Annotated in this window: 48 protein-coding genes (2 of these 48 only partly in view); 16 read left to right on the top strand and 32 right to left on the bottom strand. The window is 69.8% G+C overall.

Annotation, left to right across the window (positions count from 1 at the left end; all coding sequences use genetic code 11):
- Positions 1-1,016: the start of a S8 family serine peptidase gene (locus tag J2Y70_RS02045; RefSeq protein ID WP_309913240.1), read on the bottom strand. It extends 1,831 nt beyond the left edge of the window; only the first 1,016 of its 2,847 coding nucleotides appear in the window; its start codon is at positions 1,014-1,016; its stop codon lies off the left edge, out of view.
- Positions 1,017-1,204: 188 nt separating this feature from the next.
- Between J2Y70_RS02045 and J2Y70_RS02040 the strand changes: the two genes are divergently transcribed.
- The 6 genes from J2Y70_RS02040 to J2Y70_RS02015 all read left to right on the top strand — a co-directional run bounded on the left by J2Y70_RS02040 (position 1,205) and on the right by J2Y70_RS02015 (position 6,923).
- Positions 1,205-2,380 carry a thiolase family protein gene (locus J2Y70_RS02040; RefSeq protein ID WP_263397729.1) on the top strand — a complete coding sequence of 392 codons (1,176 nt, stop codon included), beginning with the start codon at positions 1,205-1,207 and terminating at the stop codon, positions 2,378-2,380.
- Positions 2,381-2,503: 123 nt separating this feature from the next.
- Entirely contained in the window at positions 2,504-2,845 is a 342-nt protein-coding gene (locus J2Y70_RS02035) for a hypothetical protein (RefSeq protein WP_263397728.1), read from the top strand.
- 441 nt (positions 2,846-3,286) lie between these two features.
- Positions 3,287-3,646, top strand: coding sequence for a hypothetical protein (locus J2Y70_RS02030; RefSeq protein ID WP_309912706.1), 360 nt, complete (start codon positions 3,287-3,289; stop codon positions 3,644-3,646).
- 555 nt (positions 3,647-4,201) lie between these two features.
- Positions 4,202-5,911 (top strand): diguanylate cyclase, encoded by a 1,710-nt coding sequence (locus J2Y70_RS02025; RefSeq protein WP_309912704.1) that lies wholly within the window; start codon positions 4,202-4,204, stop codon positions 5,909-5,911.
- Between the two features lie 104 nt (positions 5,912-6,015).
- Positions 6,016-6,558 (top strand): polymer-forming cytoskeletal protein, encoded by a 543-nt coding sequence (locus J2Y70_RS02020; protein WP_263397725.1) that lies wholly within the window; start codon positions 6,016-6,018, stop codon positions 6,556-6,558.
- Positions 6,555-6,923: a hypothetical protein gene (locus tag J2Y70_RS02015; protein WP_003479271.1), complete on the top strand. Its 369-nt coding sequence runs from the start codon at positions 6,555-6,557 to the stop codon at positions 6,921-6,923. Before J2Y70_RS02020 ends, J2Y70_RS02015 begins: the two co-directional genes overlap by 4 nt.
- 266 nt (positions 6,924-7,189) lie before the next feature.
- Here J2Y70_RS02015 and J2Y70_RS02010 read toward each other — a convergent pair whose 3' ends face one another.
- A complete protein-coding gene (locus tag J2Y70_RS02010; protein WP_309912702.1) occupies positions 7,190-8,830 on the bottom strand; it encodes an acyl-CoA dehydrogenase family protein in 1,641 nt (546 codons plus the stop codon).
- Between the two features lie 111 nt (positions 8,831-8,941).
- On the opposite strand from J2Y70_RS02010, the gene J2Y70_RS02005 reads away from it, so the two are divergent.
- Genes J2Y70_RS02005 through pdeM form a run of 4 tightly spaced genes read left to right on the top strand, consistent with a single transcriptional unit; the run spans position 8,942 to position 14,712 of the window.
- Entirely contained in the window at positions 8,942-9,946 is a 1,005-nt protein-coding gene (locus J2Y70_RS02005) for a ligase-associated DNA damage response exonuclease (protein ID WP_309912700.1), read from the top strand.
- The gene (locus J2Y70_RS02000) at positions 9,943-11,535 is read left to right on the top strand and encodes an ATP-dependent DNA ligase (protein ID WP_309912699.1); all 1,593 of its coding nucleotides are present in this window, start codon (positions 9,943-9,945) and stop codon (positions 11,533-11,535) included. The genes J2Y70_RS02005 and J2Y70_RS02000 overlap by 4 nt, the downstream gene beginning before the upstream one ends.
- On the top strand, positions 11,532-14,072 hold the full coding sequence (locus J2Y70_RS01995; RefSeq protein WP_309912697.1) for a ligase-associated DNA damage response DEXH box helicase: 2,541 nt from the start codon (positions 11,532-11,534) through the stop codon (positions 14,070-14,072). Before J2Y70_RS02000 ends, J2Y70_RS01995 begins: the two co-directional genes overlap by 4 nt.
- Positions 14,062-14,712 (top strand): ligase-associated DNA damage response endonuclease PdeM, encoded by a 651-nt coding sequence (pdeM, locus tag J2Y70_RS01990; protein ID WP_309912694.1) that lies wholly within the window; start codon positions 14,062-14,064, stop codon positions 14,710-14,712. The genes J2Y70_RS01995 and pdeM overlap by 11 nt, the downstream gene beginning before the upstream one ends.
- 122 nt (positions 14,713-14,834) lie before the next feature.
- Here pdeM and J2Y70_RS01985 read toward each other — a convergent pair whose 3' ends face one another.
- From J2Y70_RS01985 to rlmD, 8 genes are all read right to left on the bottom strand, one after another.
- Positions 14,835-16,091 (bottom strand): NAD(P)/FAD-dependent oxidoreductase, encoded by a 1,257-nt coding sequence (locus J2Y70_RS01985; protein ID WP_309912692.1) that lies wholly within the window; start codon positions 16,089-16,091, stop codon positions 14,835-14,837.
- 96 nt (positions 16,092-16,187) lie between these two features.
- Positions 16,188-16,394, bottom strand: coding sequence for a cold-shock protein (locus tag J2Y70_RS01980; protein WP_309912690.1), 207 nt, complete (start codon positions 16,392-16,394; stop codon positions 16,188-16,190).
- Between the two features lie 89 nt (positions 16,395-16,483).
- Positions 16,484-17,236, bottom strand: a complete 753-nt coding sequence (locus J2Y70_RS01975) for an S-methyl-5'-thioinosine phosphorylase (RefSeq protein WP_309913238.1) — start codon at positions 17,234-17,236, stop codon at positions 16,484-16,486.
- 76 nt (positions 17,237-17,312) lie between these two features.
- Positions 17,313-17,867, bottom strand: coding sequence for a hypoxanthine-guanine phosphoribosyltransferase (locus J2Y70_RS01970; protein WP_263397718.1), 555 nt, complete (start codon positions 17,865-17,867; stop codon positions 17,313-17,315).
- Positions 17,867-18,874: a beta-N-acetylhexosaminidase gene (nagZ, locus tag J2Y70_RS01965; RefSeq protein ID WP_309912688.1), complete on the bottom strand. Its 1,008-nt coding sequence runs from the start codon at positions 18,872-18,874 to the stop codon at positions 17,867-17,869. The genes J2Y70_RS01970 and nagZ overlap by 1 nt, the downstream gene beginning before the upstream one ends.
- 148 nt (positions 18,875-19,022) lie before the next feature.
- Positions 19,023-19,700 (bottom strand): DsbA family oxidoreductase, encoded by a 678-nt coding sequence (locus tag J2Y70_RS01960; RefSeq protein ID WP_309912686.1) that lies wholly within the window; start codon positions 19,698-19,700, stop codon positions 19,023-19,025.
- Positions 19,701-19,820: 120 nt separating this feature from the next.
- Positions 19,821-20,327, bottom strand: a complete 507-nt coding sequence (locus tag J2Y70_RS01955) for a CYTH domain-containing protein (RefSeq protein ID WP_309912685.1) — start codon at positions 20,325-20,327, stop codon at positions 19,821-19,823.
- Positions 20,328-20,429: 102 nt separating this feature from the next.
- Positions 20,430-21,782, bottom strand: a complete 1,353-nt coding sequence (gene rlmD / locus J2Y70_RS01950) for a 23S rRNA (uracil(1939)-C(5))-methyltransferase RlmD (protein WP_309912683.1) — start codon at positions 21,780-21,782, stop codon at positions 20,430-20,432.
- Positions 21,783-22,058: 276 nt separating this feature from the next.
- Between rlmD and J2Y70_RS01945 the strand changes: the two genes are divergently transcribed.
- The gene (locus J2Y70_RS01945; RefSeq protein WP_309912682.1) at positions 22,059-22,769 is read left to right on the top strand and encodes a response regulator; all 711 of its coding nucleotides are present in this window, start codon (positions 22,059-22,061) and stop codon (positions 22,767-22,769) included.
- A 212-nt stretch (positions 22,770-22,981) separates the two neighbouring features.
- Here J2Y70_RS01945 and recO read toward each other — a convergent pair whose 3' ends face one another.
- The 9 genes from recO to rpoE all read right to left on the bottom strand — a co-directional run bounded on the left by recO (position 22,982) and on the right by rpoE (position 32,180).
- Entirely contained in the window at positions 22,982-23,857 is an 876-nt protein-coding gene (recO, locus tag J2Y70_RS01940) for a DNA repair protein RecO (RefSeq protein WP_309912680.1), read from the bottom strand.
- Between the two features lie 231 nt (positions 23,858-24,088).
- Complete coding sequence (gene era / locus J2Y70_RS01935) at positions 24,089-24,991, bottom strand: GTPase Era (RefSeq protein ID WP_263397711.1); 903 nt, start codon at positions 24,989-24,991, stop codon at positions 24,089-24,091.
- The gene (rnc, locus tag J2Y70_RS01930; protein WP_309912678.1) at positions 24,988-25,668 is read right to left on the bottom strand and encodes a ribonuclease III; all 681 of its coding nucleotides are present in this window, start codon (positions 25,666-25,668) and stop codon (positions 24,988-24,990) included. The genes era and rnc overlap by 4 nt, the downstream gene beginning before the upstream one ends.
- Positions 25,658-26,035 (bottom strand): DUF4845 domain-containing protein, encoded by a 378-nt coding sequence (locus J2Y70_RS01925; protein ID WP_263397709.1) that lies wholly within the window; start codon positions 26,033-26,035, stop codon positions 25,658-25,660. Before J2Y70_RS01925 ends, rnc begins: the two co-directional genes overlap by 11 nt.
- A 23-nt stretch (positions 26,036-26,058) precedes the next feature.
- Entirely contained in the window at positions 26,059-26,859 is an 801-nt protein-coding gene (lepB, locus tag J2Y70_RS01920; protein ID WP_263397708.1) for a signal peptidase I, read from the bottom strand.
- A gap of 110 nt (positions 26,860-26,969) precedes the next feature.
- Positions 26,970-28,760 carry a translation elongation factor 4 gene (gene lepA, locus J2Y70_RS01915; RefSeq protein WP_263398410.1) on the bottom strand — a complete coding sequence of 597 codons (1,791 nt, stop codon included), beginning with the start codon at positions 28,758-28,760 and terminating at the stop codon, positions 26,970-26,972.
- A gap of 213 nt (positions 28,761-28,973) precedes the next feature.
- A complete protein-coding gene (locus tag J2Y70_RS01910) occupies positions 28,974-30,533 on the bottom strand; it encodes a DegQ family serine endoprotease (RefSeq protein WP_309912675.1) in 1,560 nt (519 codons plus the stop codon).
- A gap of 100 nt (positions 30,534-30,633) precedes the next feature.
- A complete protein-coding gene (locus tag J2Y70_RS01905; RefSeq protein WP_309912673.1) occupies positions 30,634-31,563 on the bottom strand; it encodes a sigma-E factor negative regulatory protein in 930 nt (309 codons plus the stop codon).
- On the bottom strand, positions 31,560-32,180 hold the full coding sequence (gene rpoE / locus J2Y70_RS01900; RefSeq protein ID WP_053835168.1) for an RNA polymerase sigma factor RpoE: 621 nt from the start codon (positions 32,178-32,180) through the stop codon (positions 31,560-31,562). The genes J2Y70_RS01905 and rpoE overlap by 4 nt, the downstream gene beginning before the upstream one ends.
- Positions 32,181-32,418: 238 nt before the next feature.
- Between rpoE and J2Y70_RS01895 the strand changes: the two genes are divergently transcribed.
- On the top strand, positions 32,419-34,482 hold the full coding sequence (locus J2Y70_RS01895) for a 3-hydroxyacyl-CoA dehydrogenase NAD-binding domain-containing protein (RefSeq protein ID WP_309912670.1): 2,064 nt from the start codon (positions 32,419-32,421) through the stop codon (positions 34,480-34,482).
- Between the two features lie 121 nt (positions 34,483-34,603).
- Here the strand turns inward: J2Y70_RS01895 and J2Y70_RS01890 are convergent, their stop codons facing one another.
- The 5 genes from J2Y70_RS01890 to J2Y70_RS01870 form a co-directional block, all read right to left on the bottom strand.
- Positions 34,604-35,614, bottom strand: coding sequence for a cation diffusion facilitator family transporter (locus tag J2Y70_RS01890; protein ID WP_309912668.1), 1,011 nt, complete (start codon positions 35,612-35,614; stop codon positions 34,604-34,606).
- Between the two features lie 67 nt (positions 35,615-35,681).
- Positions 35,682-36,878: a zinc-dependent alcohol dehydrogenase gene (locus tag J2Y70_RS01885; protein WP_309912665.1), complete on the bottom strand. Its 1,197-nt coding sequence runs from the start codon at positions 36,876-36,878 to the stop codon at positions 35,682-35,684.
- Between the two features lie 10 nt (positions 36,879-36,888).
- Positions 36,889-37,422 (bottom strand): hypothetical protein, encoded by a 534-nt coding sequence (locus tag J2Y70_RS01880; RefSeq protein WP_263397702.1) that lies wholly within the window; start codon positions 37,420-37,422, stop codon positions 36,889-36,891.
- A 68-nt stretch (positions 37,423-37,490) separates the two neighbouring features.
- Complete coding sequence (locus tag J2Y70_RS01875) at positions 37,491-38,144, bottom strand: DUF4142 domain-containing protein (protein ID WP_309912663.1); 654 nt, start codon at positions 38,142-38,144, stop codon at positions 37,491-37,493.
- Positions 38,145-38,352: 208 nt separating this feature from the next.
- Positions 38,353-39,648 (bottom strand): cytochrome P450, encoded by a 1,296-nt coding sequence (locus J2Y70_RS01870; RefSeq protein WP_309912661.1) that lies wholly within the window; start codon positions 39,646-39,648, stop codon positions 38,353-38,355.
- 300 nt (positions 39,649-39,948) lie between these two features.
- On the opposite strand from J2Y70_RS01870, the gene J2Y70_RS01865 reads away from it, so the two are divergent.
- On the top strand, positions 39,949-40,830 hold the full coding sequence (locus tag J2Y70_RS01865; protein ID WP_309912659.1) for an SDR family oxidoreductase: 882 nt from the start codon (positions 39,949-39,951) through the stop codon (positions 40,828-40,830).
- A gap of 54 nt (positions 40,831-40,884) precedes the next feature.
- On the opposite strand, the gene J2Y70_RS01860 is transcribed toward J2Y70_RS01865, so the two are convergent.
- Entirely contained in the window at positions 40,885-41,892 is a 1,008-nt protein-coding gene (locus tag J2Y70_RS01860) for a putative sulfate exporter family transporter (RefSeq protein WP_309912657.1), read from the bottom strand.
- A gap of 102 nt (positions 41,893-41,994) precedes the next feature.
- On the opposite strand from J2Y70_RS01860, the gene J2Y70_RS01855 reads away from it, so the two are divergent.
- Entirely contained in the window at positions 41,995-42,894 is a 900-nt protein-coding gene (locus J2Y70_RS01855; RefSeq protein WP_309912655.1) for a LysR family transcriptional regulator, read from the top strand.
- Between the two features lie 335 nt (positions 42,895-43,229).
- Here J2Y70_RS01855 and J2Y70_RS01850 read toward each other — a convergent pair whose 3' ends face one another.
- The 5 genes from J2Y70_RS01850 to J2Y70_RS01830 form a co-directional block, all read right to left on the bottom strand.
- On the bottom strand, positions 43,230-44,825 hold the full coding sequence (locus J2Y70_RS01850) for an alkaline phosphatase D family protein (RefSeq protein ID WP_309912653.1): 1,596 nt from the start codon (positions 44,823-44,825) through the stop codon (positions 43,230-43,232).
- An 11-nt stretch (positions 44,826-44,836) separates the two neighbouring features.
- Complete coding sequence (locus J2Y70_RS01845; protein WP_309912651.1) at positions 44,837-47,779, bottom strand: TonB-dependent receptor; 2,943 nt, start codon at positions 47,777-47,779, stop codon at positions 44,837-44,839.
- Positions 47,780-47,917: 138 nt separating this feature from the next.
- Complete coding sequence (locus tag J2Y70_RS01840) at positions 47,918-48,922, bottom strand: FecR domain-containing protein (RefSeq protein ID WP_309912650.1); 1,005 nt, start codon at positions 48,920-48,922, stop codon at positions 47,918-47,920.
- A 20-nt stretch (positions 48,923-48,942) separates the two neighbouring features.
- Entirely contained in the window at positions 48,943-49,458 is a 516-nt protein-coding gene (locus J2Y70_RS01835) for a sigma-70 family RNA polymerase sigma factor (RefSeq protein ID WP_309912648.1), read from the bottom strand.
- Positions 49,459-49,650: 192 nt separating this feature from the next.
- Positions 49,651-51,579 carry an alpha-L-fucosidase gene (locus J2Y70_RS01830; RefSeq protein WP_309912646.1) on the bottom strand — a complete coding sequence of 643 codons (1,929 nt, stop codon included), beginning with the start codon at positions 51,577-51,579 and terminating at the stop codon, positions 49,651-49,653.
- A gap of 447 nt (positions 51,580-52,026) precedes the next feature.
- On the opposite strand from J2Y70_RS01830, the gene mutS reads away from it, so the two are divergent.
- Entirely contained in the window at positions 52,027-54,639 is a 2,613-nt protein-coding gene (gene mutS / locus J2Y70_RS01825; RefSeq protein ID WP_309912644.1) for a DNA mismatch repair protein MutS, read from the top strand.
- Positions 54,640-54,795: 156 nt separating this feature from the next.
- Here mutS and J2Y70_RS01820 read toward each other — a convergent pair whose 3' ends face one another.
- Both J2Y70_RS01820 and J2Y70_RS01815 read right to left on the bottom strand, forming a co-directional pair.
- Positions 54,796-55,452 (bottom strand): glutathione S-transferase family protein, encoded by a 657-nt coding sequence (locus tag J2Y70_RS01820; protein ID WP_309912642.1) that lies wholly within the window; start codon positions 55,450-55,452, stop codon positions 54,796-54,798.
- 58 nt (positions 55,453-55,510) lie between these two features.
- Positions 55,511-56,206: a YafY family protein gene (locus tag J2Y70_RS01815; RefSeq protein WP_263397690.1), complete on the bottom strand. Its 696-nt coding sequence runs from the start codon at positions 56,204-56,206 to the stop codon at positions 55,511-55,513.
- A 418-nt stretch (positions 56,207-56,624) separates the two neighbouring features.
- Between J2Y70_RS01815 and J2Y70_RS01810 the strand changes: the two genes are divergently transcribed.
- A protein-coding gene (locus J2Y70_RS01810; RefSeq protein ID WP_309912639.1) for an AAA family ATPase crosses the window boundary here: on the top strand, positions 56,625-56,793 show its beginning. The gene runs 3,140 nt beyond the window's last position; 169 of the gene's 3,309 nt are visible here — the first part of the coding sequence; it begins with the start codon at positions 56,625-56,627; its stop codon lies off the right edge, out of view.

Here is a 56,793-nt window from a genome sequence, read left to right as displayed (position 1 = left end):
CCGGAAACCAGCGGCGCGGCGAACGAGGTGCCGCTGCCGTAGTAGTAGCCCGGGTTGGCGCTGGCGGTAGTCGCCTTGGGATCGACGAACACTTCCGTGCCCGGGGCCACCAGGCAGTAGCGCATGGCCGCACCGCAGGCGTTGGAATAGGGCTCCAGGGTGCTGCCGGTACTCGAATCCACCGCGGCCACCACCAGCCAACCGCGCTCCAGGTCCGCCGCCGGATGGCTGCCGCCGGGGCCAAGCTGGCTGGGCAGCGAGGCGATATCCGACGGCGTGGACTTGGATTCGTTGCCGGCCGCGAACACCACCAGCCCGCCGTTGTTCAGCACGAACGGGCGGTATTCGGCGGCGATCGCGTTGGTCGCGCCCGGATCGGTCCAGTAGATGCCGCCCCATGAATTGTTCATCACCTTGACCCCGGCGTTGATCAGGTCCTGGTGGATGCTGGCCAGGCCCAGCGCGCCGCTGGTCTGGTTGCCCTCGCCGCTGCCGTCGTCGTCGGGCGAGGTGTCGTTGATGATGCGTGCCGACACGATCTGCGCACCGGGCGCGATGCCGCCCGGCCATGCGCCCACCGCCTTGCCCGCGGCCAGCTGCGCGACCGTGGTGCCGTGGCCGTCGACATCGTCGACGTTGACGTTGTTCTTGGCCGGATCGACGTAGATCAGGTTGGACACCACGCGCCCGGCCAGCGCCGGGTGGTCGCGGTTCACGCCGGTGTCGACCACGCCGATGCGGTAGCCGCTGCCGTCGTAACCGGCGTTGCGCGCGGCGAGCGTGTTGGTCAGCGCCAGGTGCGCGTCGAACGCCGGCTGCGGCGGTGGCGGCGAAGTCGGCGGCGAGGTGGGAGGGGATGTCGGCGGCGGCGGCGGCGGTGGGGAGCTCGGCGGCGGCGACGTCGGCGGCGGGTCGCTGCGGGTCAGCCCGCCACCGCCGCCACCGCCCCCGCAAGCGGTCAACGCCATCGCCAATGCGGTCGCCAGCAGCGACCGGGCCATCACCTTCCGCATGATCTCTCTCCAGATATGCACGCCGGCCACTGCGGCCGGCAACGCCCCATTAGCGGCCGCAAATGGACCGCCCTGAAGCGCCTCGAATCTACACCGGAAATCCGCGCCTGCGGCGATCGCCGCGCCGAGCGCGATTGGCAGACGCCGCGCCGAGGCAGATAATCGGGAACTCATCTTCGTAAGGGTTTGCCATGACCGAGATCGTCATCGCCGCGGCCAAGCGCACCGCCATCGGCGCGTTCCTGGGCCAGTTCAACGGCGTGCCCACGCCGGAGCTCGGCGCCGCCGCGATCCGTGCCGCGCTGGAACAGTCCGGCATCCCTGCCGCCGACGTGTCGGAAGTGATCATGGGCTGCGTGCTGCCGGCCAACCTCGGCCAGGCGCCGGCGCGCCAGGCCGCGCGCGCGGCCGGCGTGCCCGACGCCACCGGCGCCACCACCATCAACAAGGTCTGCGGCTCGGGCATGAAGGCGATCATGCTCGGCCACGACCTGATCAAGGCCGGCTCGGCCAGCATCGTCGTCGCCGGCGGCATGGAATCGATGAGCAACGCCCCGCACCTGCTGCCGAACTCGCGCACCGGCAACCGCTACGGCAACTTCCAGGCGGTCGACCACATGGCCTGGGACGGCCTGACCAATCCCGACGACGGCCAGGCCATGGGCGTGTTCGGCGAGGCCACCGCGGAGAAGTTCGGCTTCAGCCGCCAGGACCAGGACGCCTACGCGATCGAATCGGTGACCCGCGCGCAGGCCGCGCAGCGCAATGGCGCCTTCGATGCGGAGATCGTTCCGGTCCGCGTCGCCACGCGCAAGGGCGAAGCGGTGTTCGCCAGCGACGAGCAGCCGGGCAAGTCCGACGTCGCCAAGATCCCCACGCTGAAGCCGGCGTTCAAGAAGGACGGCACGGTCACCGCCGCCAGTTCCTCCAGCATCTCCGACGGCGCCGCCGCCACGGTGCTGCTCAGCGCCGACGACGCCGCCCGCCGCGGCATCGCGCCTTTGGCGCGGATCGTCGGCCACGCGACCTTCTCGCAGGCGCCGGAATGGTTCACCACCGCCCCGGTCGGCGCGATCAGGAAGCTGCTCGACCAGGTCGGCTGGAGCCTGGACCAGGTCGACCTGTTCGAGATCAACGAAGCGTTCGCGGTGGTGCCGATGGTGCCGATCAAGGAATTGGGACTGGATCACGCCAAGGTCAACGTCAACGGCGGCGCCTGCGCGCTCGGCCATCCGATCGGCGCATCCGGCGCACGGCTGGTGGTGACATTGCTAAACGCGTTGCGCACGCGCGGCGGACGCCGCGGAATCGCGACCCTGTGCATTGGCGGCGGCGAGGCGACAGCGGTCGCCATCGAATTGATTTAATTGGGATTAACCCTTAAAACACAAAAATGAATGCGCGTGCGCTTGACAGCCGACTTTGGCTTGTCATCATGTTGAGGGCGCGCAATAGCGCGTTGCCTAACTAAACGACGAGGATAGACACACATGAGCATCAACAAGCTGCTGATCGCAATGGCCCTGGGCCTGGCCCTGGCCGCATGCTCGAAGCAGGAGCAGGCGCAGGACGCCGCTGCTTCGGCTAACGAAGCCGCCACCGACGCGCAGGCTGCTGCCGACCAGGCTTCGGCCGCCGGTGCCGCCACCGCCGATTCCGCCCAGGCTGCTGCCGACACCGCCGCCACCGCCGCCAACACCGCTGCCGACGCTTCGCAGGCCGCCGCTGCCGCCCCGACCGATGCCGCTGCCGACAAGGCTGCTGACACCGCCAAGGCTGCTGACGACACCGCCGGCCAGGCCAAGGACGCTGCCGAAGAAGCCAAGAAGTAATAACTTCTCGCTTCAGGCAAGTCTTGAAGAAGCCGCTGGTTCGCCAGCGGCTTTTTCTTTGCCCGTAAATCGCGCCAGCGAGCCGCGAACAGCCGCGCTGCGCGCACTCCGGCCGGCCTTCACCCTCGGCCCATGGCCGGCACGACGCCGGTCCCACTCGGCGCGGACCCGCCCGATGCCGCCCGCACACGCTGATCGCTCACTTTCAGACCCTGCTCGATTCGCAGCGCGCATGCCGACGCCCCAGTAGCCAACGCCTGGTGCGTTTAAGAGCACGACCGCTTGCGCCAACGCTGGCCTGTGGAGGTCGGACCTGTCGCATCGGCGCCCGGAACCGTGCCAGCTTCCTGAACGCGAGCCGCTGCCGCTCGCCGGCATTGACGCCGGCTGCATGCGCAGCCACCTAGGCTGCGCCGCATCACCCAGTAACGGAGTACGCGCATGAACAAGACCCCGATCGTGGCAATGGCCCTGTTGTCCGCGCTGGCGCTGGCCGCCTGCCAGGGCCCGGAATCACAGCAGGCGCAGCGCGACGCCAAGGTCGCCGCCGAGCAGACCGGCGAAGCGGCCAAGGAAGCCGCCGACCAGGCCGCGCAGACCGGCCGCGAAGTCGCCGCCGACGCCCGCGACGCCGCACACCGCGCGGCCAACTCCGAAGCCGTGCAGGACGCCTCGGCCGCCGCCAAGGAAGCCGCTGCCGACGCCAGCGAGGCCACCGCCAGCGCCGCGCAGAAGCTCGCCGACAAGGCGCGCGAGAACGCCAACCAGGATGCGCACAACGACAACCCCGAGAAGCACTGACCGGCAGCGTTGGCCGATCGCCCGCCGCATCGCGCAGCTCGCTGATGCGGCGGGAGCCGTGGCGCACCGTCATGGCTTCTCCTGCAAGGCGCGCCGGCTCACCGTCGGCGTTGCCGCTGCGGGACCCCGACTTCACTGCACCGCGGCGAATGAGCCGGTGGACCCGTCGGCTTCGACCACCTTCGTGGCCGAACACCTCCTCCCCCAAGTGCACCTAGCAGACTCAAGAGGACCTGCCCTTGTAGGAGCGGCTTCAGCCGCGACGAGCGGAGCGGCGCACCTGACGGAATCGAACACATCGAGCGGAAAAGCCTCCACTAGCACCCGGCCCTCTCGCCGTAAGCCACTGCGGGAGCGACTTCAGTCGCGACGAGCGGAACGGTGACCTGACGGTATCCAACACCATCCAAACGCCTCTCCAGCGCCCCCAGCCACCACACCCGCAAGTCTCCAGCACAAACGGTTTCAACCGCGACCATCACGCCACGACGTGACCTACGGCTCCCTTTCGGTCCGCGAACGCCTGCCCGCGACCAGGCTGGTTACAATCCGCGGATGTCGACGTTCCACCGGGTGCGGATCAGAACCCGCCTAGCGCTGCTGTTCTCCGCCCTGGTCTTCGTGTCGATCGGTTTCGGCGTGTTCACCGGCGCGCAACGTTCGATCTCCGATGCGGCGCGCGTGGCGCATACCCACCAGGTCCTGCGCAGCATCGACGAGGTGCAGTCGACCTTGCTGCAGGCCGAAACCGCGGTGCGCGGCTTCGAATTGACCGACAACCAGGCCTACCTGAGCAACTATCGCGACAGCGCCGAGCGCGTGCCGAGGCACCTGGCGCAGCTGCATGCGCTGGTCGCCGACAACCCGGTGCAACTGGCGAACCTGCGCATCCTGCAGCGGCTGGTGCAGGCGCGGCTGGCGCAGATGCAGCAGATGCTCGACGTCTACCAGCGCGATGGGCTGGATGCGTTGCAGCGCGCGATGGCGCCGAACGTGTTCAAGGACTCCAGCACGATCCACGATCACGTGCAGCAGATGACCGAACTGGAGCAACGGCTGCTGCAGAGCCGCGACCGTTCCAACCAACGCAGTTCCGACCTGCTGCTGGCCCTGGCCCTGGCCGGCATCCCGTTCGGCCTGGGCAGCGTGGGCGTGGTCTATGCATTGCTGTTCCGCGAACTGCGCAATCGCGCCACCGCCGAGCAGGCCGCCTCGGTCGCCAACGAACGACTCGGCGCCAGCATCGAGGAACTGCAGCGCACCAGCGCCGACCTCAACGCACTCAGCCGCTACACCGGCCTGCTGCAGAGCTGCATGGACCCCAAGGAAGCGCTGACCGTGACCGCGCGCATGCTCGCCGCGCTGATGCCCGACGCCGGCGGCAGCGTGTACCTGCTGCGCGCGTCGCGGGATCGCGCCGAAGCCATCGTCGCCTGGGGCGAGGCGCCGGTGCGCAGCGAGCCGGCGGTGGCACCGGAGCAATGCTGGGCGCTGCGCCGCGACAAGGCGCACTTCGTGCACGCGCTGCGCCACGATTCGGCGTGCGCGCATCTGCTCGACGATCCGCAGGCGGTCGGCGCCAGCAGCGCCTGCATTCCGCTGTCGGCGCAGGGCACGCAACTGGGCTTCGTGTTCCTGGCCGGTCCCGGCCCTGGACCGCTGCCGCGCATCGCCATCGCCGAGGCCGCGGCCGAGCAGCTGTCGTTGGCGCTGAGCAACCTGCGCCTGCGCGAATCGCTGCGCCTGCAGTCGATCCGCGACCCGCTCACCGGCCTGTTCAACCGCCGCTACCTGGAGGAGTCGCTGCAGCACGAGCTGGCACGCTGCGCACGCCGTTCGATGCCGCTGTCGCTGCTGATGCTGGACGTGGACCACTTCAAGCACTTCAACGACCTGCATGGCCACGGCGGCGGCGACAGCCTGCTGGCCGCGGTCGGGCAGATGCTCACCTCGCGGTTGCGCGGCGAGGACATCGCCTGCCGCTACGGCGGCGAGGAATTCACCGTGATCCTGCCGGAAACCGGCCCGGAGGCGGCGTTGGCGATCGCCGAGCAGATCCGCAGCGCCGCGCAGCAGATGGGCAGCACGCTGGACGGCAAGGCGCTGCCGGGGGTGACGGTCTCGATCGGGCTGGCCAGCTATTCGCGCGACGGCGTGGTCGCCACCACCCTGCTGCGCAAGGCCGATGCGGCGCTGTACCGGGCCAAGCGCAGCGGCCGCAATCAGGTGCAGCAGTTCGATCCGGCGCTGGACGGGATGGGCTGAACCGGCGGCCGCGGCCCGGCAAGCGCACTTTAGAGATGATTGTCACAAAATATACGCAGTAGAGCGGCGATAGTCCGGGTTCCCCCGACTGGAGACGTCTGCGCATGTCCATCTGGAAAGATCAGGGTACCCCGCGCAAGGATGGCCCGCCGCTGCCTGGCACGCCTGCCGCCACCGCCACGCCCGAGCCGCGCCCAGCGGTCGATCCGGTGGTCGGCGAGTCCGCCGTCGCGGTCGCCGCGGCCGCGCCCATCCCCACGCGCGCCGCTGCGCCGGCGGCGAAGGAGTCGCTGATCGCCGCCGACATCACCATCGAAGGCAAGATCGAAGGTACCGGCCATATCCGCATCGCCGGCAAGTTCAAGGGCGACGTCAATGTGCAGGGCGACCTGACCATCGAGACCGGCGCCAAGCTCAGCGGCGGCGTGCGCGCCAACAAGGTGACCATCGCCGGCGAACTGGAAGGCAACATCGAATCGGCGGCGCAGGTGGACCTGCTGGCGTCCGGCGCGCTGATCGGCGACGTCAAGGCCGGCTCGCTGACCGTGGCCGCCGGTTCGCGGATGCGCGGCCAGGCCGATTTCGGCTGGGAAGACGACAAGGGCCGCAAGAGCGGCAAGCCGACGGAGTCAGACGCCGGCGCATGAGCACGCCGCGTCCCGGCACCCCGGGGGCGACCCGGACCTGCCCGCACTGCAAGGCGACGATCCTGGAAAGCGCCAGCGTCTGCCCGGCCTGCAAGCACCACCTGCGCTTCGACTCGGCGGTGCTGCAGCAATCGGCGCCGACCGCGACGGTGCCGCTGCGCGTGCAGGGCACCATCCAGCATCCCGCCGATGGCACCGCGTGGGAGTACACGGTGGTGGTGACGATCCGCAACGGCCGCGGCGAGGAGATCAAGCGCCAACTGGTCGGCGTCGGCGCGATGCTGGACGGCGAAGAGCGCAGCTTCACCCTGTCGGTGGAAGCGACCCAGGCCAAGGGGGGAGGCAAGCGCGGGACGCGGCATTGAGGCTGAGGCGCGGGACTCGGGACTCGGGACTCGGGACTCGGGACTCGGAAACAGCGTAGCCCCTCTCCCACCGGGAGAGGGGTTGGGGTGAGGGTACGGCGCGAAGCCGCTCGTGGAGTTTGAGTGCACGAGGCTGCGCTCGCACCCTCATCCGCCCCTGCGGGGCACCTTCCCCGAAAAGGGGGCCATGGTCCCAAGGGGAGAAGGAACAGCACTAGCCCCTCTCCCGCCGGGAAAGGGATTGGGGTGAGGGTACGGCCGCACGGTCACGGCAACGCACGCGCCAGCAACACCTCCACCGGCACATCCGCCTCCAAGGTACCGAACGCCAGTCCATGCGCGCCGGCCAGGCGGCTGTGCACGAACGCGCCGGCGGCCGGGCTGCCGCTGCGCAGCAGCAGCGCGGCCTGCAGTGCCAGCGCGATGCGCTCGGTGATGCGCCGCGCGGCGTATTCGTCCACGTCGCCGGTGCCGGCCAGCGGCGCGCGCAGCGCGTCCAGCGCCTGGTCGTAGTCCGCGCTTACGCCCGCCGCAGTCTCCAACTCGGCCAGCAGCGCCGCTGCGCTGCGCGGCTCGCGCGCCAGTGCGCGCAGCACGTCCAGGCATTGGATATTGCCGCTGCCTTCCCAGATCGAATTCAGCGGCGCCTGCCGGTACAGCCGCGGCAGGATCGATTCCTCCACATAACCGGCGCCGCCCAGGCATTCCTGCGCTTCGTTGACGAAGGCCGGGGCGCGCTTGCACAGCCAGTACTTGCCCAGCGCGGTGGCGATGCGCGCGAACGCCGCCTCGGCCGGGTCGCGCTCGGCCGCATCGACCGCGCGCGCCACGCGCAGCGCGAACGCGGTGGCGGCCTCCGATTCGATCGCCAGGTCGGCGAGCACGTTGCGCATCAGCGGCTGCTCGACCAGGCGCTTGCCGAACGCGATGCGATGCCGCGCGTGATGCAGCGCCTGCGCCAGCGCCATGCGCATCTGCGCGGCGGCCGCGAGCATGCAGTCCAGCCGGGTCAGCATCACCATGCCGATGATGCGCGCCACGCCACGGCCTTCCTCGCCAATGCGCTGCGCCCAGGCGCCGGCGAACTCCACCTCACTGGAGGCGTTCGACCAGTCGCCGAGCTTGTCCTTCAGCCGCATCAAGCGCAGCGCATTGAGCTGCCCGTCGGGCAGGCGCCGCGGCAGCAGGAAGCAGCTCAGTCCGCCCGGGGCCTGCGCCAGCACCAGGAAGCCGTCGGACATCGGCGCGGAGAAGAACCACTTGTGCCCGACCAGCGCGTACTCGCCATCGGCGCCCAGCGGCGTGGCGACGGTGGCGTTGCTGCGCACGTCCGAGCCGCCCTGCTTCTCGGTCATGCCCATGCCCAGGGTGATGCCGGCCTTGTCGGCAATCGGCACGTCGCGCGGGTCGTAGTGCGGCGCGGCGGCCTTGTCCGCCCAGTCGCGCAGCGCCGGTTCCTGGCGCAGCACCGCGACCGCGGCATGGGTCATCGTCAACGGACAACTGGTGCCGGCCTCGGCCTGGTGATGCAGGTAGCTCAGCGCCGCGCGCGCCACATGCGCGCCCGGCTGCGGCGTGTGCCAGGACAGACCGGCCACACCGTGGGTCTTGGCCGCATCCAGCAGCTGGTGGTAGGCCGGATGGAATTCGACGGTGTCGATGCGGTGGCCGTAGCGGTCGTGCGTGCGCAGCCGCGGCCGGTCGCGGTTGGCGTCGAAGCCGAGCCGGTACAGCGTATCGCCGGCCAGCGCGCCGTACTGCGCCAGGTGCGCGGCGAACATGTCGCCGCCCTCGCGCGCGACCGCGGCGCGCAGCACCGCATCGTCACGCCACAGATCGCGCGGCTCGAACGGCGGCGGCTGGTTGTCGACCACGTGCGTGGCGAATGCGGGCAGTTCCCGTTGCATGCATCTCCCTCCCAGAAGCGCGTCCCGCATTGTGGCCGATGCATCCCCGCGCCGTGAACCGCCGGGCTGGATTCTCATCTCCTGCACACCGCCTTGGACACAGTGGCGGCCATGCCCAAACCCGCTTCCCAGGACCTGGTGGTGCTGCGCCCGGAAGGGCTGTACTGCCCCGCCGGCGACTTCCATATCGATCCCTGGCGCCCGGTGCCGCGCGCGGTCATCACCCATGGCCACGGCGACCACGCGCGCGCCGGCATGGGCGAATACCACTGCGCCGCCGCCAGCCTGCCGATCCTGCGCTGGCGCCTGGGCGAGCAGGCGTACCGCGCGTACGACTACGGCACGCGCTTCACGCTGGGCGCAGCGACGGTGTCGCTGCATCCGGCCGGGCACGTGCTCGGCTCGGCGCAGGTGCGCATCGAAGTGGATGGCGAGGTGTGGGTGGCCTCGGGCGACTACAAGCGCCAGCCCGACCCGACCTGCGCCGCGTTCGAGGTGGTGCGCTGCGACACCTTCATCACCGAGGCCACCTTCGGCCTGCCGGTGTACCGCTGGCCGGACACCGCCGCGGTGGCGCGCGAGATCGTCGCCTGGCGCCGCGAGTGCGCCGCGCGCGGCGAGGCCGCGGTGCTGTTCTGCTATGCGCTGGGCAAGGCGCAGCGGGTGCTGGCCGAGCTGCAACCGTGGGACGACCAACCGGCGCTGCTGCACGGCGCGGTCGCCGCCGGGGTGGCGGTGTATCGCCAGGCCGGGGTGGCGATGCTGGATACGCAACCGGTCGCCGAGATGGACAAGCGCGCCGACTACGCCGGGCAACTGGTGCTGGCGCCGCCGTCGGCCGCGGGCAGCCCGTGGCTGCGCCGCTTCCGCCATGCACAGCTCGGCTTCGCTTCCGGCTGGATGCGGCTGCGCGGCAACCGCCGCCGGCGCAACTACGATCGCGGCTTCGTGGTCTCCGATCATGCGGACTGGCCCGACCTGCTGCGCACCATCGAAGAAACCGGCGCGCAGCGGGTCATCGCCACGCACGGCAACACCGACGCGATCATCCGCGCCCTGAACGAACGCGGCGTCGCCGCCGAGGCGTTCCGCACCGACTACGGTGCCGAGGAATGAAGCGCTTCGCCGCGCTGTACCGGCAACTGGACCAGAGCACTGCGACGCTGGACAAGCGCGCCGCGCTGGTCGCGTATTTCGAACAGGCGCCGCCGGCCGACGCGGCCTGGGCGATCTGGCTGCTGAGCGGCGGCAAGCTGCGGCGCATCGCCAACACCCGCGAACTGCGCGAGTGGATCGCGCAGGAAAGCGGCCTGCCCGGCTGGCTGGTCGACGACAGCTACGACCACGTCGGCGACCTCGCCGAAACCCTGACCCTGTTGCTCGACAATCCAGCCGAAGCCTCCGATCCGGCGCCGCTGCGCGACTGGATCGAAGAGCGCCTGCTGCCGGTGGCCGCGCAGGACGAGGCCGCGCGCCACGCCGCGGTGCTGGCCGGCTGGCGCAGCCTGGATTTCGACGAGCGCCTGCTGTTCAACAAGCTGCTGACCGGCGCGCTGCGCGTGGGCGTGTCGCAGCGGCTGGTGCAGCAGGCGCTGGCGGCGATGTCGGGCATCGACATCGCGCGCATCGCCCAACGCATGCTCGGCGCGTGGTCGCCGACCCCGGCCGCACTGGAAGACCTGCTCTCGCACGAGGTGCTGGCCAGCGACCGCCAGCAGCCCTACCCGTTCTTCCTGGCCTCGCCGCTGGAAAACGTCGCCACCACGCTGGACGCGATCGACGACTGGCAACTGGAATGGAAATGGGACGGCATCCGCCTGCAGCTGATCCGCCGCGCTGGCGAAGTGGCGCTGTGGTCGCGCGGCGAGGAACGCCTGGACGGCCGCTTCCCCGAGATCGAAACGGCGGCGGCGACGCTGCCGCGCGATGCGGTGATCGACGGCGAACTGCTCGGCTGGCGCGACGGCGACGCCGCGCCGCTGCCGTTCACCGCACTGCAGACCCGCATCCAGCGGCGCAAGCCCGGCGTCAAGACGCTGGCCGACACGCCGGCGCGGGTGCTCGCCTACGACCTGCTGGAACTGGACGGCATCGACCTGCGCGAACAGCCGCTGGCGCAGCGCCGCGCGCAACTGCAGGCCCTGCTCGACGCGCACGCCGATCCGCGCATCGTGCTGTCGCCGCAGGTGCAGGCCGCGAGCTGGGAGGCGGCGGCAACGCTGCGCGAGCAGGCGCGCGAACGTGGGGTGGAAGGGCTGATGCTCAAGCGCGCCTCCTCGCCCTATCAGTCGGGGCGCCGCCGCGGCGACTGGTGGAAGTGGAAGATCGAACCGCTGACCATCGACGCGGTGCTGCTGTACGCGCAGGCCGGCCACGGCCGCCGCAGCACGCTGTACACCGACTACACCTTCGGGCTGTGGGACGGCGAGCAGCTGGTGCCGGTGGCCAAGGCGTATTCGGGCCTGGACGACAGCGAGATCCTGGCCTTGGACCGTTGGATCCGCGCACACACCACCGAGCGCTTCGGCCCGGTGCGCGCGGTGACGCCGTACCACGTGTTCGAACTCGGCTTCGAGGCGGTGAACAAGAGCAGCCGGCACAAGTCCGGCATCGCGGTGCGTTTCCCGCGCATCCTGCGCTGGCGCCACGACAAGCCGTTCGCCGAAGCCGACCGGCTGGCCACGCTGCAGGCGCTGGCGCGATGACGCCGGCGCAGGCGCGCAAGCGCCCGGCCGATGCGCCGCTGTACGCGTGGTTCGCCGCGCAGGGCTGGCAACCGCTGCCGTTCCAGCGCGCACTCTGGCGGCACTATCTGGACGGCGGCTCCGGGCTGCTGCACACGCCCACCGGCAGCGGCAAGACCCTGGCCGCGTTCGGCGGCCCGCTGCTGGAAGGCCTGCGCGAACAGGCCGCGCTGCAGGCGGCGGCAGACAAGCGGCCGCGGCGCGCGAAGGCAGCGGCTGCAGACAAGACCGCGTCGGCACCGAGGTCGCGCCGGCAAGCGCAGCGCGACCTGAAAGTGCTGTGGATCACCCCGCTGCGCGCGCTCGCCGCCGACACCTTGCGCGCGTTGCGCGAGCCGGCGCAGGCGCTGGGCCTGGACTGGCAGATCGGGCTGCGCACCGGCGACGCCAGCGCGCGCGACAAGCGCCTGGCGCGCAGCGGCAAGCTCGACGTGCTGGTGACCACGCCCGAATCGCTGGCGCTGCTGCTGTCCTATCCGGACACCGCGCCGCAGCTGGCGACGCTGCGCTGCGTGATCGTCGACGAATGGCACGAACTGCTCGGCAACAAGCGCGGCGTGCTGCTGCAATTGTGTCTGGCGCGATTGCGCGCCTGGGCGCCGGCACTGCGCACCTGGGGCCTGTCGGCCACGCTGGGCAATCTGGACGAAGCGCGCGACGTGCTGCTGCCGCATGTGCCGAACGCGCCAATCGTGGCCGGGGTCAAGCCGCGCACGCTGACCCTGGAAACGCTGGCCCCGGCCAGCGGCGAGCGCTTCCCCTGGGCCGGCCATCTGGGCCTGGCGCAGTTGTCGCGGGTGCTGGAAAAACTGTTCGCGGTGCGCACCAGCCTGCTGTTCACCAACACCCGCGCGCAGGCCGAACTGTGGCACCAGGCGCTGGACTCGGTGTGGCCGGAGGACACGCACACGCTGGCCCTGCACCACGGCTCGCTGGACCCGGCGCTGCGCAGCGCCGCCGAGCAGGGCCTGCGCGACGGTAGCCTGCGCTGCGTGGTCGCCACTTCCAGCCTGGACTTGGGCGTGGATTTCCCGGCGGTCGACCAGGTGCTGCAGATCGGCAGCCCGAAAGGCGTGGCGCGGCTGCTGCAGCGCGCCGGCCGCGCCAAGCACCGCCCCGGCGAGGCCGGTCACGTGCTGTGCGTGCCCACGCACGCGCTGGAACTGGTCGAATACGCCGCCGCGCGCCGCGCCATCGCCCACGGCCGCATCGAATCGCGTCCGTCCCCGCGGCTGTCGCTGGACGTGCTGGCGCAGCATTGCGTGAGCTGCGCGCTGGGCGGCGGCTTCCACGCCGACGCGCTGCTGACCGAAGTGCGCGGCACCGCCGCGTTCGCCGCGCTCGATGCGCCCACCTGGAACGCGGTGCTGGAGTTCGTCGTGCAGGGCGGCCGCGCGCTGGCGCAGTATCCGGACTATCGCAAGGTGGTGCGCGACGACGACGGCGTGTACCGCGTGCACGACCGCCGCATCGCGCTGCGCCACCGCCTGTCGATCGGCACCATCACCAGCGACGGCAGCGTCGCCGTGCGCTTCCTGCGCGGCGGCCGGCTCGGCGCGGTGGAGGAGCAGTTCGTCGGTCGCCTGCGCCGCGGCGACCGCTTCCAGTTCGCCGGGCGCCTGCTGGAGCTGGTGCGGCTGGAAGACATGACCGCCTACGTGCGCCTGGCCAAGGGCGGCGACGGCAGCGTGCCGAAATGGATGGGCGGACGCATGCCGCTGTCCTCGGCGCTGGCGCATGAAGTGGAAGCGGTCTTCGCCGAGCCGCGCGGCGAGGAGGAACTGCGCGCGTTGGCGCCGTTGCTCGGCCTGCAGCGCGCGTTGTCGGCGCTGCCGTCGCCGCGGCGGCTGTTGGTGGAAAGCGTGCGCGCCCGCGACGGCCGCCACGTGTTCGTGTATCCGTTCGCCGGGCGCCAGGTGCACGAAGGCCTGGCCGCGCTGCTGGCGCTGCGCTGGGGCCGGCACCAACGCAACACCTTCAGCTTCGCCGCCAACGACTATGGGCTGGTGCTGTCGCCGGCGCAGGAAGTGGCGACCGACGAACACCTGCTGCGCGCCTTGCTCAGCCCCGAGCATCTGTTCGAGGACCTGCGCGAGAGCCTCAACCTGGGCGAACTGGCGCGGCGCCAGTTCCGCGAGATCGCGCGCGTGTCCGGCCTGCTGCCGCCCAGCCTGCCTGGCGGCACCCCACGCAGCCTGCGCCAGCTGCAGGCCTCCAGCGGGTTGCTGTACGACGTGCTGAGCCGCTTCGATCCCGAACACCTGTTGCTGGCGCAGGCCGAGCGCGAAGTGCTGCAGGGCGAGATGGAGCTGACCCGGCTCGCCGCCACGCTGCACGACTGCGCCGCGCGCGAACTGGCCCTGCGCACGCCGCGCAGCCTGACCCCGCTGTCGTTCCCGCTGTGGGCCGAGAGCATCCGCGGACAGCTCAGCACCGAGGACTGGAAGGCGCGGGTGATGCGCGCCGCCGCGCAGCTGGAACGACGCCATGCGCGCTGAGCTGGCCTGGACCCTGGCCGGCGAGCCGATGGCGCTGCTCGGCGAGCGCGCGCTGTACTGGCCGGCGCGCCGGCGGCTGCTGATCGCCGACCTGCACCTGGGCAAGGCCGACGTGTTCCGCCGCGCCGGCATCGGCCTGCCCAGCGGCGGCACCGCGCTCGACCTGCAACGCCTCGCTGCGCTGGTGCAGGCGCAGGCGGCGCAGGAACTGTGGATCCTCGGCGACGTGCTGCACGGCGCCGCGCCCGCGGCCGCCTGGCAACGGCATTGGCACGACTGGCGCAGTGCGCATCCGCAGCTGCGCGTGGCCGCGATCGCCGGCAACCACGACCGCGCGCTGGCCGGCGCCGGGCTGGACATCGCGCTGCTCGGCGAACAGGTAGAGGACGGCCCGTTCGCGCTGCGCCACGATCCGGTGCCGCACGCGCAGCTGCACGTGCTGTGCGGGCACCTGCATCCGCTGGCGAAACTGCCGGGGCTGCGCCCGCGCTGGCCGGCGTTCTGGCTGCGCGAACGGATGACGGTGCTGCCGGCGTTTTCGCAGTTCACCGCCGGCGTGGCGCCGGTGCTGGATGCGGGTGAACGCCTGGTCGCCTGCGTCGAAGGCGAGGCGCTGGCGTTGCCGGCGGTGATGCAATAACGCGCGGCCCTGGAGACTCAGATCGCCCGCTGTGGGAGGGACGTCAGTCCCGACGTTTTACCGATAACGCGTCGGGACTGAAGTCCCTCCCACAGGGAAGCGACGGCGCCGCGGCATCGTGCTCAAGGCAGTTGTTCCGCCACCGGCGCAGCCTGTGCCTCCGCCAGCGCCTGCAGGAACCCCGGCTCAAGCGCCAGCTTGCCGAACCAGCCATGCTGGGTGCCGCTGAGCACGCGCAGCATGTGCCCGCGGCCGCCGGGCATGCGCCCGGCCGGCAGCATGCCGAGGTCGCGCACGCGCGCCACCAGGTCGCGCTCGGACTGGAACAGCGGGGTCAGCCAGCGGCTCCAGAACTGGTACACCGCCACGTGCGCATGGCGCTGCGCCTGATAGCGCGCCAGCGCCGCGTCCAGGTCCGGCGCTTCGCGCAGGCTCTCGCTCAACACCCACGCATCCATCAGCGCCATGTTGACGCCCTGCCCCAGTTGCGGACTCATCGAATGCGCCGCGTCGCCGGCCAGCACCAGGCGGCCGCGATACCAGCGCTGCTGCACCGCGTCGCGATAGCTGGCCCGCGCCAGTTGCGCCGGCGCGCACACCTGCGCCAGGCGCTCGCGCGCCTGCGGCCACAGCTGCGCGACCTCGTCCAGCCACGCGTCCATGCCGCGCGTTTGCCACGCGTCGAAATCGGCGGTGGGCAGGCTCCAGAAGAAACTCATGCGCGGCTCGGGATCGCCCGGGCGGGTGCCGACCGGCAGCAGCCCGATCATCTTGCGCGCGGCCACATAGCGCTGCCGCAGTTCGTCGGCGAAGGCCCAGTCGCCGCGCGGCAGCAGGCACCACAGCGCGCCCCACGGATAGAGCCGGTCCAGACGCGTGCCCTGCACCTGCGCGCGCAGCGCCGAGGCCGAACCGTCGCTGGCGATGACCAGGTCGAATGGCCCATGCCAGCGCCCGTGCTGGTCCTGCAGCCGGCGCAGGCCATCGTCGATGGCGACGATGTGCGTGTCGCGCTGCAGTTCGGCGTAGCCGTCCCAGGCCTGCGCCAGCAGCGAGAACAACGCGCCGCGCTGCATGCCCAGGCCGAACAGGCGCGTATCCAGGTCGCGGTAACGCATGTCCATCACCGTGCGCCCGCACGGCGTCTCGCCGTACAGGCGCCGCACCGGCGCGCCATGCGCCAGCGCCTGCTCGAGCAGGCCGATCCGCCACAGCACCTGCAGCCCGGTGGGCTGCAGCAGGAAACCGGCGCCGACCGGGCCCGGCTGCGGCGCGCGTTCGAACACCTGCACCTGATGGCCATCGCGCGCCAGCAGCAGCGCCAGGGCCTGGCCCGCCGTGCCGTAGCCGACGATGCCGATCTGCATCCGTTGCTTCATCGCATCCACTGATCGCGGGCGATGCCGCAGCGGCATCGCGTCCATAAAAAACCCCGCCGAAGCGGGGCTCAAAAACAGCTCAGCCGAGCAGGAAATTTACTCGGCAGGCGTAATATTGGAGGCCTGCGCGCCCTTCGGACCCTGGGTCAGGTCGTAGCTGACACGCTGTCCTTCCTGCAGGCTGCGGAAGCCCTTGGAATTGATCGCGGAGAAGTGCGCGAATACATCGGCGCTGCCGTCTTCCGGCGAAATAAAGCCAAATCCCTTGGCGTCGTTGAACCACTTGACGGTACCGTTCGGCATGGTGATGCGAGACCTTGTGCAATGAATGGGTGGTGGTTGTGCGGCATCCCGCACCGGCGGAGTATGCAAAGCTTGAGCAGCGAAGACAATCACCCGCGCGCCAGTTCGCCGATTAGCTCCGGCAGCCCCGCCGACGCCGCCTCCACGTTCGCCAGCACCTCGGCCAGGGTGATCTCCTGCGCGTCGCCGCAGCCGGCGGCCCAGTTGGCCACGATCGCCAGACACACATATTCCAGGCCCAGTTCGCGCGCCAGGCCCGCTTCCGGCATGCCGGTCATGCCGACCAAGTCGCAGCCGTCGCGGCGCAGCCGCGCGATCTCTGCAATCGTTTCCAGCCGCGGCCCCTGGGTGGCGCCGTAGCAGCCGCCGTCGACCACGTCGGCGCCGGTCACGCGCGCGGCGGCCAGGACCTTGCTGCGCAGCATCGGCGAATACGGGTGGCCGAAATCCACGTGCAGCACCTCGCTGTCCGGCTCCTCGCTGAGCGTGGAGATGCGGCCCCAGGTGTAGTCGATCAGTTGGTCCGGGCAGGCCAGCACGCGCGGGCCGAAGCGCTCGCCGATGCCGCCGACGGTGTTGAGCGCAAGCACCCGGGTGGCGCCAATTTGCTGCAGCGCCGCAAGGTTTGCGCGGTAGTTGATCTTGTGCGGCGGCAGCGAATGGCCTTCGCCATGGCGGGCCAGGAACGCGACCCGGTGGCCGAGCAGCGTGCCGATGCGTACCGGGCCGGACGGACTGCCGTAGCGCGTGTCGACCTCGCGGGTCTCCACGTCGTCCAGTTGTGCGAGCTTGTAGACGCCGGTGCCGCCGATCACGGCCAGTGCGATGTTGTCCATGCGGATCCTCGAATCGGAACGTACGCGCGCGCCAGCCGCGACGGCCGGCGCGCATGAAGGAAGCGGCGCCCTGCGGCGCGCGCTATTCCTTCATCGCGTAGATCGCCGGCAGGTTGCGCAGCGCTTCGTTGACGTCCATGCCGAAGCCGAACACGTAGCGGTCCGGCACGTCCACGCCCACGTAGTCGGCGCTGACGCCGTCCACGCAGCGATCGTGGCGCTTGACCGTCAGCGCCGCGATGCGCACGTCGGTGGCGCCCTGCTCCAGGCACCACTGGCGCACCGCCAGCAGGGTCAGGCCTTCGTCGAGGATGTCGTCGAGCAGCAGCACGCGGCGCCCGTACAGCGCGGTGGCCGGGCGGTGCTTCCACACCAGTTCGCCGCCGACGGTCTCGCCGCGGTAGCGGGTGGCGTGCAGGTAATCCAGCTGCAGGTCCTGGCCGCGCGCGCCCAGCTCCAGCGCCAGTTGCCCGGCGAACGGCAGCGCGCCGTGCATGATGGTCAGGTAGACCGGGATCTCGCCGCGGTAGTCGGCGGCGATGGCGTCGGCCATGCGCGCGATGGCCTGGTCGAGTTGCGGACGATCGACCAGCAGGTCGGCCTGGGCCAGGGCCTGGGCGATGGTGAGAGTGGACATCAGGCGGTTTTTCCGAAGGTTGCGAGCAGGTGGGATTGGGTGTGGCCGTAGCGGGCATCGGCGAGCAGGCCGTCCCAGCCGAGGGCGCCGCGGCCGATCAGGCCGAGCAGCGCGGCGGTATTGAGCGGGCGGTCGCGCACGGCCTGCAGCGACTCCTGCACCAGTTCGGGATGGCAGACCAGGACCACGTCGCAGCCGGCGTCCAGGTGCGCGGACACGCGCGCGGCGACGCCGCCGGCGGCGAACGAGGCGGCCATGCCGATGTCGTCGGAGAACACCACGCCGCGGAAACCCAGTTCCTGGCGCAGGATCTGCTGGATCCAGCGCGGCGAGTAGCCGGCCGGTTCCGGCGCCACCTGCGGATACACCACGTGCGCCATCATCACCGCATCGGCGCCGGCGGCGATGCCGGCGGCGAACGGGACCAGGTCTTCCTGGCGCAGCAGCTCGAGCGGGCGCGGATCCTCGGCGCTGTCGACGTGGGTGTCTTCCAGCACCGTGCCATGGCCGGGGAAGTGCTTGAGCGTGGCAGCCATGCCGACGCTGTGCATGCCGCGCACGTAGGCGGCGGTGAACGCGGCCACCACCTGCGGATCGTCGCTGAAGGCGCGGTCGCCGATCGCGCGGTTGCCGCGCGCCAGGTCCACCACCGGGGCGAAACTCAGGTCCACGCCGCTGGCGCGCACCTCGCTGGCCATCAGCCAGGCGTGCTGCTCGGCCAGCGCCAGCGCCGCCTCGCGGTCGCGCGCATACAAGGCGCCGAAGCCGTGCAGCGGCGGCAGCGCGCTGTAGCCGTCGCGGAAGCGCTGCACGCGGCCGCCTTCCTGGTCCACGCAGATCAGCTGCGGCCGCGCCGCCGCGGCACGGATCGCCGCCGCCAGCTCGGCGACCTGCGCGCGCGAGGCGAAATTGCGCTTGAACAGGACCACGCCGGCCACCGCGTCGTGCTGCAGCCAGTCGCGTTCCTGCGCGGTGAGTTCGGTACCGGCGACGCCGATCGCGAGCATGCGGGGGATTCTCCTGCCAGCGCGGTTCGGTGCGCCTGGGCGGGCATTGTCGCAGATGCCGGCGTCGGCGACAGGTCGAGGCGCCGGCGTGCCGCGGCCCAGGCCTGGCGGTGCGCTATGCGCCGCAGGTCGCCGCAGCGCAGCAGGCCTACACCGCGCAGCCGTCGGGGCCGCAGTCCCGGTCCGCGGCGGACGCCGGCGGCAGCAGGCCGCGCAGGGCGTCGGCGAACGCTTCCGGCGGCTGCGCGCCCTGGATCGCGTGGCGGCCGTCGATGACGTAGGTCGGCACCGCGCGAATGCCCATCGCCTGCGCCTGCTGCAACTGCGCCTGGATCTCGGCTAGGCCCTCGTCGCCGTCCAGCAGCGCCTGCACGCGCGCCGCGGGCAGCCCGCCGGCGGCGCCGGCCTCGATCAGCGTGTCTGTCTCGGCGAGGTTGCGCCCCTCGGCGAAATGCGCATGGAACAGCGCCTCGGCCACCGCCTCGGCATCGCCCTCGCGCCCGGCCAGCCACAGCAGCCGGTGTGCGGGCAGCGTGGTCACCCGCACCTGGCCGCGGTCGAAATCGAACGGCAGGCCCTCGGCGCGCGCGGTGGCCTGGGTCTGCGCCAGGATCTGCTCGGTGCGCGCGGCGCCCCCGAACTTGGCTTCATAGGCCTCGCGCAGCGGCACCGGCTCGGTGCCGGCATCGGGATCGAGCAGATACGGATGCCAATGGATCTCCAGCGCCGGCGCGCCCGCGCCAAGCGCCGCGATGCCCTGCTGCAGCCGGCGCTTGCCGATCCAGCACCAGGGGCAGACCACGTCGGACCAGATGTCGATGCGCATGAGCGGGGATTCGGGATTCGAGATTAGGGATTCGCAAAAGCATAAACCCGATCGCCGCACGCGGCCTGCTTTTGCGAATCCCTAATCCCAAATCACCAATCCCGGCACTTCAACGAATCCCTAATCCCCAATCCCGAATCCCGGCCACTGAGTGAACGGATGCGAGGCCAGCGCCAGGTTGTAATAGCGCGCGTCGTCGGTGACTTCGCTGCCAATCCAGTCGGGCTTGGCGAAGGTTTCGTCGGCGCTGCCCAGTTCGATCTCGGCGACCACCAGCCCGGCGTTGTCGCCGAGGAACTCGTCCACCTCCCACAGATGACCCTGGTGCTGCACCAGATGCCGGCGCTTGTCGATCAGCCCGCCCACGCACAGCGCCAGCAGCGCGCGCGCATCGTCCAGCGGCAGCGGATATTCGAACTCCTGGCGGGTATGCCCGAGCGCGCGCGACTTGAGGTTGAGGAACGCCTCCTCGCCCTGGATGCGCACCCGCACCGACGCCTTCTGCGCGCCGCTGTCCATCGCCGCCTGATCGTTGATGTAGCCCTGCGCCATCGGGATCACCCGATGCGCCGCGGCGCGCCAGCCGTCGCCGGTGACCAGGAATTTGCGTTCGATTTCGATGGGCATGGGATTGGGGATTCGGGATTCGGGATTGGTCAAAGCATAAGCCAGCGCGCAGACCGCGCTGTTACGAATCCTAATCCCGAATCCCGGCTTCCCAACGAATCCCTAATCCCCAATCCCGAATCCCGGCTTCTCAAACACCGCAATACTCTCCACATGCGCCGTATGCGGAAACATGTCCATCGCGCCGGCGGCCTTCAGCACGAAGCCCTGCTCGTTGACCAGGTAGCCGGCGTCGCGCGCCAGCGAGCCAGGATGGCAGCTGACGTAGACGATGCGCTGGAACGTCTCCAGCGGCAGCTGCCGCAGCACCTCGATCGCGCCGGAGCGCGGCGGATCGAGCAGCAGCTTGTCGAAGCCCTGCCGCATCCATGGCGCCTGGCGCTGGTCCTGGGTCAGGTCGGCGGCGTGGAACTGCGCGTTGTCCAGGCCGTTGCGCTGCGCGTTGTCGCGCGCCCGCGCCACCAGTCCGGCGTCGCCTTCTACGCCCACCACTTCGCGCACCGTGCGCGCCAGCGGCAGGGTGAAGTTGCCCAGCCCGCAGAACAAGTCGAGCACGCGGTCGCCGGGCTGCGCGTCGAGCAGCGCCAGCGCGTGCGCGATCATCTTCTGGTTGAGCGAGGCGTTGACCTGGATGAAGTCCAGCGGCCGGAACGCCAGCTCCACGTCCCACTGCGGCAGCCGGAACGACAGCGGCACCTCCTGCGGGTACAGCGGATGCACCGTGTCCACGCCGCCGGGTTGCAGGAAGATGGCGAAATCGTGCGCCTGGGCGAAGGCGACCAGCGCCGCCTGGTCGCGCGCGCTGAGCGGCTGCATATGGCGGAAGGTCAGCGCCACCGCGGCGTCGCCGGCGATGAATTCGATCTGCGGGATGTCGCGTTTGCCGTCCAGGCTCTCGACCAGTTCGGCCAGCGCGCTGACCTTGAAGCCGATCTGCGGGATCACCGTGTGGCACACCGACAGGTCGGCGACGAAGCGCGGATCGAGTTCGCGGAAGCCGACCAGGGTCTTGTCCTTCTTCTCCACCCGGCGCACCGAAAAGCGGCCCTTGCGCCGATAGCCCCAGGGTTCTCCGGACAGCGCCGGCAGCACCGTCTGCGGGGTCACGTGGCCAATCCGCTCCAGGTTGTCGGTCAGCACCCGCTGCTTGGCCAGGATCTGCTGGTCCTCGGCCAGGTGCTGCAGCACGCAGCCGGCGCAGACCCCGAAGTGCGGGCAGCGCGGCTGCACCCGCTGCGGCGAGGCCTGCAGCACCTGCAGGGTGCGCGCCTCGTCGAAATGGCGGTTGCGCGCGGTGGGTTCGGCGAGGACCGTCTCGCCCGGCAGCGCGCCGGCGACGAAGGCGACCTTGCCGCCCTCGCCTTCGGGGCGGGCGACGCCGCGGCCGTCGTGGCTGAGGTCGACGATCTCGGTCTGGAACGGGGTACGGTCTAGGCGTTTTCTGGATCGGGCCACGTGGCGGCAGGCTGCGGGCGGAAAAGGGCGGCTATTGTCGCAGATGCGCCAGGGCCTGCCGATGCGCCCGGGTCGCCAGGGCGTTACTGGGCGCGTGCGCGGATGCCGCCGCGTACGCGTTCGAGCGCGGCCGTCGCCTCGCCGTGGCTATCCCGATCCGGCTGCAGATCCGACCGTCAGGGACGCCCGCTTGCGGACGCGGCGGCGGCGGCGCAAAGTGGTGCGACGCATCGTCGCAGCCGCTAAGATGCGCCCAGGCCGCATGGAGGCATAAGGATGGCATCGACCCAGGACCCTGTGACGCGACTTTTGCTGGTCGAGGACGACCCGATCAGTCGCGCGTTTTTGCAAGTGACGCTGGAATCCCTGCCCGCCCAGGTCGATCTGGCCGACACCGTCTCCGCCGCACTGGCCAGCGCACAGACCCAGGAACACGCCCTGTGGCTGATCGACGCCAACCTGCCCGACGGCAACGGCGCCGACCTGCTGCAGCGGCTGCAACGGCTGCGCCCCGGCACCCTGGCGCTGGCGCACACCGCCGATGCCAGCGACGCGGTCCGCGAGCGCCTGCTCGGCGCCGGCTTCGCCGAAGTGCTGCTGAAACCGCTGAGCCCCGAACGCCTGCTGCAGGCCGTGCGCCGGCTGCTGGTCCGCGGCCGCGTCGGCACCGCGCCGAGCGCGGCGGAAGCGGCGGTGGACTGGGACGAGACCACCGCGCTGATCGCGCTCAACGGCGAACGCTCGCACCTGATCGCGCTGCGCGAACTGTTCCTGGCCGAACTGCCCGGCACCCGCGACGCGGTCGCCTCGGCGCTGCAGCTCAGCGACGAACAGGCCGTGCGCAACCACCTGCACCGGCTGCAGGCCAGCTGCGGCTTCGTCGGCGCCGCCCGGCTGGCGCGTGCGGTGCGCCAGCTGCAGGGCGATCCGGCGTCGTCGCAGGCGCGCAACCAGTTCAGTGAGGCTGTGGCGGCGTTGTTGCATTAGGAGTGTCGGGACCGGGGACCAGGGACCGGGGACCCGGAACAGCCTGGCGCCTGCTTGCCGTGTGCCTTCCCGGCGTGCGTAAACCGCGGCGGCGTTGCGATGAAGCCGGAGCCGTGACTGGTGGACGGGAACATCTGGCGTGTCTTTGCCAATGCCATCCAGCGCCAGAGCGCGGCTGCATCCGCGAGCCGCCGCCCTGAATTTTTTTCCGCTCAGCCCCGTTTGCCGCCGTCCACGGACTCTGCTGTTCCCGGTCCCCGGTCCCCGGTCCCTGGTCCCGGCTCCACGGGGCTCTGGTCCCCGGTCCCCGTTCCCGACTCCGCTGTTCCGAGTCCCGAGTCCCGAGTCCCGAGTCCCGACGTTAGCCGCCCCGCCCTAGCCAGATCCTCCAACATCTCCCACGACTTCAGCCCGCGCCCGCCCAGGTGATGCAGCAGTACCACGCGCATGCCGCGGCGCAGGCCGGGCAGGTCCTCGGCCACCGGCATCTCGTCGGCGGCCAGCGCCAGCAGCGCGCGGCCGGTGGCCATGCCGCTGCGTTGGTCGTGGCCGCGGTCGCTCAACAGGCGGCGCGGGCCGTGTTCGGCGTCCAGCACGTAGCGCGCGGCCGGGTCGATCGGTTCGCCGTCGCCATCGTGGCGCAGGTCGAAGCCGACCCCCAGCGCATCCAGCAGGTCGCGTTCGAAGCAGCGCAGCGTCCATGCCAGCGGCGCCTCCGCGCTCAGCCGCGCGCGGACCCGCGCGTAGGCCAGGTACAGGTCCGGCGCAGGATCGTCACGCGGCGCCAGGCGCAGAGTCAGTTCGTTGATGTAGAACCCGGCGAGCATGCCGTCCCCGATCAGGCGCGGCGCCGTGTCCAGCGCCTCGGCGGCGCGCAGCTGGCCCAGCTCGCCGCGGCGCTGCGCGCTGAAGCGGATCGACTGCAGCGGCTGCAGCGCGGCGCGTAGCGGCTGATTCTTCGGCCCCTGTACGCCCCGCGCCAGCAGGCCCAGCCGCCCGTACCGCGCGCTCAGCACCTCGACCAGCAGGCTGGTCTCGCGCCAGGGGCGCGCGTGCAGGACGAAGGCGGGTTCGTGTTCTATCAGCATGCGTGGAGTCGGGACCGGGGACCGGGGACCGGGGACCCGGCAAAAGCCAAGGCAAAGGCAGGGCCTGCGTGCTGAAGAAGCACACATTTCGACTCGATCAATCCAAGCGCCGCGATGCTGGTAGAGAGTCCGATCATCAAGACATGCCCCGCATCGCCGTTCCTCACCCTCTTTCAGCCGCCGCCGCGCCGCCTTTCCCGGGTCCCCGGTCCCCGGTCCCTGGTCCCGGCTTCACTCCCCGTACCCAAACGCCTTCAGCGCCGCCTCGTCGTCCGACCAGCCTTCGCGCACGCGGACCCAGGTCTCCAGGAACACCTTGGCACCGAACAGGCGCTCCATCTGCTGCCGGGCCTTGGCGCCGATGTCCTTCAGGCGGGTGCCGCCCTTGCCGATCACGATCGCCTTCTGGCCTTCGCGCTCGACCCAGATCACCGCGCCGATGCGCAGCAGCGCGCCGTCCTCGGCGAAGCGTTCGATCTCCACCGTGGTCGCGTACGGCAGTTCTTCGCCGAGCTGGCGCATCAGCTGTTCGCGCACCAGTTCGCCGGCCAGGAAGCGCTGGCTGCGGTCGGTGATCTCGTCCTCGCCGAACATCGCCGGGGCTTCCGGCACCAGCGCCAGCAGGTCGCGCACCAGCGCTTCCAGGCCCTTGCGCTTGAGCGCGGAGATCGGATGCACCGCGGCGAAGCTGCGGCCCTCGCTGACCTGCTGCAGGAACGGCAGCAGCGCGGTCTTGTCCTTGAGCCGGTCGACCTTGTTCACCACCAGCACCACCGGGATGCCGGAATCGCTGAGCACGTTGAACGCCAGCGTGTCCTCGTCGTCCCAGCGCCCGGCCTCGATCACCAGCAGGCCGGCGTCCACGCCTTCCAGCGAGCCGCGCGCGGCGCGGTTCATGACCCGGTTCATCGCGCGCTTCTGCTCGCGGTGCAGGCCGGGCGTGTCGACCAGCACCAACTGCCCTTCCGGGAAGCTGGCGATGCCCAGCAGGCGGTGCCGGGTGGTCTGCGGGCGGTTGGAGACGATGCTGACCTTGGCGCCCACCAGGGCGTTGGTCAGGGTGGACTTGCCCACGTTGGGGCGGCCGATCACGGCCACGCTGCCGCTGCGGTAAGGGGGCGCTTGCTCGTTCACTTGCTCGAATCCAGTTGCTCGATGGCGGCGGCGGCGGCCTGTTGTTCGGCCAGCCGTCGCGAGGTGCCCTCGCCCTCGGTGACGAGGGCAGGCTCGGCGAGTACGCAGCGTACCCGGAATAGCTTGGCGTGGTCGTCGCCGGTTTCGCTGATCAGTTCGTAGGCCGGCAGGCTGCGTTGCCGCGCCTGCAGCCATTCCTGCAGGCGGGTCTTGGCATCCTTCTCGGCCTTGCCCACCGGCAGTGCGGCCAGCGCCGTCTCGAACCAGGGCAGGATCACCGCACGGCAGGCCTCGAACCCGGCGTCCAGGTAGATCGCGGCGACCACCGCCTCGACCGCGTCGGCTAGGATCGAATCGCGGCGATGCCCGCCGGATTTCATTTCGCCCGGCCCCAGCGTCAGCCGCTCGCCCAGTTCCAGCTGGCGGCCGATGCTGGCCAGCGAGGCCTCGCGCACCAGTTCGGCGCGGGCGCGGGTCAGCGCGCCTTCGTCGGCCTTGGGCCAGCGCCGGTACAGCGCCTCGGCGATCAGCTGGTTGACGATGCTGTCGCCAAGGAATTCCAGCCGCTCGTTGTGCGGCGCGCCGGCGCTGCGATGGGTCAGCGCCTGCGCCAGCAGCTGCGGGTCGGCGAAGCGGTGACCGATCCGGTCGCCGCGTTGGATGGTCTTACTCGCCACCGCGCGTCGTCAGGTCCTGGGTGATGTCGAACTTGCCGACCACGTCCAGGTTGGCGACCAGCGGCTTGCGCACTTCGTAGACCACGTGCATCTTCCAGCCATTGTCCATGCGGTCGAACTTGACGTCGTCCGGCGTCACGTTGTCGGAGTTGTTGATGTCCAGGCGGCGGAACAACAGCATCTTCGCCTGCGCCGGATCCATGTCGGCGCTGCCCGGCTCGGCGGCCAGACCCTTCATCGCCGAACGCACCGCGTAGTACTCCATGTACATCGGGAACAGCTTCATGCCGATGTAGGCGAAGAACCCGACCACCGCCAGCACGATCACGAACGACGTCAACGTCATGCCACTTTGCTTGTGCTTCATCGCGCTTCCCCTTACGCCAGAAATCACTGGATGCCGGTCCCGATCCGCGAGGGATCGAAACTGCCGCTGCAGAACCACCCTTCGCAATTGAGCCAGACCAGGAACGCCTTGCCGCGCAGGTTCTCCTCGGGCAGGAAGTGGGTCTGGGTCCAGAAGCGGCTGTCCTCGCTATTGTCGCGATTATCGCCCATCACGAAATACTGCCCCGCCGGCACCACCCAGTCGCCCTGGCCGGCCGGATTGTTGCGGTCGACCCATTCCAGTTCGGTGTGGGTGCGGCCCGGCAGGTATTCGGTGAGCAGGGTGGACCCGGTCATCTCCGCGCCCTTGCCCTTGCCCACGTACTCGCCGCGGACCTGGTACTTCATCGGCGCGCCGTTGATGTACAGGGTATCGCCGTGGAAGCCGATGCGGTCGCCGGGCAGGCCGATGACGCGCTTGATCCAGTTCTCGTCCGGCTTGTGCGGCGGCTTGAACACCACCACGTCGCCGCGCTTGGGCTCGCTGGTCGGGATCACCTTCTGGTTGGTGATCGGCAGGCGGAAGCCGTAGGCGAACTTGTTGACCAGGATGAAATCGCCGACCAGCAGGTTCGGCATCATCGAGCTGGACGGGATCTTGTACGGCTCGGCGATGAAGCTGCGCAGGATCAACACCACCGCCAGCACCGGGAAGAACGCCCGCGAGTAGTCGACCAGCACCGGCTCGGTATCCAGCAGGCCGGCGCGCGCGGCGCGGCGCTTGGCGAAGAACAGCTTGTCCAGCAACCAGATGATGCCGGTGGCGAAGGTCAGGACCACCAGCGCGATTTCAAACCATTTCATTCGTGTTCCTTCGGAACGGGATTCGGGATTGGGGATGAAGGGATTCGGCAGAGCGGACATCGGCACGCTTGCGCGCTTGCCAATCCCCAATCCCGAATCCCGAATCCCGGCTACTTATCCATCTGCAGCACAGCCAGGAAGGCTTCCTGCGGGATCTCCACGCGGCCGACCTGCTTCATGCGCTTCTTGCCTTCCTTCTGCTTTTCCAGAAGCTTCTTCTTGCGCGAAACGTCGCCACCATAGCATTTGGCCAGCACGTTCTTGCGCATTGCCTTGACCGTGCTGCGCGAGATGATCTGCGAGCCGACCGCGGCCTGGATCGCCACGTCGAACATCTGCCGCGGGATCAGTTCCTTCATCTTCTCGCACAGCTCGCGGCCGCGCCGGTCGGCATGGCTGCGGTGCACGATGATCGACAGCGCATCGACCTTGTCGCCGTTGATCAGCGTGTCCACGCGCACGAACGGGCCGGCGTCGAAGCGCAGGAAGTGGTAGTCCAGCGAGGCGTAGCCGCGCGACACCGACTTGAGCTTGTCGAAGAAATCCAGCACCACCTCGGCCATCGGCAGCTCGTAGCTGATCTGCACCTGGCTGCCCAGGTAGTTGATGCCGATCTGGCTGCCGCGCTTTTCCTCGCACAGGGTGATGATGTTGCCGACGTAGTCCGGCGGGGTGAGGATGTTGGCGCGGATGATCGGCTCGCGGATCTCCTCCACGTTGTTCAGCGGCGGCAGCTTGGACGGGTTGTCCATCGGGATCACGCTGCCGTCGGTCTTGAGCACCTCGTAGACCACGGTCGGCGCGGTCGAGATCAGGTTGAGGTTGTACTCGCGCTCCAGCCGCTCCTGCACGATCTCCATGTGCAACATGCCGAGGAAGCCGCAGCGGAAGCCGAAGCCCATCGCCTCGGAACTCTCCGGCTCGAAGCGCAGCGCCGCGTCGTTGAGGCGCAGCTTGTCCAGCGCCTCGCGCAGGTCCGGGTAGTCCTCGGCATCGACCGGGAACAGGCCTGCGAACACGCGCGGCTGCATTTCCTGGAAGCCGGGCAGCGCATGCGGCGCCGGGTCGGCGGCCAGGGTCAGGGTGTCGCCGACCGGCGCGCCGTGCACGTCCTTGATCGAGGCGTTGATCCAGCCCACTTCGCCGGCGCCCAGCGCGGGCAGTTCCTTGCGCTTGGGGGTGAACACGCCGACCTTGTCGACCAGGTGGGTGCGGCCGGTGGACATCACCAGGATCTTGCTGCCCGGCTTGATCTCGCCCTGCATCACCCGCACCAGCGAGACCACGCCCAGGTAGTTGTCGAACCACGAGTCGATGATCAGCGCCTGCAGCTTGTCGGTGTCGCGCGGCTTCGGCGGCGGGATGCGATGCACGATCGCTTCCAGCACCAGGTCCACGTTGAGGCCGGTCTTGGCGCTGACCGCCACCGCGTCCTCGGCGTCGATGCCGATCACCGCCTCGATCTCGGCCTTGGCGCGGGCGATGTCGGCGGTGGGCAGGTCGATCTTGTTGAGCACCGGCACCACTTCCAGGCCCTGCTCCACCGCGGTGTAGCAGTTGGCCACCGACTGCGCTTCCACGCCCTGCGCGGCGTCGACCACCAGCAGCGCGCCCTCGCAGGCGGCCAGCGAGCGGCTGACTTCGTAGCTGAAGTCGACGTGGCCGGGGGTGTCGATGAAGTTCAGGTGGTAGACCTGCCCGTCCTTGGCCGTGTACGGCAAGGACACCGACTGGGCCTTGATGGTGATGCCGCGCTCGCGCTCGATCGGGTTGGAGTCGAGCACCTGCGCTTCCATCTCGCGCGCCTGCAGGCCGCCACAGAGCTGGATGATGCGATCGGCCAGGGTCGATTTGCCGTGGTCGACGTGGGCGATGATGGAGAAATTGCGGATGTTCCGCATCGAATCAGAGGACATGAGGTGGGCGGCGGCCAGGACCGTCGTCAGGATAACGGGCCATTATCGCATGCCCGGAGCGAAGCGGACGCCTGCGCTGGCCCGGCCCTCGCACGTGCGTGCCTGGCTGCGGCGCCGCGCAGGAAAACCCAATGAAATCAAAGACGGCCAGCGAACCTGGGTTCGCTGGCCGTCTTTGGCACTCCTCTGGCGCGGGGCTCAGTCGACGCTGATCGCGACGAACTGGCTGGCCGGGCTGCCCGGCGCGCGCACCAGCAGCATCACCACATCGCCCTTCTTCGCGCCGGCGGTCAGTTTCTGGAACTGCGCCGCGCTGGACACCGGGGTGCGCCCGACCTGCAGCACGATCATGCCCGGGCGCAGCTGCGACTTGCTCGCCACCGCGCGGCTCACCTGCGCCACCTGCACGCCTTCGTCGGCGCGCAGCCCGAGCTTCTGCCGCACCGGCGCCGGGATCTCCTCCACGCTGATGCCCAGCGCGCTGCTCTCGGCGGCCTGCGGCGCCGGCGTCGCACCGCCGCGGCCGGGCAGCTGCTGGCCCATGGCCACGCCGTCGTCGCTGAGCTCGCTCAGGGTCACGCTGATGTCGCGCGGCTTGCCGTCGCGGATCACGGTGACGCGCGCCTTGCTGCCCGGCGGCAGCATGCCCACCAGCGGCGGCAGGTCCTCGCGCGTGTTGATCTTCTGCCCGTTGAAGGCAACGATGAAGTCGCCCGGCTCGATCCCGGCCTTGGCCGCGCCGCTGCCCGGCTGCACGCCGTTGACCAGCGCGCCGCGGGTGTCGGTCAGGCCCAGGCCCTTGGCCTCGACGTCGCTGATGTTCGGCTGCATGGTCACGCCGAGCATGCCGCGGCTGACCTTGCCGGTCTTCTTGATCTGCTCGACCGCGCTCATCGCCAGGTCGATCGGAATCGCGAAGCTGATGCCCATGTAGCCGCCCGACGCGGAGAAGATCTGCGAGTTGATGCCGACCACCTCGCCGCGGGTGTTGAGCAGCGGGCCGCCGGAATTGCCCTGGTTGATCGCCACGTCGGTCTGGATGAAGGGCACGTAGCGCTGGTCGGCGTACGGGTTGCTGCGCCCGGTGGCGCTGACGATGCCTGCGGTGACCGAATGGTCCAGGCCGAACGGCGAGCCGATCGCCACCACCCACTGCCCGGGCTTGAGCACGTTGGAATCGCCCACGCGCACCGTCGGCAGGTTCTTGCCGTCGATCTTCAGCAGCGCAACGTCGTACTGCTGGTCGCTGCCGACCACCTTGGCGGTGAACTCGCGGCGGTCGGTCAGCTTGACCTTGACCTCGCTGGCGCCGTCGACCACGTGGTGGTTGGTCAGCACGTAGCCGTCGGCCGAGATGATGAAGCCCGAACCCATCGAGCGGCCGCCGGGGCCGCCGTCGTCGTCCTCGTCCGGCCCCTGGCCGGGCATCCCCGGCTGGCCCGGCATCCCGCCCGGCCCGAAGAAGCGGCGGAAGAACTCCGGGATCTGCGCATCGTCGGGCATGCCGCCGCCACCGCGCGCGGCCGCCGCGGCCTTGCGGCTGATCGTGGTTTCGACGTTGACCACGCCCGGCCCGACCTGCTCGACCAGGTTGGTGAAATCGGGCAGGCCGGCGACCAGCTGCGGCGCGGGCGCCGCGCGCGCGGCCGGCGCTGCCGCGGCGGCGGGCGCGGCCGACTCGGGCTGCTGCGCGCAGGCGGCCAGCGGCAAGGTCAGGGCCAACATGCCCAGCAGATGGTTGCGGATACGGTGAGTCATCGGACGCGAGCCTCCGGTTCGGGAAAGGAAAGGAACACCGCGGCGGTGCCGCGGGCGCCGCGCGCCGGAGCGAAGCACGGGCTTCGGCCGACGCCTGGCTTCAAGGGTGTGGCGACGATTCGGACGCCGCGTCGGCCGGCAATCGCGGCTCGAACGGATAGAACGCCGCCGCTGCGCCCTGGCGCGGGAAACTGGCAGTGAACGCGCCGCCGGACGCGGCCGGCGCCAGCGTCGAGCGCGGCCAGGGGCGCGCCTGCAACGGAGCGGGCTGGTGCGCGAACGGATCGCCGGCACGCTGCTGCGCGACCACCTGCCCGGCCGCCGGCGGCGTGGCGGCGGCGATCGCGCGCGCCGGCTCGGCCGCACGCGCGGCGCTGCTGCGCACGGCCTGCTGGGTGCGGGTCGCGCCGCGGCGGGCGGCGGCGTCCTGGCGCCGGGTGGCGGCGATGGCCACCGCCGGCGCCGCGGCGACCGCCGCGCCGAGATCGCCCTGCGGATCGGCCGGCGTCGGCGTCGGCGTTGGTGCCGGCACCTGCGCGACGGCCGTCGGGGCCGCAGGCGCGGCGGAAGCAGGAGCCGCGCTGCTAGCGACCTGCGTCGCGGGCGCCGGCGCCGTCTCGGGCAGGCGCTCGCGAGCCATGAACAAGGCGATCGCGGCGACCGATGCCGCCAGCGCCGCACTGCCGCCCCAGCGCCAGGCGCGGCGGCCGCCGGCGGCGTCGCCGGCGCGTGCCGCATCGGCGTGTTGCGCCTCGGCCGCCACCGCCTGGCGCACCCGCGCGCCGAAATCCGCCGGCGCCGGCACGCACACGCGGCCGCGCAGGATGTCGCCGCACAGCTGCCAGCGTTCGTGGCAGCCGGACAGCTCCTCGTCGTGCTGCAACCGGCGCAGCACGAAGCGCGCCTCGTCGGCCGGCAGCTCGCCGTCGATCAGCGCGGACAGCTGCTGTCGGTAGTGCAGTTCGAACTTGTCCGGCGGCGTGGCGCCGGGGGCCGGTTCGGGCTGGGGAATGGCGGTGCTATCGGTCATACGCGGTGTCGCTCACGAGTGGCGCTGTCGGTATCCAGCAGGGGACGGAGTTCGGCGTCGATGGCGTCACGCGCGCGGAAGATGCGCGAGCGCACCGTGCCGATCGGGCAACCCATCTTCTGCGCGATGTCCTCGTAACTCATCCCGTCCACCTCGCGCAGGGTGATGGCGGTTCGCAATTCTTCCGGCAACGCATTGACCGCCTTCATCACCGTCTGTTCCAGCTCCTGGCGCATCAGTTCGCGCTCGGGCGTGTCGGTGTCGCGCAAGCGCGTGCCGCTGTCGAACTGCTCGGCGTCGAGCACGTCCACGTCGTCGGTGGGCGGCCGGCGGTTGTGCGCGACCAGGTAGTTCTTGGCGGTGTTCACGGCGATCCGGTGCAACCATGTGGAGAACTGGGCGTCGCCGCGGAAATTCCCTATCGCGCGGTAGGCGCGGATGAAGGTGTCCTGGGCCACGTCCTGACATTCGCTCCAGTCGGCGATGTAGCGCCCGATCAGGCCGACGATCCGGTGTTGGTACTTGCGCACCAGCACATCGAACGCCGCGCTCTCGCCGCGCTGCACGCGCCTGACCAGTTCCAGGTCCAGCTCCTGAGGTGTTTCGACATCGGCCATAACGGGCCGCACTCCTGTCAGCCCAACCTACGTCGGACCATCTGACCGCCAATCCGGAAAAAAGTTCAGCGTCCCTAGCGGACCGCCGCCCCACGACGTTAACCCGCATTCCGTTAGGCTGGCGGCAGGCCAGCGGTGGCGGGACGGCGTCACTTCCCTGTGGATTGGGATTTGACGCAACGGAAACAACCTCTGGATGATAACGATCTTCTCCATACACAAGCGGATGGTCCTCCCCATGCTCTCAGGCTTCGATGGGCTCCGATTCAGTCACTGGCAAGCGGACATCCGCGACGACGGCGTCGTCGTGCTCAGCCTCGACCGCCAGGACGCGCCCGTCAACGCGCTGTCGCAGGACGTGCTGCTGGAACTGGGCGACCTGCTCGAGCGCATCGCCATCGACCCGCCCAAGGGCGTGGTGATCCGCTCGGCCAAGGCCAATGGCTTCATCGCCGGCGCGGACCTGAAGGAATTCCAGGAATTCGACCGCCGCGGCACCGTCAACGACGCGATCCGCCGCGGCCAGGCCACCTTCCAGAAACTGGCCGAACTGCCCTGCCCGACCGTGGCCGCGATCCATGGCTTCTGCATGGGCGGCGGCACCGAGATCGCGCTGGCCTGCCGCTACCGGGTCGCCTCCAGCGACGGCGCCACCCGCATCGGCCTGCCCGAGACCAAGCTGGGCATCTTCCCCGGCTGGGGCGGCAGCGCACGCCTGCCGCGACTGATCGGCGCGCCGGCGGCGATGGACCTGATGCTGACCGGACGCACCGTGTCGGCGTCGGCGGCACGGTCTATGGGCCTGGTCGACAAGGTCGCCGCGCCGGCGGTGCTGGTCGATACCGCAGTGACGCTGGCCTTGACCGGCAGCGCGCGCCCGTTCAAGCAGCGCGCCAGCGCCTGGGCGACCAATACCTGGCCGGCGCGCAAGCTGCTGGCGCCGCAGATGCGCAAGCAGGTGGCGCGCAAGGCGCGCAAGGAACACTACCCGGCGCCGTACGCGCTGATCGGCGTGTGGGAGCGCAGCGGCGGCGGCGGCATCCAGGCGAGGCTGGACGCCGAGCGCAAGGCGGTGGTCAAGCTGGCCAGCACGCCGACCGCGCGCAACCTGATCCGCATCTTCTTCCTCACCGAGCGGCTCAAGGCGCTGGGCGGAAAGGACCATGGCATCCGCCACGTGCACGTGGTCGGCGCCGGGGTGATGGGCGGCGACATCGCCGCCTGGTCGGCCTACAAGGGCTTCGAAGTGACCCTGCAGGACCGCGAGCAGCGCTTCATCGATGGCGCGCTGACCCGCGCCGGCGAGCTGTTCGCCAAGCGGGTCAAGGACGACAGCAAGCGTCCGGCGGTGGCGGCGCGGCTGAAGGGCGACCTGGCCGGCGACGGCGTGCCGGTGGCGGATCTGGTGATCGAGGCGATCATCGAGAATCCGCAGGCCAAGCGCGAGCTGTACCAGGCGCTGGAGCCGCGGATGCAGCCCGACGCGCTGCTCAGCACCAACACCTCCTCGATCCCGCTGACCGAACTGCGCGAGCACATCCAGCGCCCGGCACAGTTCGCCGGCCTGCACTATTTCAACCCGGTGGCGCAGATGCCGCTGGTGGAGATCGTCTGCCACGACGGGCTGGCGCTGGACAACCAGAAGCGGCTGGCGGCGTTCTGCAAGGCGATCGACAAGCTGCCGGTGCCGGTCGCCGGCACGCCCGGGTTCCTGGTCAACCGCGTGCTGTTCCCGTACCTGCTGGAAGCGGCCACCGCCTATGCGGAAGGCATCCCTGGCCCGGCGATCGACAAGGCGGCGGTGAAGTTCGGCATGCCGATGGGGCCGATCGAGCTGATCGACACCGTCGGCCTGGACGTGGCCGCCGGGGTCGGCGCGGAACTGGCGCCGTTCCTGGGCCTGCCGATTCCCGCCGCGCTGCAGATGGTGGACGCGGGCAAGCGCGGCAAGAAGGATGGACAGGGGCTGTACGCGTGGGAAAACGGGCGCGCGAAGAAGCCGGAGGTGGCCAAGGACTATCAGGCGCCGGACGACCTGGAAGACCGCCTGATCCTGCCGCTGCTCAACGAGGCGGTGGCCTGCCTGCACGAGGGCGTGGTGGCCGATGCGGACCTGCTCGACGCCGGGGTGATCTTCGGCACCGGCTTCGCCCCGTTCCGCGGCGGCCCGATCCAGCACATCCGCACGGTCGGCGCCGACGCCCTGCTGGCGCGGCTGCGCGCGTTGCAGGCGCGCTACGGCGAGCGCTTCGCGCCGCGCCCGGGCTGGGATGCGCCGGCGCTGCGCGAACCGGTGGCCTGAGTCGGCCGCCAAGTCATCTGCGCTACCTGTAGGAGCGGCTTCAGCCGCGACAGGCGTTACCGATAGTTCCTGTCGCGGCTGAAGCCGCTCCTACAGAAGACGGAACACCCCCGACCCGGTGTCAGGAATGCGAATGCCCGTGCGCGCCGTGCGCATGATCGTGCCGGTGCCCGTGGCCGTCGTGCTTGGCGTGATCGTGATCCGCATGATCCTCGTGCGCACCCGCCCCAGCGCGTGCCGGCGTGCCGCATGGCTGCGCGCCGCAGTGTCCGGCTTCCATCTGCAAGGTGACGTGGTCGATGTCGAAGCGCGCATGCAGGCCGTCGCACAGGGTCGCGCGCAGCGCATCGGCATCGGTACCGTCGGCGACCACCACGTGCGCGGTCAGCGCCGGCGTGCTGGAGGCCAGTGCCCACACATGCAGGTCGTGCACGTCTTCCACGCCCGCAGCGCTGCGCAGGTAGCCGCGCAGCGCGGCCAGGTCCACGCCCTTGGGCACGCCTTCCAGCAGCACGTTGATCGCCTCGCGCAGCAGTACCCAGGTGCGCGGCAGCACCCACAAGCCGATCAGCACCGCCAGGATCGGGTCGATCACCTTCCAGCCGGTCAGGCGGATCGCCAGCGCGCCGACGATCACCGCCACCGAACCGAGCATGTCGCTCCACACTTCCAGGTAGGCGCCCTTCATGTTCAGGCTCTCGCCGCTGCCGGCCTTGAGCAGGCGCATCGAGATCAGGTTGATCAGCAGGCCGAACGCGGCGATGCCGAGCATGCCGACCGTGGCCACGTCCTGCGGCTGGCGGAACCGCTGCACCGCCTCCCACAGGATGTAGGCGGCGACCACGAACAGCATGCCGCCGTTGAACAAGGCGCCCAGCGCTTCCAGCCGCGCGTAGCCGTAGGTGCGCTTGGCGTCGGGCGGGCGCCGGCTCAGCCGCACCGCGACCAGCGCGATCATCAGCGCCAGGGTGTCGGTGGCCATGTGCGCGGCGTCGGACAGCAGCGCCAGGCTGTTGGTCAGGAACGCACCGACGATCTCCACCAGCAGGAACGTGGCGGTCAGCCCCAGGGCCCACCACAACGGCTTCTCGTGGCGGATCTCGGTCTGCGCGTGGCTGTGGTCGTGTCCCATGAGGCGGTCCGTGGCGAAGCAAGCGTAGAATGCCGCCACCTTAGAGCGCCCGCCGCCGCGGAGACTATTACACCGCCGCGCGCTCGCTCGCCATGCCCGGCACGAACACCGCGCGCACGCAGCCTTCGTGCTTGTGCTTGAACATGTCGTAGCCGCGGACCGCCTCTTCCAGCGGCATCCTGTGCGTGGCCAGGAAGCGCGACTTGAGTGCACCGCTGCGCGCCAGCTCCAGCAGCTGCGGCACGTAGCGCTGGCCATGCTGTTGCGCGGTGCGCACGGTCAGCCCCTTGTTCATGATCGCGCCCAGCGGGAACTTGTCCATCAGGCCGTACACGCCGAGGATCGACAGCACGCCGCCCTTGCGGCAGGCGAGGATCGCCTCGCGCAGCGCCTGCCCGCGGTCGGTGTGCAGGTGCAACGCCTGCTTGACCCGATCGTAGGCATAACCCAGGCCGGTGCCGTGCGCCTCCATGCCGACCGCGTCGATGCACGCGTCCGGGCCGCGTCCGCCGGTCATCTCGCGCAGCACGTCGACCACGCTGTCCACCGCCGAATAGTCGATCACTTCCACGCCGAGCACGTCGCGCGCCATGGCCAGGCGCTCGGGCAGGCGGTCGATGCCGATCACCCGCTCGGCGCCGAGCAGTTTCGCGCTCTGCTGCGCCATCAGGCCCACTCCGCCGCAGCCCCACACCGCGACGGTGTCGCCAGGTTGGATCCGGCAGAAATCCGCGCCCATGTAGCCGGTCGGGCCGGCGTCGGACAGGAACAGCGCGTCGTCGTCGGCAACCTCGTCGGGAATCGGGAAGCAGCCGACGTCGGCATGCGGCACGCGGATGAACTCCGCGTGCGATCCGGCGTAGCCGCCGAAAGCATGGGTATAGCCGTAGATGCCGGCCGTCGGGTGACCGAGCAGCGGCTCCTGCATCTCCCAGTTCGGATTGGTGTTGTCGCACAGCGAGAACTCCTGGCGCCCGCAATGCCAGCACTCGCCGCAGGAAATGAAGGACGGCACCACCACGCGCTGGCCGACGCGCAGGGACTTGACCTGCGGGCCGACCTCGACGATCTCGCCCATGAATTCGTGGCCGATGACGTCGCCCTCGCGCATGCTCGGAATGTAGCCATCGATGAAGTGCAGGTCGGAACCGCAGGTGGTGCTGAGTCCGACTTTCAGGATCACGTCGCGCGGATTGACGATGCCCGGATCGGGCACCGTCTCCACGCGCAGGTCGTTCACACCGTTCCAGCACAGTGCGCGCATAGGGAATTCCTCAGTCTTGGTGGTGGTCGCGCGCACGCGCGGACGGGTTGTTGCGCAAGGTCGGCACCTCGCCGCATTCGATCCATGCCTTGAACCGGCGCAGCACCTTGGCGACCATCGCATCGGGGGCGGCGCCGACCAGTTTCGCCACGGCCTGCGCGATCGGGCCGCCTTCCACGCGGTACTCCACCGCGAGCACGGCTTCGCACCCGAAACCGTTGGGCGCCGGCCGCACGCTCAGTTCGGTCTGCAGTTGCAGGCCATGCTCGCCATCGCCTGCGTAGCGCACCGACTCGCCCATCCGCACTTCGCCGCGTCGGTAGCGCAGTGCGACATGCCGATCCAGCGGCAGGCGCAGCCGCCACTGCGATTCGTAGCCGTCGCCGGACTGCAGCTCGGCGAGGCCGTGCAGGATCTGCTGCTGTACGGTCATGTCGCACCACGCATCCAGGATGCGGTGCGGTTCGCCGAGGATGCTGACCGTGCGCAGCATGCGGGTTCCGTCGAGTGCATTGAGATGTTCGGCAACGGGAGAGTCGCTCATGGAAGGTCTCTGGCTGGAACCACGGGCGGGGCGCCCGTGGCGGGTGGAGAGCGGGATCGGCGCCGGGATCAGTGCGCGTGGGTACCGGCCGACGACGAGGTGCCCGCGTCCTGCAGTTGCTGCGCCTTGGCCAGATGGGCGGCGACGTGCGTGCGCGTGGTGCGCAGGTGCTCGGCGACCTGCGGCGTCTTGGCCGCCGGGATCAGCTTGTCGTCGAGCATCCTCAACGCCTCCTTGTGGTCCTTGACCATGGCCTTGACGTAGGCCTGTTCGAACTTGTCGCCGTCCAGTTCCTGCAGCTTCTTGGCCTCGGCCTGGCCCTTCTTCGTCTGTTTTTCGGCCGGCGCTGCGCTGCGGTCCGGCGCCCACGGCGCGATCTTGGCGTTGTTGTCCGAATGCTCCTTGACCATCTGGTTGGCGTAGTCGCGCACCGGGCCTTTCACCTGCTTCTGCAGCGCCAGGTTGCCGGCGTTGATTTCGGTGGTGTTGATCGCCGCGAGCACGCCCAAGGCCTGCTTCTCGTCGAGCGCGGAGGCGCGATCGCCGGCGCTGCCGGTAGTCGTTCCTGCGGCGGGCGAGGTGGACATTGGTCGGTCGACCTGCGCTGCGCCGCCGGTGGCAGGGACACTGGACTGACCGGACATCTGGCTCTGCGCCTGCGCCGCGCCCGCCCCCAGGGCAACCACGACCGCCAAGGAGACACCGCTGATGAGATTTCGCATGACTTCTCTCCGTGCATGACTTGGGAAGGCCAATGCTCTGCAGCGGGGCGTTAGTGCGCCGTTGAACGGAAGTGCAGGCAGTGCGAAAACTCGCCGGGCGTGCGTAAGCACCTTCTCTGTAGAACCGGTTTCACCTGCCTCGCGCTAGTCGCACCTGCACTTGCGGCGCGCCATCGCCACTTCGATACACCTTTCGCTCGCCGCCGCATCAGCTCCCGGAAGCCGGATCGCGCAAACGCACCGCGCGGATCACGAAGCCACTACGTGGCAGTGTCGGAAAGCGATCCAACGGATAGTCCAGGTCCTGCGCCGGCACCTCGTAGTCGCAGCCCGTCGCCAGTTCGTCCACCGCCGCCATCAGCAGCGCGATCGCGGGATCTTCGCCCGGGCAGCGATGGTCCTGTTCGACCGAGCCGCCGCCCTGCGGCACCAGGTCGAAACCGCCCCCGCTCCAATCGCGGAAACGGTCCGGATCGAACCGCTGCGGCTGCGTCCACAGCGCCGGATCGTGATTGGTGCCGTACAGGTCGACCATCATCCACTCGCCGCGGCGGAAACTGCGTCCGCGCCACTGGAAGGGCGTGCGCACGCGTCCGCCGACCATCGGGAAGAACGGGTAGAAGCGCCGTACCTCCTGCACCACATTGCGCAGCAGGCCGGGCTCGCCCTGGCGCAGGCGATGCCGCACTTGCGGATGCTGGTGCAACGCGAGCGCGGCGAAGGTGATCCAGCGCGCGACCGCCACGGTCGGGCGCAGCAGGTTGATCACCTCCACCGCGGCGACCTGCACACTGAGCGCCCTGCCCTGCGCATCGCGATAGGCCGCGATGGCCGCTGCCGGACGGGTGTCGTCGCCCTTGGCCTCGCGCCGCAGGCCACGGATCACGCCGCGGATCCAACGCTCGGTGCTTTTGCGTCGCCACCATCCGCGCCACCAGCGCGTCCCTGCACTGCCGGCGCCATCGATCATTGCCGCGAAGTCGCCGGCGCGGCGGCGACTCTGCGCGTCGTCGAGCGGCACACCGGCCCAGCGGCAGGCCGCGCGGCACAGCACCAGTTCGGCCTCCCGCTGCAGGATCACCTGCGGCATGCGCTCCCATTCCCGCGCGCGCTCGCGCCATTGCGCGCGGAACTCGGCCACCAGCGCGGCGGTGGCGCCCGGCGCCAGCAGGGTGCGGAACAGGCGCTTGCGCTGCAGGTGCGCATCGCCGTCCAGGCGCTGCACGCTGCCGAAGCCCTGCAGCAGGGCGACGGTGGTCGGTGGCAAGGCGCCGCGGCGGGTGAACCGGCCCGGGTGGTAGAACGCCGCCACCGCCTCCGCGCCGCGCGCGAAGACCGCCGGCCGCAGCAGCATCCGGGTCTGGAACACGTCGCTGTGCAGCCGCTCGCACTGCTCAGAGACGAACGCATAGCCGGCGCGGCGCAGGCCGCGCGCCACCTGCATCGCGGCAAGCCGCGGAAACGGCGCCACCTGGGGAGAGGAAGAGGAAGAAGATGCCTGCATGCGGATGCTCCGGAGGATGGCGCGACCACAGGCAAGCGCGCCTGGTTTTCCGATCGAGTCGCTGCGCTCGCGCAGTGCCTGCATGACCAGCATGCGCAGCGCGCGGCAACGATGCGTGATGCGGGTTTCACCGATCCTTCGTCGATCCGTCACGCCGTTCGTCGCCCAGCGGCGCTCGCGCATCGGCGATGGCGCATCGCATCAGGCGGCCGCGCTTGACGCGACGTCGATTTCCGCTTCACCCCGATGCTACGACACGGCGCCTAGCGTGCATGCAAACCGTCCCGGGAGAAACGCATCATGGCGCAGCGACACCATCCCATCGAGCAACAGGTCATGGTCATCACCGGCGCCTCCAGCGGCATCGGCCTGTGCACCGCACTGATGGCTGCCGAGCGCGGCGCCAAGCTGGTACTGGTGGCACGCAGCCGCGACACGCTGGACGATACCGTGCGGACCATCCGCGACGCCGGCGGCGAGGCGATCGCGGTCGCCGCCGACGTCGCCGAGCGCGAACAGCTGGAGGCCGCGGCGGCGGAGGCGATACGCCACTACGGCCGGATCGATACCTGGGTGAACAATGCCGGCGTGGCGATCTACGGCAAGCTCGCGGAGGTCGTCGACCAGGACAGCAAGCGCCTGTTCGACGTCAATTTCTGGGGCGTGGTGCACGGCTCGCTGGTCGCGCTGCCGCACCTGATCGCCTCGCACGGCAGCCTGATCAACCTGGGCAGCGAAGCGTCGGAAGCGGTGGTGCCGCTGCAGGGCATGTATTCGGCGTCCAAGCATGCGGTGAAAGGTTTCACCGATGCGCTGCGGATCGAACTGGAGCACGTGGACAAGCTGCCGGTCTCGGTGGTGCTGATCCAGCCGACCGCGGTGGATACGCCCTACCCGCAGCACGCGCGCAACTACATGCGCGAGGAGCCGACCCTGCCCAAACCGATGATCGCGCCGATGCGCGTGGCCGAAGCGATCCTGCACGCCGCCGAGCACGGCGGGCGCGACGTCAAGGTGGGGTTGCTGGCCAAGGCGAACACCGCGGTGACGCACATGCTGCCGCGACTGGCGGACCGGATGGCAGCAATGCGCGGCGAGCAGCAGAAGCAGCCGGTGCCCGCGCGCGATGCCGATGGCACCTTGTACCGCGCCGGCGAGAGCGGCCGCATCCACGGCAGCTGAGCCGCTGCACCGCTGCACCGCTGCGCCGCTGCGCCGCTGCGCCGCTGTCGCACGCTACGGCAACCACCAGACCAGCAGCGCGCTGATTCCGGCCAGCGCCAGCAGCGACAGCGTGCCGGCGGCCAGCACGCGGCCGCCGGAGGCCAGCACCGAGCGCAGGTTCACCGACAGCCCCAGCGCCGCCATCGCGACCAGGGTCAGCAGCGCGGAAGTGCGCTGCATCGCGTCCGCCAGCGCCGGCGCCAACAGGCCCGACGAGCGCAGCAGCATCATGCCGATGAAGCCCAGCACGAACCACGGCAGCAAGCGATGCAACGGCACCCGCGCGGCGCCCGGGCGGCCGGCGGTCAGGCCGAGCAGCAGCATCACCGGCCCCAGCATCACCACCCGCATCAGCTTGACCAGCGCGCCGACCTGCGCGCTGACCGCGCCCACCGGCAGCGTCGCGGCCAAGACCTGCGGCACCGCGTACACGGTCATGCCCGCGAGGATCCCGTAATGGCGCTGGTCCAGGCCGAACAGGGGCACCGCCAGCGGCAGGGCCAGCACCACCACGATGCCCAATGCCGCAGTGAAGGCGATCGAGGCGGCCACCTCGTCGGAATCTGCATCGATCACCGGCGCCGCCGCCACGATCGCGGAATTGCCGCAGATCGCATTGCCGCATGCCACCAGCGTGGCCAGGCGCGCCGGCAGCCCCAGCAGGCGACCGATGCCGTAGCCGATGCCGATCGCCAGCAGCACGATCGCCGCGATCAGCCCCAACAGCAGTGCGCCGGCCGCCCCGACCGCGCTGAAGCTGACCGACGCGCCGAGCAGCACGATCGCCACTTCCAGCGGCAGCTTCGCGGCGAACGCGATCCCGGTGTGGACGCGTGCCGGCAACCGCACCGCCGTGCGCAACACGGTGCCGAGCACGATCGCGAACACCAGCGCGTCGATCCACGGACGGCCCAGCCAGCGCAGCTGCACTCGCTCGGTCAGCAGGGCCAGCGCCGCAACGCCGGTCGCCAACAGCGCGCCTGGCCACAGCGCGGTCCCGTTTCGTAGTGCCTGGTGCATTGCCGCCATCCTGTCGAAGTGGCGGCAGGATGCGCCGGCCGATCCTGTCATTCCATCGCATAATCGTGGATAGTTCGTTCGGCCCAACCGAACGATCTTCCCGTGACCCTGGAACAACTCGCCCTGTTCGTCGCCGTCGCCGAACGCCAGCACCTGACCCTGGGCGCGCAGGCCGCGCACCGCACGCCGTCGGCGGCCAGCGCCGCGATCAAGGCGTTGGAAAGCCAGTACGGCGTGGCCCTGTTCCACCGCGTGGGCCGCGGCATCGAGTTGACCGCCGCCGGCGCCGCGTTCGCCGACGAGGCCCGCGCGATCCTGGCGCGCACGCGTGCGGCCGAGTTGGCCTTGAGCGAATGGGGCGGCGTGCTGCGTGGCACGCTGGAGCTGCAGGCCAGCCAGACCGTGGCCAGCTATTGGCTGCCGGCGCGGCTGATGGCCTTCCACGCGCGCTACGCGCAGATCCAGATCCGCCTCAGCGTCGGCAATACCGAAAGCGTGGCGCGCGCGGTCGCCGAGGGCCGTGCGGAACTGGGCTTCGTCGAAGGCGGCGTGCGCGACCCGGCGCTGGCGTTGAGCGCGCTCGCCCAGGATCGGCTGGTGGTGGTCGCCGCGCCAAGCCACCGCCTGGCCGGACGCCGCCGGATCGCACTGCCGGCACTGGCGGCGTCCAGTTCCTGGATCATGCGCGAACCTGGCTCCGGAACCCGCTCGGAGTTCGAAGCCGCGCTGCGCGCGGCGCACGTCGCCGCGGACACGTTGAGCGTCGCGCTGACCCTGCCGTCGAACGAAGCGGTGCTGTCGGCGGTGCTATCCGGGCACAGCGTGGCGGCGGTCTCGCAGCTGGCGGCCGCGCCATGGCTGGAAAGCGGACGCCTGCAGCGCGTGGGTGCGGCGCTGGGCACGCGCACCTTCCATGCTGTGCGCCACTGCGAGCGCGCGCTCAGTGCTGCCGCCGCGGCATTGCTGGCCGTCGACGGCGACGGGACCACGGCGATCGTCTGACGCAAGCGCGGCTACATCCGGCGGCGCAGCGATGCGCGTTCCGCCTGGCGTCGGCATCGGCCTATGCCATCGATGGCTTTCGCGACAGCCCTTCAGCGCCAGCTTCGCCGCTCCATCAGCCACCCGCTGCGCGAGAATGCCGTGGAGCAATCCAGCGTTCGTCGGCGCGCGGGAAGCTGCCGGATTGCAACAATGCCGTTCCTTCAATGCAGCCGACGCATACCGTTCTGTGCGAGCGACACGCCACGCTTGTCGGCTTCGGGCGGTGTCGGGGCTGAAGCCCCTCCTACAGTGCTTGCGCGAGGCGGGTGCCGCAGAGACGCCGAGAACACCGCTCAGGCCTCCTGCAACCCCGGCCTGCCGTGTTCGACGGCGTAGCGCTTCCAGCTCTGCAGCGTGCCGTTCGGCTGCATCACCTGGTCCAGCGTCTTCATGTCGCCGATCCATGCATCGCGGGTCACGTCGCACAGCACATAGCCGCGCTTGTCGGTGGTGGCCTTCAGGTGCGGGCTGTGCCGCAGCGTGCTTTCGGCCGACGCATCCACGCCCAGGCCGTCGGAACCGGAACTGATCGAGGTGGCGAGGAATTCGCTGGAGACGATCCCGGAATCGGCGTTGTCCTGCACCAGGTCGCTGGCGTAATGGCGGTGCGCGTCGCCGCAGGCGGTGACCACGTTGCCGAAGCCGACTCGCTGGATGTGGTCGAGCAGGCGCCGGCGGCTGGCCAGGTAGCCGGACCATTGGTCGTCGGAGAACACCACCGCGCCGTTCTTCTCTTCCGCATAGTTGCCCAACGCCACCTGGTGGGCGATGGTGTGCCAGCGCGGGGCCGCGTCGGCCAGGCCGTCGAACAGCCACTGTTCCTGCTTGGCGCCGACGATGCTGCGCGCCGGCGACTCCACCTGCGTGCGTTGCGCCATGTCGACCTGCTTGCTGCGGTACTGGCGGGTATCGAGCAGGTGCAGGTCCATCAGGGTGCCGTAGCGCGCGCGCCGGTAGAGCTGCATGTGTCCATCGCGCGGGAACGACGTGCGCCGCAGCGGCATGTTCTCGTAGTAGGCCTGGAAGGCTTGCGCGCGCCGCAGCGCGAACACCTCGCTGGGCGTGCCGTCCTGGTCTTGCGCACCGGCCCAGTTGTTGTCCACCTCGTGGTCGTCGAAGGTCACGAACCACGGTGCCGCCGCGTGTGCGGCCTGCAGGTCGGCATCGCTCTTGTACTGCGCGTAGCGGCGCCGGTAGTCGTCCAGCGTGTAGATCTCCGGGCCGACGTGGTTGCGCAGGTTGGTGAACGGGCGTCCGTTCATCTTGCGCACGCCCGGCTTGGTTTCGCCCTCGTAGATGTAGTCGCCGTAGTGGAAGACGAAATCCAGCGGCTCTTCGGCGATGCGCCGCCATGCGGTGTAGTGGCCTTCCTCGTACTGCTGGCAGCCGGCGACCGCGAAGCGCACCCGCTCCACCTTGGCGCCCGCCGCCGGCAAGGTGCAGGTGCGGCCGACCGGACTGGCATGGCCGCCGACGCTGAAGCGATACCAGTACGGTCGGCCGGGAGCCAATCCTTCCAGCTCGACATGCACCGCATGGCCCAGTTCCGGATGGGCCAGCGACGAGCCACGCCGCACCAGCGTGCCGAAGCGCTCGTCGCTGGCCACCTGCCACTCCACCAGCATCGGTCGCGCCGGCACGCCGCCGCCGAACACCAGCGGCTCGGTCGCCAGCCGCGTCCACAGCACCACGCCGTCCGGCGCCGGATCGCCGGAAGCCACGCCGAGGGCGAACGGCGTGCTCGCGAACCGTGGCGAGGCGAGCAGGTTGCGCGGGCTCAGGGACTTGGCGTCGGTCTGCGCGGCCAGCACCGAGGCGGTGCCCATCCAGGCGCCGAACGCGGAAAGGCCGGACAAGGCGAGGAAGCGCCTGCGATTGAATGTGCTCATGGCCAGCGCCCTCAGTGGTAGATGAGGTGGAAGTAGAAGAAGCGACCGTAGTCGTCGATCTCGGTACGGAAACGTCCGTTCGGACCGGTGCTGTAGGTCGGCTGCGTGTTGAACAGGTTCTTGGCCTCGTACTTCAGCGTCACGTGCTTGCCGATCCGGTGGCTGAAGGCCAGGTTGAAGGTCATGTACGGGTCGTAGTACGAGTCCAGCCATTGCGTGTCGCCGAAATCGACCAGCATCCGGCTGCGGTAGGTGCCGGACACTCGCAGTTGCGCGCCCTGCCACGGCATGCGCCAGATCAGCGAGCCGTTCAACGACCAGTCCGGCTGGTACAGCAGGCGGTCGAGGCGGCGTTCGCTGCCGTCGCTGATCCGGTAGTCGGTGCGGCCTTCCAGCCGGGTGGCGTTGAAATACATGTCGAAGCGCTGCTGGCCCCAGCGCAGGTTGCGGTTGGCGATGGCGAACTCCACGCCGCGCAGCGTGGATTCGTCGGTGTTCATCGGCTGGGTGACCCGGTAGCGGATGTCGCCGATGGTCTCGAAGGTGGTCAAGGTGTAGATGTCGTCCTTGATGACCTTGTCGAACAGCGCCACCGAGACCAGGCCGTTGTTGCCGTTGAAGTACAGGTCCCAGGCCAGGTCGAGGTTGGTGGCGCGGCGCGGCTCCAGGCCGGCGTTGCCCTGCTGGATGGTGCAGAAATTCCCGCCCTGGCCGTCGTCGCCGCAGCTGGTGTTGGTCGCCTGGGCGATGTTGCTCGGCGTCGGCCGGCCCAGCGTGCGGCTGGCCGAGAAGCGCAGGCGCTGGTCCTCGCTGAGCTTGAAGGTGGCGTTCAACGACGGCAGCAGGTTGTCGTAGCCGCCGCCGGTCTTGCGCAGGTCGGCCGTATAGGTCGTGCCGCCGTCGGCGCTGAAGGGACTGAACGCGTCGAAGCGGGTGTGGTCGTAGCGCAGGCCGCCGATCAGCAACAGCCGCTCCCAGGCGTAGTGCGCCGAGACGTACGCATTGGCGATGTCCTCGACGTACTTGTAGTCGCTGCTGACGTTGGCGTTCGGGTAGGCGGCGTTGTTGTCGCCCAGCTTCTGCACCAACTGCTCGCTCCACTTGCGGTTGTCGATCAACGGAAAGCCCGGCACGGTGCCCAGCAGGGTCGAGCCCGGATAGAGGTAGTCGTTGAGCGTCGCGTTGGTCTTGTAGTAGTCGAAATCGACGTTCTGCCAGATGTTCAGGTGTCGGTACTCGGCGCCGGCGGCGACACCGAAGCCGCGCGCCTCGACGTCGATGTTGTGGGTGAAGTCCACCCGCAGGTTGTCGATGGTCTCCTGCGCCTGGCGCGGCGAGGTGTAGGCCTGCGCCGGATTGAGCTTGAACGCCGAGCTGGTCAGCAGGCTCGGGTCGGAGACGCCGACCGCGTTGGGGAAGCCATGGCTGTCGTTGGCGTAGTCGACGAACAGGTTGCTCGGATAGGCGCGCACGCCCCAGTAGACCTGGGTGTTGTCGAACGTCTCTTCGGTGTGGCCGGCGCGCAGGGTGAGCTTGGACGCATCGCCCACGTCCCAGCTGAAATTGGCGATGGCGCCGCGGTTGCTGCGATCCCAGCGGTCGTGCCGGTTCTTGATGTAGATGCTGTTGATCTGGGTGGTGCCGCTGTCCTCGGTCTGGTTGCGGATCGGGAACTTGGCATTGGAGTACAGGTCGGTCTTGTTCATCGTCGAGTTCTCGTAGAACCGGTACGAGTACAGCAGCAGCGAGGCGTAGAAGGGCTCGTCCGACGGCTTCCACTCCAGCTTGGCCGAGCCGCCGAAGTTGGTGATGTAGTTGGTGTAGGTGCCGGTGCTGAAATTGCCCGGCGCGCGCAGGCCGTTCCAGCCGGCGGCCTCGCTGGGCTCAGTGGTGCCGTCGGTCAGGTATTTGCCGGCGTCGTTGTAGTAGTAGTTCGATTCCACCCAGCGCTTGATGCTGTTGCGCGAACGCTGCTCGTAGCGCGCCACCGCCACGATGCCGAACTGCTGGTCGGCGCCGAACTGGTTGGAGAACACTGCCTTGGCGCTCTTGCCGAAGTGTCCCAGGGTCTTGTGGTCGCCGCCGGCGCTGCGGCCGACGTCGGTTTCGGCGGTGGAGTAGATGCCGGCGACATCGGCGAACACATACTTGCCCGAGCGGTCGAACGCGCTGCGGCTGATGATGTCGATCACCCCGCCGATGGCATCGGGCGCCTGCTCGGCGCTGAAGCTCTTGTAGATGTCGGTGCGGGTGCCGATATCGCTGGGAATCAGCTGCAGGTTGTTCATGCGCTCGCCGGACCCGCTGCCGCCCACGCTGGCGATCGCGATGCCGTCGATGGTCGTGTAGTTGAGGTTGGCCTGCACGCCGCGCACGGTCACGTAGCGCGGCTCGCCCGCGTCCTCCACCGCGCTCAGGCCCGGCGCGGCCATCAGGCTTTCGGCCAGCGTCTCGTCGCCGTAGCTGTCCATCTCGTCGTAGATCACCGAATCCCGGATCATCGGCGAGCTCTTCTTCTGCTCGATCACCTCGTGCGCGGCGATCACCTTCACCGCATCCAGGGTGGGGGCGACCCTGCCCTCCTCCTCCTCGCGCGGCGGCGGCGGCGGCGCGGCCGGCTTGGATTCGCTGCGCGCCGGGGCCGGATCGATGGCGATGACGTTGCCGTCCACCACCGCATAGTTCAGGCCGGTACCGGCCAGCAGCGCATCCAGCGCCTGCTTGACGGTGGCGCCCGCCGGGACCGCACCGCCCATGCGCGCAGTGCCGGTCGGCGAGTACAGGAACTGCACGCCCGAGTTGCGCGAGAGCTGTTCCAGCGCGCGGCCCAACGGCTGCGCGGCGATCGGCGCGGTGACCCGGACTTCCAGGCCCTCCGGCGTCGCCGCGCGCGCCTGGGCGAGCAGACAGGGTGACAGGGCGAGGACGATCGACAGGTAGAGCTGCTTCCGCATTGCGGTTCCTTGGAGAAGAGAGACGGCGGGCGCCACGTCGCGGATCGACGGCGGCTTCTCCTAAGAAAGAGCGGGAAAACGCGGAAGTGGAGAACGCGGATTCGATGAATTTTTTTTGACAGCGCACGCGCCTCGCGCTCAGCGACTGGAGACCCGCACCGTGTCGCCGTCGCGGTGCACCGCGAAACGCGCATCGCGCTGCAGGAAGGCCTGCAGCGCCGCGACCCGGTGCGTGTCCAGGCTGCCGGACAGGCGCACCGATGCGGCCGCCGCGTCCTCGACCACCACCTGCACCGTGTTGTGGCGATTGAATGCCGCGGCGACTTCGTCCAGGCGTTCGTCGAGGAAGGAGACCTTGCGCTGCTGCCAGTCCAGCAGCATCGAGGCCGGCATGTCGAGCCGCTGCACCGCGCCGCTGCCATGATCGACCAGCACCACCCGGCCGGCGTCCAGCTGCGCCAGGCGCCGCGCATCCGTGCCGCTGCGCCAGACCTCCACTTCACCGGACATCACCCCGATGCGGGTGCCCTGCAAGCGCCGCGACACATCGAACACGGTGCCGATGTCGCGGATCTGCAGGCCGTCGACCTGCACCAGGAAGGGCCGCCGATCCGCGGCGATGTCGAAGGTGGCTTCGCCCTGCAGCAGCTCAACCCGCCGCGACAGCCAGCCCATGCGCACACGCACGACGCTGTCCGCGTTGAGACGCAGCTGGGTGCCGTCGGCGAGCCTGAGGTCGCGCAATTGCCCGTGTCCGGCCGTCAGCAGCGGCGCCTGCGGCTGCAGGTGCAGCAATCCGAAGCCAAGCCCCAGCGCGATGCAGGCCGCTGCGGCCGCCAGCATCCAGCCACGGCGTGCGCGGCGCATGCGCGGCGCCGGCGTGCGCGGCGCGCTGGCGAACAACGGCACCACCTTGGCCAGGCTGCCGTGCACTGCCCGGTCGGGAGCCACCGCCTCCTGCCGCGCCATTCCCATGGCCGCGCCCACCTGGCGATGCAGGTGCAAGGCACGCAGGTATTCGCGCACGTGCTCGGGCGAACGCTGCATCCAGTCCAGGAACGCCAGGCGCTGGGGTTCGCTCAGCGCCGCCTCGCGGTTGAGCAGGAACCAGCGGGCCGCCTGCTCGGCCACGGTCCCGTCCATGGATGTCGGCTCCTGCCGGTTCACGCGTCCTCCCCGGCGCCCAGCGCCTTGCGGCAGGCGTCCAGGCCCTTGCCGATGTGCTTGCGCACCATGTGCACGGACACGTCCAACTGCGCACCGATCTGCGGACATTCCAGGCCGTCGCGATAGTGCAGTTCCATCATCCGCCGCGTGGTCGGCGGCAGCCGCGCGATGGCGCCGCGGATATCGCTCCAGCGCTGCCTGCTTTCGAACGTGCCTTCCACGTCCTCTTCGCTCTTCAGCACTTCGGCCAGCAGCTCGACATCCTCCAGCGGCGGCAGCGAAGCGCGCGAGCGCGCATGCTCGCGGGCCAGGTTGGCCGCCACGGTGTACAGGTACGCCTCGGGATTGGCGACCGCCTCGGCGTTCTCGCCGGTCGTGCGCAGCAGGCGCAGGTAGACCTCTTGCGCCAGGTCCTCGGCATCCTCGGCGTGCGAGCCACGGCGAAGGAAGAAGCCACGCAGCAGACGACGCCGCAGTTCGTAGCTCTTCTCCCAGATCCTGACGCTGCTCACGCTGATCGACCGCACCGCACTCGGAAACGTTCGATCTTCCCGCGACAAGATGACATCGCGATTGCATCGCGGCGCTGTCGCACTGCACTGCCCCGCATCGCCGTCCCGTGACACGGCCTTCGCGTCATGAACCAGGGCGTCGCCTCAGCGATGCGCGCCCCCACCGCGCATGGCGGTGGGGAGCGCAAGCGATCATCGCAAGCGCGAGAACGCGCCGATACCGGCGATCGCCAGCCGCTCGGCGGGCACCGCCGTTTCGGCGAACGACAGCCGCAGGTAGCGGATCTGGCGGACGTCGGGGAAATTCAGACGCTGGGTCGAGAGCGCGTAGGCGATATTGGCCAGCTCGCCGGCGCCGGCCGGCTGCCAGTGCCGACCGTCTTCGCTGCTTTCGGCGCGATAGCCTTTCGGCGGCGCCGCGCCATTCATCACCGCGCGCGATGGAGTGAGGCTGAAGCCGGCGACTTGGCGCAGCGCGCCGAGGTCGATGGTCACCTGCACGGGATGGCCGGGCTTGGGCGCGGGCACGACCCAGACCGTGCCGGCATCGTCGTCGAGCAGCTTCTCCGCCCCAGGCGCGCTGGCCTCGACAATCCGCCAACCCGCGGCGGACAGCACGTCCGGCGCGGTCGCCAGCGGCCGCGCGACCGGAACCGGCGCAACCGCGCGGAACAGCGCGAATTCGCTGATCGCCGGGCAGACCGGCGCCTCGAGCACGACCAGGCGCACGCGGCGCGTGGCGACCGGGCGATCGAGCCGCAGGATCCGCTGTGCGCCGATGCATTGCGCCTCGGCCAACCGCTGCCATTGCCCATCGATCTCGGCTTCGACCGCGAAGCGGGTGACGCGCACGCCCAGCGGCAGGTATTCGCGCAGCCGGATCAAGTCGAAGCTGCGAACCGCCGATAGTTCCAGCGTCAGCGTCGGCGTAGTGACGCCATCCGGCGTAGACCAGTAGCTGTCCGCCTGGCGGTCGAGCACGCGCGCCGGCTCGAACCCTTTGCCGCGCGAATCGCTGGCGCTGGCCTTGGCGCCCTTGGCCAGATCGATGGCGAAGCTGGCGCGAATCGCGTCGCCGAAGCTCTGCAGCACCGCGACGTCGTGGTCGGCGATGCGGCCGCGTCGGTCGGGCGGAAGATTGAGATTCATGTTGGTGCCGCGCGCGACGGAGGTGTCGAAATAGCGCACCAGATTCTCCGGGCTGCGCACCTTGCCGTCTTCGTCGGCATGGTAGAACCAGCCCGGGCGGATCGAGGTGTTGGTTTCGGCCGGCCACCACAGTGGCGCTCCGCGCACGCCGGCATTGCCGTTTTCTTGTGTGTAAGGGGCATTGGGCATGGTCGGCCAGCACGGATCGCCGGCGACGCCGTCCTCGTTGCCGACCCAACGGATATCGGCGCCGAGCGGATCGAAGGTGCAGGCCATCGGCTGGTGCTGGTGGACCAGCTCGATCATCCGCGGCCAGTCGTAGTAGGCGGGCGCATCGAGCTTGCGCGTTTCGCGCGCCCCACCGTAGTAGCCGTCGCCGCCATTGGCGCCGTCGAACCAGAACTCGAACAGGTCGCCATAGCCCGTGCACAGTTCGACGATCTGCTTGCGGAAATAGTCGAGATATCCGGGCCGGCCATACTCGGCGTGGTTGCGATCCCAGGGCGAGAGGTAGATGCCGAAGGCCAGGCCGGCGCGCCGGCACGCCGCCGCCATTTCGCCGACGATGTCGCCCTTGCCGTTCTTGTAGGGCGAATTGCGAATGCAATGCTCGGTCAGGCGGGTCGGCCAGAGGCAGAACCCGTCGTGGTGTTTGGCGGTAAAAATCAGCCCTTTCAGGTTGCCGGCCTTGGCGGCGGCGACGATCTGATCGGCGGAGAAATCGCTGGGATCGAACTTGCGCGGATCCTCGTCGCCGTAGCCCCATTCCTTGTCGGTAAAGGTGTTCATCGCAAAATGCACGAAGGCGTATTGCTCCCACCGGTGCCACCGCAGCTGTCGCGCGCTGGGCACGGCGCCCCATGGTGCCGGCCCCTTGGGACGCGGCGCAGCCGCAATCTGGGCGGCGGATGCGCTGAAACCTGCGGCGACGGCCACGACACCCGTGGCAAGAAAGGTACGACGATCGATCATTGGCGCCTCCGACTCTACACAAGCCCGGATCTTAGCTTTTCCAACGGCGGAAGAGTCCGCCTCCCGAAGCCACGGACGGTCGTGCAATGGAGAGAAGATCAATCCGTGTGACGATCCTTCGCCGCATGCCTGGGGATTGACCGCGCGCTGTCGCCGATCCCGGTTTCCACGGACACTTACAGCTGACGCCCAGACGACTCGACCGCACTTGCATGGACTCGGCGTTGCACGTGCTGCACACCGACCGGACATTCCTTGCCTCCCGATTGGCTCCCTGCAACTGTCCATGGAAACGTGACGACACACGGAGTTCCACAGTGGATCGGCAGGTGACGCGTCGGGCCACGGAGCCAGGCTGAAGCTACGCCACCCTGTCCTTTGCTGGCTGCACACGTCCATACTTGCCCACAGCCAGCCATCCCGAAATTCTTCAAACCATTGAATCAGATGCAAAATCGAGAGAAAACCCAAGCGCCTGGAAGCGCAGCGGAACACACCCCGCTGATGAAGCAGTTCTTCGCCGCCAAGTCCGAGTACCCGGACCTGCTGCTGTTCTTTCGCATGGGCGACTTCTATGAGCTGTTCTACGACGACGCGCGCAAGGCCGCGCGGTTGCTGGACATCACCCTGACCCAGCGCGGCAGTTCCGGCGGCGCGCCGATCCCGATGGCCGGGGTGCCGGTGCATGCGTACGAAGGCTATCTGGCGCGGCTGGTGGCGCTGGGCGAGTCGGTGGCGATCTGCGAGCAGATCGGCGATCCGGCGCTGGCCAAGGGCCTGGTCGAGCGCAAGGTGGTGCGCGTGGTCACCCCGGGCACGGTGACCGACGAGGCGCTGCTCGACGAGCGCCGCGACACCTTGCTGATGGCGATCGCGCGCAACAAGCACGGCTACGGCCTGGCCTGGGCCGATCTGGCCGGCGGCCGCTTCCTGGTCAACGAGGTCGACAGCGAGGACGCGCTGGAAGCGGAACTGGCGCGGCTGGAACCGGCCGAGCTGCTGGTGCCCGACGAGGACCAGTGGCCGGAATTCCTGCGCGAGCGGCGCGGCGTGCGCCGCCGCGCGCCGTGGCTGTTCGACGCCGACAGCGGCCGCCGCCAGCTGCTCAACTTCTTCCAGCTGCACGACCTCAGCGGCTTCGGCATCGACGACAAGCCGCGCGCCACCGCCGCCGCCGGCGCGCTGCTCGGCTACGTGGAGGAAACGCAGAAGCAACGCCTGCCGCACCTGACCGCGATCGCGATGGAGACCGCCAGCGAGGCGATCGCGATGAACGCCGCCACGCGCCGCCATCTGGAGCTGGACACGCGGGTGGACGGCGACACCCGCAACACCTTGCTCGGCGTGCTCGACAGCACGGTCACGCCGATGGGCGGGCGCCTGCTGCGGCGCTGGCTGCACCGCCCGCTGCGCCTGCGCGAGGTGCTGGTACAGCGTCACCACGCGGTCGGCACGCTGATCGACCGCGGCGCCGATGCCGACCTGCGCGACGCGTTCCGCGCGCTCGGCGACATCGAACGCATCCTCACCCGCGTGGCGCTGCGCTCGGCGCGCCCGCGCGATTTCTCCACGCTGCGCGACGGTCTGGGCCTGCTGCCCACGGTGCGCACGATCCTGGCGCCGCTGGATTCACCGCGGCTGGCGGCGCTGGCCGCGGAATTGGGCCAGCACGACGAGATCGCGCACCTGCTGGCCTCGGCGATCGCCGAGCAGCCGCCACTCAAGCTCAGCGACGGCGGCGTCATCGCCGCCGACTACGACGCCGAACTGGACGAACTGCGCCGGCTCAGCACCCATGCCGACCAGTTCCTGATCGACCTGGAAGCGCGCGAGCGCGCCAGCAGCGGCATCGCCACGCTGAAGGTCGGCTACAACCGCGTGCACGGCTACTACATCGAGATCAGCAAGGGCCAGGCGGAAAAAGCGCCGGTGCACTACACACGGCGGCAGACGCTGACCAACGCCGAGCGCTACATCACCGAGGAACTGAAGAACTTCGAGGACAAGGTGCTGTCGGCGCGCGAGCGCTCGCTGTCGCGCGAGAAACTGTTGTACGAAGCCTTGCTGGACACCTTGGGCGATCGCCTGGAACCGCTCAAGCGCGCCGCCGCCGCGCTCAGCGAACTTGACGTGCTGGCCGGCTTCGCCGAACGCGCGCAGGCGCTGGACTGGGCGCAGCCGGAACTGGAGACCGCGCCGTGCCTGCGCATCGAACGCGGCCGCCACCCGGTGGTGGAAGCGGTGCGCGAGCAGCCGTTCGAGCCCAACGACCTGGACCTGCATCCGGACCGGCGCATGCTGGTGATCACCGGCCCGAACATGGGCGGCAAGTCCACCTACATGCGCCAGAACGCGTTGATCGTGCTGCTGGCGCACATCGGCAGCTACGTGCCGGCCACGCGTGCGGTGATCGGCCCGATCGACCGCATCCTGACCCGCATCGGCGCCGGCGACGACCTGGCGCGCGGCCAGTCCACCTTCATGGTCGAGATGGCCGAGACCAGCTACATCCTGCATCACGCCAGCGCGCAGTCGCTGGTGCTGATGGACGAGATCGGCCGCGGCACCTCGACCTACGACGGCCTGGCCCTGGCCGATGCGGTGGCGCGCCACCTGGCGCATCACAACCGCTGCTACACCCTGTTCGCCACGCACTATTTCGAGCTGACCGCGCTGGCCGACGAATCGGTCGAAGGCGGCGCCAGCGGCATCGCCAACGTGCATCTGGACGCGGTCGAGCACGGCGACAAACTGGTGTTCATGCATGCGGTCAAGGACGGCCCGGCCAACCGCAGTTTCGGCCTGCAGGTGGCGGCGCTGGCCGGCTTGCCGAAGTCTACCGTCGCACAGGCGCGGCGGCGGCTGGCGGAACTGGAGCAGCGCGGCGGCGAGAGCCACGCTTCGCAGATGGCGCCGCAGGCGCTGGACGCGCCGCAGCAGTTCGGCCTGTTCGCGGCCACGCCCTCGGCCGCGCAGGAAGCGCTGGCGGCGCTGGACCCGGACGAGCTGACGCCCAAGCAGGCGCTGGAAGCGCTGTACCGGCTCAAGTCGCTGCTGTAGCCCGGCGTGCAAGCATCAGCCCCTCTCCCACCGGGAGAGGGGTTGGGGTGAGGGTACGGCGCGAAGCGACTCGCAGAGTTTGAGTGCATCAGGCTTCGCCCGTACCCTCATCCGCCCCTTCGGGGCACCTTCTCCCGATGGGAGAAGGAACAGCCGCTATGCGACCGCCGGCGCCACACTTGCCGGCATATCCGGATTGGGATGCGCCGCGACCAATGCATCGTCGATCGCCGCGGCACGCAATGCCGCCGGTCGCGCGCCATGCCGCTGCGCGAAGGCGGTGAACGCCGGACGCGCGTCGAGCATGCCGAAGCGCAGGTAATACCCCAGCACCGACGCCACGTACAGGTCGGCCGCGCTGAAGCGGTCGCCGGCCAGGTATTCGCGCCCCTCGACCGCCTGCTCCAGCGTGCGCAGCAGGTCGGCCTCGCTGCCGTAACCGGCACTGCGTGCCGGCGCCAGCGCCCCGGCCTGCTTGGCGGTCAGCAGCGACTCGACCGGGCCGGCCAGGAACGCCAGCCAGCGGTAGTAGTCGGCGCGTGCCGGCGAGCCCGGCGGCGGCGCCAGTTGCCGCTCCGGCACCAGGTCGGCCAGGTAGGCGCAGATCGCCGCGTTCTCGGTGACCACGGCGTCGCCGTGGCGCAGCGCCGGGACCTTGCCCATCGGGTTGATCGCCAGGTACTCCGGCGCCTTCATCGTGGTGCCGTAGTCGAGGATGACGTCCTCGTAAGGCAGGCCGGTTTCCTCCAGCATCCAGCGGGCGACGCGGCCGCGCGACAGGGGGTGGGTGTAGAACACGAGCTTGGTGGACATGGGCGGACTTCCGTGGTGGACAGCCTGCAGTCTGGCCCTGCCCTGCTGACAGGTACTGTCAGTAGTCCGCGCCGTAGCCGGTGGCCGCGCGCCAGCGCTTGATCAGCAAGTGCCGCCGCGAGGGATAGCGCTCACCATCGTCGGCCAGGGCCAGCACCCGGTCGGCGCGGAAATGGCGGAAGTCGCGGCGCAGTTCGCACCACGCGGCAATCATGCCGTAGCCGCCGAGGAAGGCCATCGCGAACGGCCAGATCAGCCGTTGCGAGGCCGCCCCGCCCGCATCGGCGTAGTCCATCCGCAACACGTGTTCGAGCCGGATGCCACGGCGCAGCACCGGCAACCACGGCGCCAGCGGTTGCGTGGCGTCGGACGCGGGCACCAGCAGCCCGCTGGTCTCGATCGACAAGCGCAGGTTGCCGGGCAGCGTGGAGGTGATCCGCGCCACCGCGCGCTGCGCCGCCTGCGCCAGTTCCGGATCGGCCTGGCGCGCCACCCAGCGCGCGCCCAGGGTCAGCGCCTCCAGTTCGTCCTCGCTGAAATTCAGCGCCGGCAGCAGGAAGCCCGGACGCAGCACATAGCCGACGCCAGGGTCGCCGAGGATGTCGGCACCTTGCGCGCGCAGGGTCGCGATGTCGCGGTACAGCGTGCGCAGGCTGACGCCCAGCGCGGCAGCGAGTTGGGCACCGGCCACCGGCCGGCGGCGGCCGCGCAGGGCGTCGAGCAGATGCAGCAGGCGGGTCGCGCGGATGGTCATCGCAACAGGATAGTGATCTTTGCCGCGTGCGGAGCGGGATCCTGCGCGCGCGCCTTGCGACGCATCCGACGAACGCGCCGCCAGCCATCGAACCGGTCCGACGACACGCCGGCGCGCAGACGGCTGGCGTGGTCGATCGGCTCGCGCGTGGCTGTAGCCCGCCCGAAACACGCGCGCCTATACTCGTGCAGCCGCCGCCTGCACAGACCGGTGACGCGATTGGATAGCCGCGCGTGCGGACGCGCCCCAGGGACAAGGAAGCAGAGGAACGCATGTCGATACGCCAGGGCACCACGGCACCACCATGGACGCGGCCGGACGCGGCGCTCGCGTGCGCCGCCTTCCGCACCCGTGCCGGTGCCAGACGCGGCGACGGCATCCGATCCAACCGCATCGGCAGGCACTGAAGGAGCCTCGCGTGGAGATCTATCTGTTCGTGATCGGCGTCGTCGTCGGCGCCTTGCTGCTGCACGTCTTCAGACACCCCGGAGCGGCCGCTCCGCGCACGCCGCACTCCGCATCCGACACCGAACCGGAGCCGCAGCAGGCCGCGCCGGAGCCGCCGGCCGGGGAAACGCCGGCCCAGC

Origin of the sequence: Xanthomonas sp. 1678 (assembly GCF_031455575.1) — a bacterium.
Classification (GTDB): domain Bacteria; phylum Pseudomonadota; class Gammaproteobacteria; order Xanthomonadales; family Xanthomonadaceae; genus Xanthomonas_A.
The sequence above is the reverse complement of the archived record's forward strand: the minus strand, read 5'-3'. Positions and strand labels throughout refer to the sequence as shown.

What these genes read in the sequence shown, in the direction of transcription:
- J2Y70_RS02040 (WP_263397729.1), top strand. Translation starts at nt 1,205, where the DNA reads ATGACCGAGATCGTCATCGCCGCGGCCAAGCGCACCGCCATCGGCGCG.
- J2Y70_RS02035 (WP_263397728.1), top strand. Translation starts at nt 2,504, where the DNA reads ATGAGCATCAACAAGCTGCTGATCGCAATGGCCCTGGGCCTGGCCCTG.
- J2Y70_RS02030 (WP_309912706.1), top strand. Translation starts at nt 3,287, where the DNA reads ATGAACAAGACCCCGATCGTGGCAATGGCCCTGTTGTCCGCGCTGGCG.
- J2Y70_RS02025 (WP_309912704.1), top strand. Translation starts at nt 4,202, where the DNA reads ATGTCGACGTTCCACCGGGTGCGGATCAGAACCCGCCTAGCGCTGCTG.
- J2Y70_RS02020 (WP_263397725.1), top strand. Translation starts at nt 6,016, where the DNA reads ATGTCCATCTGGAAAGATCAGGGTACCCCGCGCAAGGATGGCCCGCCG.
- J2Y70_RS02015 (WP_003479271.1), top strand. Translation starts at nt 6,555, where the DNA reads ATGAGCACGCCGCGTCCCGGCACCCCGGGGGCGACCCGGACCTGCCCG.
- J2Y70_RS02010 (WP_309912702.1), bottom strand. Translation starts at nt 8,830, where the DNA reads ATGCAACGGGAACTGCCCGCATTCGCCACGCACGTGGTCGACAACCAG.
- J2Y70_RS02005 (WP_309912700.1), top strand. Translation starts at nt 8,942, where the DNA reads ATGCCCAAACCCGCTTCCCAGGACCTGGTGGTGCTGCGCCCGGAAGGG.
- J2Y70_RS02000 (WP_309912699.1), top strand. Translation starts at nt 9,943, where the DNA reads ATGAAGCGCTTCGCCGCGCTGTACCGGCAACTGGACCAGAGCACTGCG.
- J2Y70_RS01995 (WP_309912697.1), top strand. Translation starts at nt 11,532, where the DNA reads ATGACGCCGGCGCAGGCGCGCAAGCGCCCGGCCGATGCGCCGCTGTAC.
- pdeM (WP_309912694.1), top strand. Translation starts at nt 14,062, where the DNA reads ATGCGCGCTGAGCTGGCCTGGACCCTGGCCGGCGAGCCGATGGCGCTG.
- J2Y70_RS01985 (WP_309912692.1), bottom strand. Translation starts at nt 16,091, where the DNA reads ATGAAGCAACGGATGCAGATCGGCATCGTCGGCTACGGCACGGCGGGC.
- J2Y70_RS01980 (WP_309912690.1), bottom strand. Translation starts at nt 16,394, where the DNA reads ATGCCGAACGGTACCGTCAAGTGGTTCAACGACGCCAAGGGATTTGGC.
- J2Y70_RS01970 (WP_263397718.1), bottom strand. Translation starts at nt 17,867, where the DNA reads ATGTCCACTCTCACCATCGCCCAGGCCCTGGCCCAGGCCGACCTGCTG.
- nagZ (WP_309912688.1), bottom strand. Translation starts at nt 18,874, where the DNA reads ATGCTCGCGATCGGCGTCGCCGGTACCGAACTCACCGCGCAGGAACGC.
- J2Y70_RS01960 (WP_309912686.1), bottom strand. Translation starts at nt 19,700, where the DNA reads ATGCGCATCGACATCTGGTCCGACGTGGTCTGCCCCTGGTGCTGGATC.
- J2Y70_RS01955 (WP_309912685.1), bottom strand. Translation starts at nt 20,327, where the DNA reads ATGCCCATCGAAATCGAACGCAAATTCCTGGTCACCGGCGACGGCTGG.
- J2Y70_RS01945 (WP_309912682.1), top strand. Translation starts at nt 22,059, where the DNA reads ATGGCATCGACCCAGGACCCTGTGACGCGACTTTTGCTGGTCGAGGAC.
- recO (WP_309912680.1), bottom strand. Translation starts at nt 23,857, where the DNA reads ATGCTGATAGAACACGAACCCGCCTTCGTCCTGCACGCGCGCCCCTGG.
- J2Y70_RS01925 (WP_263397709.1), bottom strand. Translation starts at nt 26,035, where the DNA reads ATGAAGCACAAGCAAAGTGGCATGACGTTGACGTCGTTCGTGATCGTG.
- lepB (WP_263397708.1), bottom strand. Translation starts at nt 26,859, where the DNA reads ATGAAATGGTTTGAAATCGCGCTGGTGGTCCTGACCTTCGCCACCGGC.
- lepA (WP_263398410.1), bottom strand. Translation starts at nt 28,760, where the DNA reads ATGCGGAACATCCGCAATTTCTCCATCATCGCCCACGTCGACCACGGC.
- J2Y70_RS01910 (WP_309912675.1), bottom strand. Translation starts at nt 30,533, where the DNA reads ATGACTCACCGTATCCGCAACCATCTGCTGGGCATGTTGGCCCTGACC.
- J2Y70_RS01905 (WP_309912673.1), bottom strand. Translation starts at nt 31,563, where the DNA reads ATGACCGATAGCACCGCCATTCCCCAGCCCGAACCGGCCCCCGGCGCC.
- rpoE (WP_053835168.1), bottom strand. Translation starts at nt 32,180, where the DNA reads ATGGCCGATGTCGAAACACCTCAGGAGCTGGACCTGGAACTGGTCAGG.
- J2Y70_RS01895 (WP_309912670.1), top strand. Translation starts at nt 32,419, where the DNA reads ATGCTCTCAGGCTTCGATGGGCTCCGATTCAGTCACTGGCAAGCGGAC.
- J2Y70_RS01890 (WP_309912668.1), bottom strand. Translation starts at nt 35,614, where the DNA reads ATGGGACACGACCACAGCCACGCGCAGACCGAGATCCGCCACGAGAAG.
- J2Y70_RS01885 (WP_309912665.1), bottom strand. Translation starts at nt 36,878, where the DNA reads ATGCGCGCACTGTGCTGGAACGGTGTGAACGACCTGCGCGTGGAGACG.
- J2Y70_RS01880 (WP_263397702.1), bottom strand. Translation starts at nt 37,422, where the DNA reads ATGAGCGACTCTCCCGTTGCCGAACATCTCAATGCACTCGACGGAACC.
- J2Y70_RS01875 (WP_309912663.1), bottom strand. Translation starts at nt 38,144, where the DNA reads ATGCGAAATCTCATCAGCGGTGTCTCCTTGGCGGTCGTGGTTGCCCTG.
- J2Y70_RS01870 (WP_309912661.1), bottom strand. Translation starts at nt 39,648, where the DNA reads ATGCAGGCATCTTCTTCCTCTTCCTCTCCCCAGGTGGCGCCGTTTCCG.
- J2Y70_RS01865 (WP_309912659.1), top strand. Translation starts at nt 39,949, where the DNA reads ATGGCGCAGCGACACCATCCCATCGAGCAACAGGTCATGGTCATCACC.
- J2Y70_RS01860 (WP_309912657.1), bottom strand. Translation starts at nt 41,892, where the DNA reads ATGCACCAGGCACTACGAAACGGGACCGCGCTGTGGCCAGGCGCGCTG.
- J2Y70_RS01850 (WP_309912653.1), bottom strand. Translation starts at nt 44,825, where the DNA reads ATGAGCACATTCAATCGCAGGCGCTTCCTCGCCTTGTCCGGCCTTTCC.
- J2Y70_RS01845 (WP_309912651.1), bottom strand. Translation starts at nt 47,779, where the DNA reads ATGCGGAAGCAGCTCTACCTGTCGATCGTCCTCGCCCTGTCACCCTGT.
- J2Y70_RS01840 (WP_309912650.1), bottom strand. Translation starts at nt 48,922, where the DNA reads ATGGACGGGACCGTGGCCGAGCAGGCGGCCCGCTGGTTCCTGCTCAAC.
- J2Y70_RS01830 (WP_309912646.1), bottom strand. Translation starts at nt 51,579, where the DNA reads ATGATCGATCGTCGTACCTTTCTTGCCACGGGTGTCGTGGCCGTCGCC.
- mutS (WP_309912644.1), top strand. Translation starts at nt 52,027, where the DNA reads ATGCAAAATCGAGAGAAAACCCAAGCGCCTGGAAGCGCAGCGGAACAC.
- J2Y70_RS01820 (WP_309912642.1), bottom strand. Translation starts at nt 55,452, where the DNA reads ATGTCCACCAAGCTCGTGTTCTACACCCACCCCCTGTCGCGCGGCCGC.
- J2Y70_RS01815 (WP_263397690.1), bottom strand. Translation starts at nt 56,206, where the DNA reads ATGACCATCCGCGCGACCCGCCTGCTGCATCTGCTCGACGCCCTGCGC.